Here is a 57,671-nt window from a genome sequence, read left to right on the forward strand (position 1 = left end):
GGTCTTTCGCGAGATCGGAGAGCTCTCCCGGGCCGGGCGGCGCGCGCCGCGGTTTTCGGGCTGTCACCCCGAGGCGCCAGGTCTGTCATCACAAGGTCAACCCGAGGCGGAAGCCGTATACCATGCGTTTTGACTCACTGATCGAATCGGTCGGCCGGACCCCGCTGGTCGGCCTGCCCAGACTCTCGCCCTCGGAGGACGTACGGATCTGGGCCAAACTCGAAGACCGCAACCCGACGGGTTCGATCAAGGACCGTCCGGCGCTGTGGATGATCGAGCAGGCGGAGAAGGACGGGCTTCTCCAGCCGGGCTGCACGATCCTCGAACCCACGAGCGGCAACACCGGCATCTCGCTCGCGATGTCCGCCAGGCTCAAGGGCTACAAGCTGATCTGCGTGATGCCGGAGAACACCTCGGAGGAGCGTCGCCAGCTGCTGCGCATGTGGGGGGCGCAGATCATCTCCTCGCCCGCGGCGGGCGGCTCCAACGAGGCGGTGCGGGTCGCCAAGGGCCTGGCGGAGGAGAACCCCGACTGGGTGATGCTCTACCAGTACGGCAATCCGGCCAACTGGCGCTCGCACTACGAGTCGACGGGGCCGGAGATCCTGGAGGATCTGCCGTCCGTCACCCACTTCGTGGCCGGTCTGGGCACCACGGGCACCCTGATGGGCGTCGGCAGGTTCCTGCGCGAGCACGTTCCCGGTGTGAGGATCGTCGCCGCCGAGCCGCGTTACGGCGAGCTGGTGTACGGGCTGCGCAACGTGGACGAGGGCTTCATCCCCGAGCTGTACGACGCCGACGTCCTGACCACGCGGTTCTCGGTCTCCTCGGCCGACGCGCTGCGGCGCACCCGGGAGCTGCTGTCCGGCGAGGGCATCTTCGCGGGGGTCTCCACCGGTGCCGCCCTGCACGCCGCGCTCGGTGTGGCGGCGAAGGCCGTCAAGGCGGGGGAGCGGGCCGACGTGGTGTTCGTGGTCGCGGACGGCGGCTGGAAATACCTGTCCACCGGCGCCTACGAGGGGACGCTCGACGAGGCCGAGGAGCGGCTCGAAGGCCAGCTCTGGGCCTGAACGCCGCCCGAGGGAAAAGCGAATCCCCGGCGGGGCCGAAGCCCCGCCGGGGATCTGGGGGGCCCGATCCGAACGAGATCGGGAGTCCGGGTGGATCAGTTGAACAGGAGCCTCATCGAGAAGGTCCCCTCGTTGCCCGACTGGGTGCCGCTCACGCCCACGGCGCGGAGCACCTGGAGGTTGGCCTTCTCGTCGCCCTGGAGGTTGCCGAGATAGAGGTTCTCCACCTTGTCCAGGTCGGCGTAGAGGGCGAAGGTCGCCTCACCGGCGTTGGGGATCGCGAGCTGGAAGGTCTCGCTGTCGCCCAGGGCGCCGTCCTTGTTGAGCTCGGCGGCGTAGTCCTGCGCGCTGCCCAGGACGAAGACGCCGTCGCCGGGAACCTTGGCGAGCTGCGGGACGGCCGTCCCGGAGTCCGCGAGGAACCTCTCGATCTTGCCGACGACCTCCTGCGCCTTGGCCGGGTCGGTGACGATCTTCGCGCCGAACTTCGGCTGGTTGCCGTCGAGGCCGTTGGAGTCGAGGGCGATGGTGATGTTCTTGCCGAGCAGCGTCACCAGGTCGTCGGGGAGCGCGAGGCCGTAGTTCTGCTTGGCCTGGTCGGTGAACTGCTGGACGCCGCCGCCCGCGGCCTGGTCGGCCGACTTCATGAGCTGTGCCCACTGCTTGCCGACCACCTCGCCGAGACCCGAGATCGAGATCGCGCCGGCGGTGGAGGCGGGAAGCGTGCTGATCCTGGAGGGCTCGGGATCGCCCATGTCCAGGTTCTCGACGCCGCGGCTGATGCCCGCGAGCTCGACGTACTCGCTGTCGAAGCGGAGGGCGCCCGCCACGCGGGCGTTCTTGACCTGGGCGAGGACGGTGGGGTCCTGGGCGGCCAGTTCGGGGGCCATTTCCGCGAGCTTGCCCGCGTCGGCCCAGAAGGAGAGCACACCGGTTTCGCCGAGGGCGCTCAGGTCGTCGGAGAAGTCGGCGTTGCCCGACAGCGGCTCGGCGGCGACGGCCTTGTCGGCCTCGGCCTGGGTTGGGGTGAGCAGCGCGTAGTCGTCGCGGAACGCGATGCCGTACTTCTCCTTGCCCATCAGCTTCGCGATGCCCGCCGTGGCCTTGTCCTGGTCGGTGACCTGGACGGCCACCACGACGCCGGGCTCGGCGCCGGCCTTGGCCGGGGCCAACGCGGCCACGCCGACGCGGACGCCGAGCCAGGGCTCGATGTCGGTGGCGTAGTCGACCTTGCCGAGGTCGTCGGCGTCCTTCTTGATCAGGTCGAAGATCGCCTTACGCGGGTCCTCGCCGCTGAAGGAGTCCTTGGTGGTCGTGAACTTCCTGGCGATGTTGAACAGCGCCACCTTCTGGTTCGCGGCCGGGTCGAGGTCGAGGCGGATGTAGCCGACGGCGTTGCCGGGCAGTACGTCGTGCGGCTGCGCGCCGCCGCCGCTGAGCAGGTTGATCGCGAAGAAGCCGCCACCGCCCACGAGGGCGACGACCAGCGCGGCGACCACCGCGAGCAGCCAGCCCTTGCCGCCCTTGCGCGCGGGAGGTCCCGGGGGAGGCCCGGCGCTCAGGAAGTCGGGCCCCTGCTGCCAGTTCCCCGCCTGCTGCCCGTATGCCTGCTGGCCGTAGCCCTGCTGCTGTCCGTACGGCTGACCGGCCTGCTGTCCGTACGGCTGACCGGCCTGCTGGCCGTAGTTCTGCTGTCCGTACGGCTGCTGGCCGTAGCCCTGCTGCCGGTGGCCGGGCTGCTGTTGCTGCGGGTAGGGCTGGCCCTGCTGCGGGTAGGGCTGCCCCTGCTGGTAACCGCCGGAAGGCTGTGGGTATCCGGGCTGGCCGTTCTGCGGGTAGGCCTGCGTGCGCGGCTGGTCGTTCGGCTGTGCGCCCTCGTTCCAACGGTAGGCGATCGTCCTGTCGGGCTGCTGACCCGGATCGGGCGACTGGTTAGGGGGATTGTTGGCAGGCATGATCACTCACAAGGTGGACTTCGCGGATAGGGAGAAGTTAGTGCACGCTGCTAGCAACCCGCTTGCATTGAACTAACTATGTGATTGTCACGTCTAAGCGGGATCAGTCCCTGCTCAGTGCGGTTTCTTCGCCCATCGTGATCTTTGTCGCCCTGTTCCCGCAGGTCACTGTCGTCCCTTCCTTACCGCGGAGCTTGTTTCCCCGATGGCTCCTGCGCCCTGGCGACTCCCGGGAAGAGAGCGCCGAGGACCCGGGGAGGCGACGGTCGCATGGAATGGGTAAAGTGACCCCTCTAGAACAAGATTCGGGGGCGCGGATGGCGAAGTTCGACGAGGCGACAGCGGTGACCAAGGTGGACGAGACCACCTACGACGCGTGCCTCGACCCCGGATACTCCATCGGCGGCCCCCTGAACGGCGGCTATCTGATGGCCGTGCTGCTGCGCGCGGTCGTGGACGCCTCCCCTCACGAGCATCCGGTGAGCACGAGTGTCCAGTTCCTGCGGGCGGCGAGGCCCGGCCCCGCGCGGGTGCGCCTGGAGCAGATCAAGACCGGCCGCACCGCCACGATGACCAGGGTGGCCCTTGTCCAGGAAGGGACGTCCTTCATCGAAGGGCTCGTCACGACCGCGACGCTCAGCGATGCCGTCCCCGACTGGACGGACGGGCCCTCGGCGGTGATGCCGCCGATCGAGCGATGCGTCTCGCTGCCCGCCCCCAAGGACGCGTCGAACCTGACGTTCAGCGCCCAGGTGGAACTCGCCTTCGACCCTCCCACCGTCGGCTGGGTCGACGGCCGTCCCACCGGCAGGCCCGAGGCCCGCGCCTACTTCCGGCTGGCCGAGCCGCAGGACCCCGACCCGTACGTGCTGGCGCTCGCCGTCGACGCTCTCCCGCCGGTGGTGTTCTCCGCGGGGGCGCGCGGCTGGGCGCCCACGGTCGACCTCACCTGGCATCTGCGTGCCCTGCCCGCACCCGGCTGGCTCACCCTCCTGGGCGGGGGTCGCCTGATCAGTGACGGCTGGTTCGACGAGGAGGTCGAGGTGTGGGACTCCGCGGGCCGCCTGGTCGCCCAGTCCCGTCAGCTGGCCCGCGTCGGGCGGGGCTGACGTCCGCGCTACGGGACGTACTACAGACACCGTACGACTGAATGTCATGAAAAATACATGGCTGAGCTGGTATTCGGCGTTGTGAGGATTCTTACCGTGATCGGCCGTCCCGGGTCGCCTAGCCTGGGGAACTGTGTCGCAAGCGAGCATTGGAATCTTTGACAGCGGTGTCGGTGGCCTCACGGTGGCTCGGGCGATCATCGACCAGCTGCCCAACGAGTCGATCCTCTATGTGGCCGACACGGCGAGGCAGCCGTACGGCCCCAAAACCATCGCACAGGTACGCGCCTACGCGCTGGAGGTGATGGACCACCTCGTCGAGCACGACGTCAAGATGCTGGTGATCGCGTGCAACAGCGCGAGCGCGGCGGTGCTCCGCGACGCGCGGGAACGCTACGCCGTCCCGGTCGTCGAGGTGATCCAGCCGGCCACCCGCCGTGCCGTGCGGGCCACCCGCAACGGCAGGGTCGGGGTGGTCGGGACCAGGGCCACGATCGAGTCGATGGCCTACCACGACGCGTTCACCGCCGCTCCCGACGTCCGGCTCACCGGGGTGGCCGCGCCGCGCCTGGTGGAGTTCGTCGAGCGGGGGGAGACGATGAGCGACGAGCTCATCGACGTCATCCGCGAATACCTGGAGCCGGTGCTCGCCGACGGGTGCGACACGCTGATCCTGGGGTGCACGCACTACCCGCTCCTCACCGGGCCGATCTCCTACGTGGTGGGAGACGGCGTGACGCTGGTGTCCAGCGCCGACGAGACGGCCAAGGACGTCTACCGCGTCCTGCACGACCGGAGCCTGGCCGCCGCGGGGGACGAGCCCAGGCACCGCTTCCGTGCCACCGGCGACGCGGGACTCTTCGCCGACCTCGGACGACGGTTCCTCGGACCGGAGATCCAGGCGGTCGAGGTGGCGGTGGTAGGGGATGTTCCGAACAACGGGCATCGCGTGTGACGGTGCCCGGGCGCTCCGTAGGGGGAGCGCCGGGGATCGGCGGACGAAGGGGGACGGACACCGGCCACCGGCGCCCGCGCCGTGACACGCGGCGCCGCACAGTAACCGTAGGAGGCCGCCGTGAAGTTGACGATCATTGGATGCTCGGGGAGTTTCCCCGGGCCCGACAGCCCTTCCTCCTGCTACCTGCTGGAGGCCGACGGGTTCCGCATGCTGCTCGACTTCGGGAACGGCGCGCTCGGCGCGCTCCAGAGGCACATCGGCCTGTACGACGTGGACGCGATCTGCCTGTCGCACCTGCACGCCGACCACTGCCTCGACATGTGCCCGTACCACGTGGTGCGCACCTACTCGCCCGGCGGCCCGCTGCCCAAGGTGCCGGTGTACGCCCCCTCCGACGCCCGCGAGCGCCTGAACTCCGCCTACGCGATGCCCGACGAGCCGCCACTCGACACAGCCTTCGAGTTCGTGAGCCTGACGCCGGGGACGTTCGAGGTCGGCCCCTTCGAGGTGACGGCCGCCCCGGTGAACCACCCCGTGGAGACCTACGGGTTCAGGGTCTCCCACGGCGGGCGCTCGGTGGCCTACTCCGGGGACACCGGCGAGAGCGCCGAACTGGTCAAGCTCGCCTCGGGGGCCGACGTGCTCCTGTGCGAGGCGTCCTACCTCGACGAGCCCGGACTCCCCGCCGGCCTGCACCTGAACGGCCGCCAGGCGGCCGAGCACGCGGCCAGGGCGGGCGTGGGCACCCTCGTCCTCACCCACCTGGTGCCCTGGAACGACCGCGACCGCGTCCTGGAGGACGCCTCCCGCGGGGGGTTCGCCGGACGGATGGAACTGGCACGGAGCGGGGCCCGGTATGACCTAGGGTGAACGTCATGGCTCGCGCAGATGGACGTACTCCCGATCAACTCCGCCCCGTCACCATCACCCGGGGCTGGCTCGCGCACGCCGAGGGCTCGGTGCTCGTCGAGTTCGGCGGCACCAAGGTGCTCTGCGCCGCCTCCGTGCAGGACAGCGTCCCGCGCTGGCGCCGGGGCAGCGGCCAGGGCTGGATCACCGCCGAGTACGCCATGCTGCCGCGCGCCACGAACACCCGCAACGACCGCGAGTCGGTACGCGGCAAGATCGGCGGCCGTACGCACGAGATCTCCCGCCTGATCGGCCGCTCCCTGCGCGCCTGCGTCGACTACAAGACGCTGGGCGAGAACTCGATCGTCATCGACTGCGACGTGCTCCAGGCCGACGGCGGCACCCGCACCGCCGCCATCACCGGGGCGTACGTGGCGCTGGTCGACGCGGTCGCGTGGATGCGCAAGCGCAAGATGTGCGGCGGAGACCCGCTGGTCGACTCGGTCGCGGCGGTCTCCGTCGGCGTCGTCGGCTCGACGGCGCTGCTCGACCTCTGCTACACCGAGGACGTCGCCGCCGAGACGGACATGAACGTGGTGATGACCGGCTCCGGCGAGTTCGTCGAGGTCCAGGGCACCGCCGAGGGCAAGCCGTTCGACCGCGCCGCCCTCGACGAGCTGCTCGACCTCGGCGCGGCCGGCTGCGCCGAGCTCACCCGCCTCCAGCGGGAGGCGCTGGCATGAGCCGCTTTCTCCCGGTGAATCGTTCAGGAACGAGGCGGTCGGCATGAGCGAATCCGGTACGACCGAGATCGAGACCGGTGCGGCCCAGTCCGGTGCGGCCCGTGTGGTCCTCGCCACCAGGAACGCGGGAAAGATCGCCGAGCTGCGCCGGATCCTCGCCGACGCCCGGGTCCCGGTCGAGATCGTCGGGCTCGAGGAGTTCCCCGAGATCGGCGACGTCGCCGAGACCGGCCTCACCTTCGCGGCGAACGCGCTGCTCAAGGCGCACGCGGTCGCACAGCAGTCCGGCCTGCCCGCGATCGCCGACGACTCCGGCCTCTGTGTCGACGCCCTGAACGGCATGCCGGGCATCTTCTCCGCCCGCTGGGCGGGAAGGCACGGCGACGACCAGGCCAACCTCGACCTGCTGCTCGCCCAGGTCTCCGACGTGCCCGCCGAGCACCGGGGCGCGCACTTCGCCTGCGCCGCGGCGCTCGCACTCCCCTCGGGGGAGGAGCGGGTGACCGAGGGGGCGCTGCGCGGCGTGATCATCGACGCCCCGCGCGGCACCGGCGGCTTCGGCTACGACCCGATCCTCGTCCCCGAAGGCGAGACCCGGACCACCGCCGAACTGTCCGCCGCGGAGAAGGACGCGATCAGCCACCGTGGCCGCGCCTTCCGCGCCCTCGCCCCCGTCATCGCCGAAATGATCGCCTGACGGCGCGAGCCGCGCGGACGACGGCCGAGGAGCCCGAGACGTCCAGGTCGCGCCTGTAATCAGCGCGTAAGAACCCGCGGCCCCTTATGGGCGTAGCGTCGGGGGTATGCAGAGCAACAAGCGTGTGCCCTCCTGGGCCCCGGCGCTGATCGGTCTGGTGTCCGGCGCGGTGGCGGTGGCGGTGTCACTGCTCGTGGCGGGCCTGGTGAACCCCGTCGCCTTCCCGGTCGTCGCGGTCGGCAACTCCGTCGTCGACCTCACCCCTGCGCCGCTCAAGGAATGGGCGATCCGCACCTTCGGCGAGAACGACAAGACCGTGCTGCTCGCCGGGATCCTCCTGGTCATGGCCGCGATCGCCGTCGCGCTGGGAAGGGCCGCCGTCCGCGACCTCCGGTACGGGATGGCGGGTCTGGCCGCGTTCGGCCTCGTCGGTGTCGTCGCCGTGCTGACCCGGCCAGGGGCCGGACCGGTAGACGTCGTCCCGACGCTCGTCGGGGTGGGCGCCGGCATGCTCGTTCTGCGGTGGCTCGTCCGTCGCGCCCTCGTACCCGACGACGCCTCGGCCGGGTCGTACGCGGGGGTGTCGGGTGGCGCCTATGTCGTGGGTGCCGCGGGGGCCGCGCACGACACCGGGCCGGGCCGCCAGGAAGAGATTTCGCACGACACCGGGCAGGAACGCCTGCGGCCGGTCTCGCCCGAGTCCTCATCGGAGGCCGGGGAGCGGACCGGTCCGCAGGTACCGCCCGTCATGCGGGCGGGGAACGACCTGCGCGCCTTCGACCGCCGGGGCCTGCTGACCGGCGCGGTCGGCGGCGTGGCTCTCGCGGGGGTGGCGGGTCTGGCCGGGCGCGCGCTCTCCGGGCGGGCCGAGGTGAACGCGGCACGCAGCGGCATCACGCTGCCCCTGCCCGCGAAACCCCTCCCCGCGCTGCCAGCCGGGACCGACCTGAGGATCAGGGGCCTGTCGTCGTTCGTCACCCCCAACAACGACTTCTACCGGGTCGACACCACCCTGTCGGTCCCCCAGGTCGACCCGCACGACTGGACCCTCACCATCCACGGCATGGTCGATCGGCCCGTGGAGCTCACCTTCGCCGACCTGATGAAACGCGCCGTGGTCGAGGCCGATGTCACGCTCTGCTGCGTCTCCAACGAGGTCGGCGGCCCCTACATCGGCAACGCCCGCTGGCTGGGCGTCAGCCTGGCCGCGGTGCTGCGCGACGCGGGCGTTCAGAAGGACGCGGACATGCTGCTCAGCACCTCCGCCGACGGCTGGACCGCGGGAACCCCGGTCGACGTCGTGATGGACGGCCGCGACGCCCTGCTCGCCTTCGGCATGAACGGCGAGGTGCTCCCCGTCGACCACGGCTTCCCGGTCCGCCAGGTCGTCCCCGGACTCTACGGCTACGTCTCGGCCACCAAGTGGGTCACCGACATCAAGGTCACCCGCTTCGACGAGGACGAGGCCTACTGGACGCCCAGGGGCTGGTCCGCGAAGGGGCCGATCAAGACCCAGTCGCGCATCGACCTGCCCAGGGACGGCGCGAGCGTCCCCGCCGGCAAGACCGTCGTCGCGGGGGTCGCCTGGGCACAGCACAAGGGCGTGGACGCGGTCGAGGTCCGCGTCGACCAGGGCGAGTGGCGCCAGGCCCGCCTCGCCGAGGCCCCCACCGCCGACACCTGGCGCCAGTGGGTCCTCGACGACTGGGACGCCACCCCCGGCGAGCACACCATCGAGGTCCGCGCCACCGACACCACCGGCTACACCCAGACCGCCGAGCGCGCCTCTGTCGCCCCGGACGGCGCCACCGGCTGGCACACCATCCGGGTACGGGTCGGCTGACCCTGGCTGTGCCGCTTCGCGATCACTGACCTCGATGCCGTTGTGACGAGGACTGGAACGACAGGTGGGGGTTGAGCCTTTAAACGGTCAACTCCTTCGTGTCGGGTGGGTGGGCCGTCCTACTATCTGGCTCCCAGGGGTTGGGGACGGGGGAGCCGGTGAACGAGTGGAGCTTGGCGTCGGGGGTCTACAACCCCGTGGTGACGATGGACGGGCAGCGGTGGCGGGACTTCGAGCTGGAGGTCCAGGTGCCGGTGGTGGCACCCGCGCCGCGCGAGAGCGAGCGGGAGCGGATGCGCTGGGGTCCGGCGCGGCTGGACCAGTGCAGGCCGTACGGCTTGGCGGGTGGGCTGGCCAGGCCCGATCCGCAGACCGAGGAGGACATGCTGCGGGCCGTTCCCCTCACCGAGCAGGGCACCCCGCGCCGCTTCCCCGACCCGCGCGGCATGTGGATCAGGCTGATCAACGGGAGCGGCCCGGCCGACGATCCGTTCCGGGCGACCAACGCGATCGACTGCGCGCTGTCGGTGCTCTCCACCTGGTACGGCACCCCCGCGGTGGCCGCGCCGCGCAGGCCCGAGTACGACAGGGTGGGCAGGCCGCTGCTCACCGGGGAGGCCGGGGGAGTGGCGAGGGCGGAGCGGTGGCTGGGGCAGCGCTTCCACTACGTGGGGCAGGGACGCCATGCCTACCTGCCGATCGCGCAGGCGCTGCTGGCCGGGGGACACGGCTCCTCGGCGCTCATCGTCAACCGCTGGCCGGCCGGGGGCAGCCACGCGTGGAACGCGGTGAACTTCGACGGCGAGGTGATCTGGATCGACGCGCAGCGGGGGCACATGGCGGTGGAGCCGCCGTACGAGTCGGTGACGGGTGTGTTCTGCGTCGTGATCGACAGGGAGGGACGACGTCTGTGAACCCGGACCAGGCGAGGGCCGTGGCGGAGGAGTACTTCAACGGGGTCCGGGGCGCGGGTGCCGCCGTCGAGATCAGGATTTATGCCTTTCAAGAGGGCTATGTCGCCTGGGCGAACGAGCCCGAGCCCGACGATCCCAGCGTGCTGCCCGACACCGTCGGCTCCGGCTGTGTGGTGATCGACAGGGCCACCGGTGAGATCGTGATCCGGCCGCTGCTCAACCCCGAGACCGTGGCCGAGCAGTGGCCGGGACGCCGCCCCCGATAGCGAGGCGTCCCGGCCACCATGCATGACCTGACCTGGCCGTCCCGGCGTCCCGACCGTCCCGGTCCGGCCCCGCCGTCCTGCCGGGCCGGACCGGGAGGCGCACCGCCCAGCCCGTCCGGTTCGGGCCGCCCGGTGCTCAGCCGCTCGCGAGTGAGCCCACGACCGAGGCGCGGGCCGCGCGCCGGGCGGGCAGGACGGCCGCGAGCACCCCGGCGAGGCCGGACAGGGCGACGAACGACAGGATCTGCGGCACCGGCAGCTGGAAGACGACGTTGTCGGTCATCGTCTGCGCGGCCGCCCAGCCGAACGCGACTCCCAGCGCCACGCCGACCAGCGCGCCGATGAGGCCCAGGACCAGCGCCTCGACCGAGAGCATCCGCCGCAGCTGGGGCCGGGTCAGGCCGAGGGCACGCAGCAGCGCGGACTCGCGGGTGCGCTCGTGGACCGAGAGGGAGAGCGTGTTGGCGATGCCCAGCAGGGAGATGAGCACCGCCAGGCCGAGCAGCCCCGTGATGATCATCAGTATCATGTCGAGCGCCTCGTCGAACTGGCCCCGCATCTCCGTCGAGCTCGCGACCTTCGCCGTCGGGTACGCCTCCGTCGCCGCCTCGACCGCCGCGAGCGCCCGGTCCGGGTCGACGCCGTCACGGTGCTTGATCATCACTCGGTTGTCGCCGACCTCGCCGAAGTAGCGGTCGAACTCCCGCTCGGGCACCGTCACGTCGGAGAGGTTCGCGTCGACGTCGGAGATGCCCACGATCGAGAGATCGACCGTACCCGCCTTCGCCGTCCGTACGGTGATCCGGTCACCGACCCCGAGCGTGAGCCGCTCGGCGACGCGGTCGGTGACGAGCGCGGTCCCCGGGACGAGCCGGTCGAGCGAGCCCGCGTCGAGCGGCGGCTTGAAGCCAGGGACGGGGGTGAAGGTTCCCACGTCGTACCGGGTGGTCCCGGTCGCGAGCCTCGCGGTGGTCTCGCGGAAGGCGATGACCGAGTCCAGCTCGGACCGGCTCCGGAGGTCCTCGGCGATCGCGCGGGGCAGGCCCGAGTCGCGCTCCTGGGTCTGCACCATGTAGTCGAAGGGGAACTGCTCGTCGAGCTGCTGGGTGAACGTCACCCGAACGGTGCCGGTGACGACGGAGATGACCGTCATCAACGTCACGCCCACGGTGAGTGCCACGGTGGTGGTCGCCGACCGCTTCGGGTTGCGCCGGGAGTTGTCCACGGCCAGCCTGCCGGGTACGCCGAAGAGCTTGGCCGGCACCCACCCCGCGAAGGCGGAGAGCGGCCTGACGATCACCGGCCCGAGGATCAGCACCGCGAGGAAGACGGACGAGCATCCGGCCATCACCGTCACCAGGGCGGCCTCGCCCGGATCCGTGGAGATCCCCGCCACCACGATGCCCACGCCCGCGAGCAGGAACAGTCCCGCGAAGATCATTCGCACCAGGCCGGCCCTGAAGGTCCGCTCCTCGGTCTGCGAGCGCAGCGCCGCGATCGGTGCCACCCGCGTCGCGGCCCGCGCGGGCAGCAGTGCCGCGCCGATCGTGACCGTCATGCCGATGACCAGGCCAAGGACGACGGTGGTCGGCGTCAGGGTGGCGGTGGCGGCCGTGGGCAGCGGCGAGTCGAACGCCGCCAGCACAAAGAGCGCCCCCGCGCCCAGGCCGTAGCCGAGCAGCAGGCCCAGCACCGACGACAGCAGGCCGACCACCGCGGACTCCAGCATGATCGAGGCGAAGACCTGCCCGCGCGTCGCCCCGACGCATCGCAGCAGCGCCATCTCGCGGGTCCGCTGGGCCACCAGGATGTTGAAGGTGTTGTAGATGACCAGCGCGGCCACGAACATCGCCACCACGCCGAACAGCAGCAGGCCCAGCTTCAGGAAGTCGCCGTTGGCACCGTTGTTCCTGGCGAGGTCCGCCGCGTAGCGCTCACCGGTCTTGACCTCGTGACCCGAGCCCACGGCCGAGGCGACCGAGCCGCGCAGCGCCTCCTGGGTGACCCCCTCGGCGGCGGCGACGTCGATCTCCCGATACCCCTTCTGCCCGGTCATCTTCCTGGCCGTGTCCGTGGTGTAGCCGACCGCGCCGAAGTATCCGAGCTCCTGGTCCAGGCCGACGTCGAACAGGCCCACCAGGGTGAACTCATGTCTGGCGTTCTTGGCGTCGAGCACCGCGACGGTGTCGCCGACCTTGAAGCCCCTGGTCCTGGCGGTGCCCTCGTCGAGCACGGCCTGCGTCGCGGTCTTCGGGGCCGTACCGCTCACGATCGGCATACGGTTCAGGTCGCCCTCGGGCAGGGAGATTCCCGCGGTGGGGAAGTCACCGGCGGCCTTGCCGTCCTTGCCGATCAGGGCGGACGTGCCCCGTACCAGCCCCTGTGCGTCGGTCACCCCGTCCACGGCGCGCACCTTCTCCAGGGTGGCCTCGGAGACGACCGGAGGCTCGTCGCCGTTCCCGCCGGACACCGGGAGTACGGCGACGTCGATTTTGTCGGCCGCCGCGGAGAACTTCTCGGTGAACCCCGCGTCGATGGTGTCGGTCAGTACGAACGTTCCCGCGATGAAGCCGACCCCCAGCGCGATCGCGAGGGACGTCAGCATCAGGCGCAGCCGGTGGGCGAGCAACCCGGCCAGCGTCGTCCTCAGCACCTCACGCCTCCAGCTTCATCAGCGTGTCCAGCACCGACTGCGGCGTCGGCCCTGTCAGCTCGCTCACCAGCAGGCCGTCGCGGAGGAAGACCACGCGGTCGGCGTACGAGGCCGCCACCGGGTCGTGGGTGACCATCACGATCGTCTGGTCGAGTTCGCGCACCGACGTCCGCAGAAAGGAGAGCACCTCGGCGCCGCTGCGCGAGTCGAGGTTGCCGGTGGGCTCGTCGGCGAAGATGACCTGCGGCCTGCTGATCAGGGCGCGGGCGACCGCGACGCGCTGCTGCTGGCCGCCCGACAGTTCCGCGGGCTTGTGGCCGAGCCGGTCGCGCAGGCCCACGGTCTCCACGACCCGGTCGAACAGCGCGGGGTCGGCCAGCCGCCCGGCGATCTCCAGCGGGAGCCGGATGTTCTGCTCGGCGGTGAGCGTCGGCAACAGGTTGAACGCCTGGAAGACGAAGCCGATCCGCTCGCGGCGGAGCATGGTGAGCTTCTTGTCGTTGAGTCCGGTCAGCTCCACGTCCCCGACGTGCACCTGCCCGCCGCTCACCGTGTCCAGCCCGGCCAGGCAGTGCATGAGCGTGGACTTGCCTGACCCCGAGGGGCCCATGATCGCGGTGAAGGCGCCCGTCGCGAAGGAGACGTCCACTCCGCGCAGCGCGTGCACGGCGGTGTCCCCCCGGCCGTACACCTTGGTGAGACCTCTGGCCGTCACGGCCGGCGCCGCGCTTTCCCGCGCGTCCCACGCGCCGACCTCTCCGGTGATGGTCACGACAGCTCTCCTCAACAACGTGTGATGTTATGACGCACCAAACGGTATTGATGGGGAAAGAGGGATCCATCAGGCGTTAGGCCTGACTTGTGGCGATACGGAGGGGGTCGGGAGAAGGAGGGGCGCGACCTCCGCCGTAGTGCGGCCTCGGCCATTCGGACGAGGCGGGCGAGGCGAACGGGGCCTCACCCTCGATGGGATTCCTGCCCGAAGGCCGGGGCGCTCGCGGGTTTCTGATCCAGCGGGGTTCTCCCGAGGCTCTCGCCTCCGACCCGGGGCTCTGTCTCCGGCCGAGGCTCTCGCCTTCGGTCAAGGTTCGCGCGGCTCTCGTATCCGATGGGGAGACTCGCGTGGTTCCTGTCTCCGGCGGGGAAGGTTCCCGGCCTTCAACCGGTATTACCTCCGCGGGTATTTGATCTTCAAGGTGCCCAGGCCGACCTTGCCGGTGACACGCAGCACCGGCGCGTCAGGGCGCCCAGGTTCGGTGGCCTTGTTTTTGATCGTGCCCATGTTCGTCGTCAGCGAGTCGATCCACACGGTCCACCCACGCGGCACGGTCACCAGGATGGTGCCCATCCCGCAGGTCGCCTCCAGCAACACCTCGCGGTGCGAGCACACCGCCTCGGTGAAGTCGATCTTCACGGTGCCCGAGCTGCAACTCGCCACGATGCGCGGGGGCACCACCCAGTAGTCCTTCTGCTGCACCTCCCCGTGCTTCGTCCGCAGCTCCAGGACTCCGCTTCCGGCGCCTCCGACGCCCCCGGCACCCCCGGCGCCCAGCATGGCGAGCCCCGCGTCGTCTCGCGGCAGGTCGGCGGTGATGGCCCTCAGGTCGTCGTACGTCCTCGCCACCTGCGTCCGCTCGATCCGCTCCTCCAACTCCTCCAGGCTGAGTCGTCCCTCTCCGGTGGCCACGCGCAACCGCTCGATGACCGCGTCACGATCGGAGTGCGACGCGCGGAGCCGGCCGTCAAGGTTCGTCATACGACGATGCTAATCGGCGGAATGCGGGGTTACGATGCCTGATTCATAGGCATATACGACGACCTGTGCTCGATCCCGCAGGCTCAGCTTCGCCAGGATCCGGCCCAGATGCGTCTTGACCGTCGCCTCCGCCAGCTCCAGACGACCGGCGATCTCCGTGTTCGACAACCCCCTCGCCACCAGCACCAGCACCTCCCGCTCCCGCGCGGTCAACCCGGTCAGCACCGCCGGCTCGGCCACCGCGGAGGGAAGGTGCACCGCGAAACGCTCCAGCAGCCGCCGCGTCGTACTCGGCGCCACCACCGCGTCCCCGCTGTGCACCGACTGGATCGCGCTCACCAGATCGGCGGGCGGCACATCCTTCAGCAGGAACCCCGACGCGCCCGCCTTCAACGCCGCGAACGCGTAATCGTCCAGATCGAACGTGGTCAGGATCAGCACCCGAGGCCCACCGGCCGTCGAACAGATCAGCCGCGTCGCCTCCACCCCGTCCATCACCGGCATCCGCACGTCCATCAGCACCACGTCCACGGCGACCGTCCGCACCGCCTCCACCGCCGCGGCCCCGTTACCCGCCTCCGCGACGACCTCGATACCGGGATGGGCGTCGAGAACCATGCGGAAACCGGTGCGCAGCAACTCCTGGTCGTCGACCAGCATCACCCGAATCACCTGGTCACCCGCCGTGTGCTCCGTCAAGCCGCCCGCCCCGCCCCGGTATCGCCGACCGGCAGCCGCGCCACCACCTGGAACCCGCCACCGGGAACGGGGCTCGCCTTCACACTCCCGCCGAACATCGCGACCCGCTCGCGCATGCCGACCAGGCCGTGCCCACCCTCACGCTCCGGCGTCGCCGCGCCACGACCGTCGTCGGTCACCCGCACGAGCAGCTCCCGCACGCCGTACTCCATCTCCACCGTGGCCCTGCTGTCCGGGCCGCCGTGTTTGAGGGTATTGGTGAGCGCCTCCTGAACGATCCGGTAAACCGTGAGCTGCTCCCCCTCGGGAAGCTCCGCGGGAACACCGGACACCCGCAACTCCACCGGCAAACCCGACTCCCGCACCTGCGTCACCAGATCGTCCAACTGCGACAGGCTCGGCTGCGGAGCGTACTCCTCCTGGACACCGTCGGCCCGCAGCACGCCCACCATCCGCCGCATCTCCGCGAGCGCCCTGCGGCCCGTGGCCGAGACCGCCTCCATCGCCCTGCGCGCCTGCTCAGGATCGCGGTCGATCGCGTACCCCGCCCCGTCGGCCTGAACGATGATCACACTCACGTTGTGCGCGACCACGTCGTGCAGCTCACGGGCGATCCTGGCCCGCTCCGCGGCCGCAGCCAGCCTGGCCTGCTGATCGCGATCGCGTTCCGCTCGCTCGGCCCGCTCCTCCAGACTCTCCAGATAACGGCGGCGGGTGTTCGCGTAGATCCCCGTCATCCAGATCGCGACCGCGAACGCCGAGGCCGTGGCGAAGGCACGCAGATCAAACCCCTGCGGTACCCGCCCGAACACCAGGAACAATCCCAGCTCCACCACCAGCCCCGCCCCGACCGCCCAGCGCAGCGAACGCCGCGACGCCACCTCGTACATGGCGACGAGCACGGAGACATTGAAGAACAGGGGCGGAACCCCGGCGAGCCACTGGAGGAAGGAGGCGAACGAGACGATCGCGAAGACCGCGACCGGACGCTCGCGCATCCAGAACAGGGGCACGAACAACAGCAGCGTCAGCCCCGCGAACCCCCACAGCCCCAGCCTCTCCGCCCCCCAGGCCACCAGGTCGACCACCCCGACGGCCCAGACATTGAGCAGCGAGACCAGCAGGAACGGAGTCAGCCACAGGGCGTCCGTGATCCTGGGATGGCGCACGCTCCAGGCGCGCAATCTGCCGAACACATCACTACGATACGTATGCGCAGATCAGCGCCCTTCCCCCTCAGGGTGGAGCTCGATGTACGACTCAGGTCGCACACCGGGCCGCACATTCGGCTTGGCTTACGCAGCCTTTACGGTCTCTGGGGCACCATGGTTTCTGGGAGCGCCCTCCGGGGTGAGTAAAGGGAGATAGTTTGTGGTGATCAATCACAACGACGCCGGGTCGCGCGGTCACGAAGACAGGCCGCGCGACCTGACGTTTTCTCTCCCGTTCCCCCGCCGCGACGGATAGCCGCCACATCGGACAGAGCTCCCTCGCCGCATACCGCTCGGCGCCTCCTCGGACGCTTCGGCGGCCTCACCGGGATCGTCGGCCTGCTCGCTCACCTGCGCACCTGCCTACCCGCTTACCCACGCGGATCCACGAGGGTCTTCCCGTCCGGCGGTGAACATCGTGCCGTCTCGTGCGGCACCGGGCGACGCCGGTCCCTCGGGTGGTCGACCTGGGCCCACGCGGGCGACTCACCGAAGCACCACCCACGGCGAAGCCGGCCGAACGCGCGTCCCCGGGTTCCCGGCCTCAACCCGCCGGATCGGACGCGGCGACGCGGTCCTCCGCGAGGACGGATTCGCGCAGTAATTGAATGGCTCTGCGTACGACCGCGGATCTCGACGCGAAGCGTCTTTCGCTCCGACAGTATTCTATGAAAAATAAATCCTGGGCCGATATTGTCACGCTGGTGTCCACCGGCTTCATGTCGACCGGTTGACTTTGAATTGTTTTGTAGGGCCGCCGGGATTCGAACCCGGACTGGCACGGACCTAAACCGTGTGTCTCCTGCCTTTGGACTACGGCCCCTCTGTTTTTTCCTGCGAAATTCTCTGTCTGTGAATGGCAATTAGGGCAGAGAAAGCGCAGATTTTCTTTTCTGTTATCCAGCCAGTTGCCATTGATGTGGTCAACGTGCAGTGTCAATGCCTGACCTTGCCAAGCGCTCCCGATCCTACAGGCCGCGCAGCGGTATGGCATCCCGATCTCGATCAAGTTGCGCCTGAGCTGGCCGGGGTTCGGGCGCGGGCTGCCCTCCGGGCGCATGACGAGAACCTGTTCGGGGCGACGGCGTCGTGGTGATGGCTGTCCTCGATGATGCGCTTGGCCGAGGAAGTGCGACGTGTCGATTCCGAAGCGCTTCAGCTGGCGGCTGATATGGGCGTGGTTGCCGCCCGCGATGGTCATGCCGAGGCGGCGGAGGACGTCGGCGATGCTGAGGGATGCGGCCGCGGCCTCCGCCAGCATTTCCGGGGTGTATTTGTATTTGGTGGGCACGCCCCAAGTCTAGGTAATGGGACCGACAATTCTTGGGGCGTGCTCATGTCATATTAAATGGTGAAAATCGGGTGTTAATCGAGGCCGAGTTCGCGGCGGAGGCGGGCCACGTGGCCGGTCGCCTTCACGTTGTAGAGGGCCTTCTCGATCTTGCCGTCCGCGTCGATGACGAAGGTGGAGCGGATGACCCCGAGGGTCGTCTTGCCGTACATCGTCTTCTCCCCGTACGCGTCGTAGGCCTTGTGGACCTCAAGGGAGGGGTCGGACAGGAGCGGGAAGGTGAGGGCGTCGTGCTCGACGAACTTGGCGAGCTTGGCCGGGCTGTCCTTCGAGACGCCGAGCACGACGAATCCGGCCGAGGTGAGTGAGGCGAGGCTGTCGCGGAAGTCGCAGGCCTGCTTGGTGCAGCCCGGGGTCATCGCGGCGGGATAGAAGTAGAGGATGACGCGCTTACCGCGGTGGCTCTCCAGCGACACGGTGGTGCCGTCGGCGGCGGGAAGGGTGAAGTCCGGTGCGGCGTCGCCCGGCTCAAGTTTCATGATGGTCCTCCGAGGAATGGTTCCCCGGTCAACTTACCTGCCTGCCCGAAGTGCCGTGGGTGGGTAGGACCTGACAGACTGATCAATGTCAAGGAGTAGGGGAGGATAGCCATGGCGGACACCGATCCCGCGGAGTTGGAACGACAGATCGAGCGCACGCGCGCGGAGTTGGCCCAGACGGTGGACGCCATCGCGGACCGGGTGAGCCCCAAGCGGGTCGCGGCGCGTGGTGTGGCGAAGGTCCGGGCGAACGCGGAGCATCTCGCCGCTCAGGTCGGTGACCTGGTGGGGGGCGCGGCGGGGCCGAAGCCGGTCAGGCTCGCCGGCGAGCCCGAGGACCTGTGGGCGGACGAGCGGCCGGACCTGGCGCCGATCCTGATCGGGGTGGGGGCGGCGCTGGCGCTCGGCGCGGTGGTCATGCTGTGGCGGCGCCGTCGTCGCTGACCGTCACCGGCCGAGGGAGCGAATGTCGCCGATGACCGATCGGCTGCCCGGAATTGAGTAGGGGTTTACTCATGTGACCTTTTTCCCGCTCGCGGACCATCGCGAGTAGGAAAAAGGAGGGGTAAATCCATGAAAAACATCATTCGCGCTGCGATCGCGGTGGTGGCGACCACGGGCGTCATGCTGACCGTGGCTCCGGCCGCCTTCGCCGCGACACCGACGTCCGCGTCGGCTGCGTCCTCGGCGTCCTCGGCGCGAGACTTCGACGACAGCTTCGAGCAGGAGTCCAGGAACGGCCTGGCCACAGTGGAGGCCGTGTACTCGGTCAGGGGTGACGACGAGGAGGACAACACCTTCAGGCTGCGGGGCGAACTGTACGACGGCGACAGGCGCACCCTCCGCCAGGGGGGCCGCTGCGCCTACGTCGAGGTGCAGGTCACCTCGTCCGAGGACGAGGACTGGGACGTCGTCAAGCGCGACAGGCTGTGCAGCTACGACGACACCAAGCGCTTCCGCGTCACGGCGCACGACGTGAGCGAGGTGCGGGTCAAGACCTGCCAGGTCAAGTATCGCGGCTGGTCGACCTACAAGTGCAGCAGGTGGGAAGAGCTCGACCTGGGCTTCTGAGATCTCTCCGAGGCCGGGAGCACCGCGGGCCATCGGACCCGGAGGACGGGACCGAGATGTGAGGAGAACGGGCACTCGCCGGTGAGACGGCGGGTGCCCGTTTCGCGTCAGAGGAAGGTGCGGCCCTCGCCGCGGTAGGTGGGGACCTCGTCCACGACCTCGTCCCCGTCGATCAGGTGCAGGCTCGCGAAGCGCTCGCAGAGCTCGCCCGCCTTGGCGTGCCGGAACCAGACCCGGTCGCCGGCGCGCAGGTCCTCCGCGGCCTGCCCGACGAGGGGGGTCTGGACCTCCCCGGCCCCCTCGTTGGAGTCGTAGCGCAGCCCGCACGGCAGGTAGGGCTGGGGCAGGCGGTCGTCGCCGGGGGCGCCGGAGGCGGGGTAGCCGCCGCCGAGGACGGTGACGACGCCGGGGGCGGGGCGGCGTACGACGGGCAGGGCGAACAGGGCGGCGGGCCGGCCGGTGAACCCCCGGTAGAAGTCGAACAGGCGGGGATGGAAGAAACCGGATCCGGCCGCGATCTCGGTAATGGCCCTCTCCTCGGTGGTCTTCTCGATGCTGCCGGTGCCGCCGCCGTTGACGAACTCCAGGTCGGTGACCTGGCGGACGGCCTGGACGATCCGGCCCCTGCGGGTGATCAGCTCGCGGCGGGACCTGGCCTGCATCAGGCGGACGGCCCGGGTGAGGGCGGGGTTGCCCGGCGGGTCGTCGCCGACCCCGGCGATCTGGGCCTCGTACGCCATCAGGCCCACGAGCCGGAAGCCGGGCCTTTTGGCGATCTCGGTGGCGAGGTCGGCGGCCTGGTCGACCTCGCGGACGGGGGAGCGGCGGACGCCCGCCCTGAACCGGCCGCCGAGGGCGAGGTAGCCGGCGTCGACGTCCAGGCAGAGCCGGATCTCGTGGCGGTCGCGGACTCCGGCGACGGCGGATTCGACGAGGTCCAGGTGCTCGGCCCGGTCCACCATGATCGTGATCTCCCGCGCCGCGATCGGCTCGGCGGCGAGTTCGGCGAGTGCGGCGCGGTCGACGGTGGGGTAGGCGACGAGCACGTCGCGCATCCCGGTGGAGACGAGCCAGAGGGCTTCGGGGAGGGTGAAGGCCATGATTCCGGTGAAGCCGTCCATGGCGAGGACGCGTTCGAGCACGGCCCGGGACCTGATGGACTTGCTGGCGACCCTGATCGGCTTGCCCCGGGCGCGGCGGGCCATGCCTTCGGCGTTGGCGCGCAGGGCCCGCAGGTCGAGGACGGCGAAGGGAGGGTCCAGGTGCGCTGTGGCCCGGTCGTAGCGCTGGCGGTCGTCCATGTCCGCAGGATAACCCCGATGCGGAGAAGATGAGCATTGTTCATGTTGCCGTATTGGCGATCAATGCTCCCGCCAGGGAGGGCTCAAGATCGTGCAAGTGGGCGGTTGATCCCCGGTCCGGCCCTGCGGGAACGCGTACACATGGCCGGATGACGACTACTCTCCAGGACGTCCTGGCGGGCTCGGGAGGCACCGGTGCCGCGGGGAACACCCCGGGCTCGGGGGGCAAGGCGGGGGCCGAGCGGTTCCAGGACGTCCGGCGCAGGTCGGTGCGGATGCTCAGGCCGGGCAGGACCCTCGCGGGCGTCCCCACCGCGCTGACGGTGTCCGCCGTGCTGGCGGCCTCGGCCGCGGTGACGGTGGGCCTGCTCATGGACTCCCCGCTCGCGCGGGTGCCCTACCGGCGGATCGTCAAGGGCGTCGGCGCGTGGAACTGGTCGGATCCCGCCGTGTTCGCCGCCTCGGCGCTCGCCGTCGCGGTGGGCCTGGTGATGCTCGCGCTCGCCGCGCTGCCGGGGCGGTCCCGGCTGGTGCCGCTGGAGGCGGGAGACCCGCACATGGTGATCGGCATCACCAGGTCCGGACTCCGCCGCACGCTGCGGGAGGCCGCCGAGTCGGTGGAGGAGGTGAACGGGGCACGGGTCCGGCTCACGTCGCGGATCGTCGAGGTCACCGTGTTCACCGACGCCGAGCGGACAGGCCCCGTGCTGCGCCGGGTGGGTGCGGCGGTGGGCGACCGGCTCGGGGGCCTGGGCGCGATGTGCGCGGGAGAGGTCGTCGTACGGCTGCGCAGGAAGGGGGCCTGATGAGGCCCTACCTGGGCAACCGGATCGGCCTGGCCGTCACGGGGACGGTGCTGGTGTGCGCCGGGCTCTACGCCTTCCTGCGGGGACGCGGTGACCTGCCGGGACAGGCGCCCGGTGCCAGGCTCGTGCCCCGAGGGTTCCCCGGGTGGCTGGCCGCGCATCCGTTGCCGGGCTGGCTGGTCGCGCTGCTGCTGGTGACGCTCGCTCTGCTGGCGCTGCGGTGGCTGCTACACGCCCTGGGATGGGGACGGTGGGGCAGGCGGACCGGGACGGGGACCGCCATGCTTGGAGTCGCTCTTAAAGAAGTCGAAGGGCTCACTCGTGTCCGCGTCAGGTACGTACGGCACGAGCGGCTGCGCATCGGGGTGGGCTGCGCGCCCGCGACCGATGTCGGCAGACTCGTGTCCCGGCTGAACAGAGACGCGGTGGGGAAGGTCCGACGGGCGCTCGGGGAGGTAGAACTCGGCGTGGTGGTTCGCCTTCACGTTCGCCGCCGCTGACTCCCCGTACTCCGGCGAGCCTGCCGTGCCTCCGTACGCCGACCGCTCACCCGTCGCCCCGTACGCCGACCGTTCGCCTGTCCCCCCGTACACGGGTCGTTCACCTGTCGCCCCGTACGCCGACCGTCGCTCCGGCTCCCCGTAGGCCGGGCGCTCACCCGTCCCTCCGTACACCATCCGGTCCGCCGTGTTTCCGTACGCGGGTGTCTCACCCGTCGTGCCGTACCCCGGCCGGTCCGCCGCCTCGCCGTACGAGGTCCTCACGGACGGGCTCTCCTCGGGAGCCCGCCCGCCGTACGACCCGTGCGCCGTCTCGTCGAAGGGGCTCGCGTACACCGGCCGCTCGGCCGTCGCGCCGGGCGAGGGGTCCTCGTCGCCGGGTCCCTCGCCCGAAGACTCCTCGTCCATTCTCCCCGCCGCGACCTCGGGCGCGTTCTCCTCCTTCTCGTGCCTGACACCGAAGGCCAGTCCGGCGGCCAGGCAGAGCAGCGGGAGGGCGGGGACGACGTAGCGGTGGTCGAAGGCCGCGATGAAGGGCGGCAGGATCAGCAGCATCGTCCCCGCCGCCCAGGGCAGCAGCACCGCGCCGCCGAACCTCCGCAGCCGCATCAGCACGCCGACCAGGCCGACCAGCAGGATCACCGCGAGGTACGGACCCCGCACGAAGCCGTACTCCTGGTAGTCGCGCAGCAGGCCCGCGTAGGGTTCGGCCATCGTCGGCGCGCCCGACGAGCCCTGGTAGGCCACGGTCAGCTGCTCGGCGGTCTTGCCCTGCGAGGCGGCACCGGAGGTGAAGGGCCGCACGGTGTCGGGGAAGACGTAGGCGCTCTGCGGGCCGGGAGCCGGGTAGACGCGCCGGGTCCAGTCGAAGATGTGGGCCACGTCCTCCAGACCCGCCCGCAGGAAGTCGAACGGCTGGGCCATGATCGCCTGGGTGGCGAAGGCGCCCGCGAGGGCGTCGCGCTCGGCCCAGCTGCCCTTGACCTTGCTCAGTGGCGACTCGCCGTCCCAGATGTAGACGGGCGGCGCCGCGCGCTGCCCCAGCGGCTCGACGGGGCACAGGGCCGCCTCGGGGCCGGTCGGCTGGATTGCGGCGCAGTCGGCGAAGGTCATCGTCCGGGCCCAGAGGAAGGTGTTTCCCCTGGTCAGAGTGAAACTGCCGTGCTCGGCCCTGAACCAGGCCGCGTACGAGCCCAGGCCGATCGCGGCGGCGAGCGTCGCGGAGAGGACCGCCCGCCACCCCGCCCGGCGGATCACCATGCAGACCAGCGCCACGGCGATGAGCGGCAGCCCGATCGTGCGGGTGACGGTCGCCGCGGCGAGCAGCGCCCCGGCCAGCGCGGCGACCCACGCCGCCGGGCGCCGTCGCCACAGCAGCAGCGTGACCGCGAGCACCGCGAGGAACTGGAAGAGCAGGTCCGCCATGACGAGGTGTTCGAGCTGGATCTGGTAGGCGTCGAACAGCACCGGCAGCGCGGCGAGCGTCGCGCCCCACCCCGGCAGCCCGCCCAGCCTGCGCAGCAGCAGGTAGACGCAGACGGCCACGGCCAGTCCGAGCAGGTGCTGCACCGCGACCACCGCGGGGATGCTGGACAGCGGCTTGAGGATCCACAGGAACAGCGAGTAACCCGCGGGACGGGACTCCAGGGGGCGGGGGGCGAGCCCGGCGTTCAGGTAGACGAAGGAATCGGCCCAGAACCACAGGGCGGGCCGGTAGCCGAGCATGGCGAGGAGGCGCAGGCCGCCACCCGCGATGAGGGCGGTGATGAAGAGCCAGTGCGACCCGAGAAAGCGGAGCGCCCGCAGGGAGCGGGCGGGGCGGGCCGGTCGGCGGGAGCGGCGGGAGCGGCTTGCCGGGGGCGTTCCCGTGACCACCGCGACCTCCCGAATCCCGCGCATGGCCACCCAGCATAGGCGTGGGATCGGAGGAGGCTGCACGTGATGCGAAATTTGGTAGCGATCGAGTTGTATGTCCTCAAGGTTCCGTGGTCCCGAGTCTCCCGCGCGCCCGTCGGAGGCCCCACCGCCCAAACCCCGAGGTCAGCACTCGATGACGTTCACCGCGAGCCCTCCCCGGCTGGTCTCCTTGTACTTGTCGAGCATGTCGCGGCCGGTGTCGCGCATCGTCTTGATGGCCTTGTCCAGCGAGACGAAGTGGCGGCCGTCGCCGCGCAGCGCGATCCTGGCGGCGGCGATGGCCTTGATCGAGGCGACCGCGTTGCGCTCGATGCACGGGATCTGCACCAGGCCGCCGATCGGGTCGCAGGTGAGCCCCAGGTTGTGCTCGATGCCGATCTCGGCGGCGTTCTCGACCTGCTCGGGGGTACCGCCCATCACCTCGGTGAGCCCGGCGGCGGCCATCGAGCAGGCCGAGCCGACCTCGCCCTGGCAGCCGACCTCGGCGCCCGAGATGGAGGCGTTCTCCTTGAACAGCACGCCGATCGCCCCGGCGGTGAGCAGGAAGCGGATCACGCCCTCGTCGTCGGCGTCCTTCGTGAAGCGGTCGTAGTAGGTGAGCACGGCCGGGATGATGCCCGCGGCGCCGTTGGTGGGCGCGGTGACGATCCGGCCGCCGGCGGCGTTCTCCTCGTTGACCGCGAGGGCGAAGAGCGAGACCCAGTCCATCGTCTGCAGCGAGTCCTTCTCCGACGACTCGCTGCGCAGCTGCCGGTGGAGCTGGTGGGCGCGGCGGCGGACCTTCAGTCCGCCGGGCAGCACGCCCTCCTTGCCGATGCCGCGCTGTACGCACTCGCTCATGACCTGCCACAGGACGAGCAATTGGTCGCGAACCTCGGCCTCGGTGCGGCCGAACGCCTGCTCGTTCTCCAGCATCAGCCCGGAGATGGACAGCCCGGTCTCCTCGCACTGGGCGAGCAGTTCGGCGGCCGTGGTGAAGGGGTGGGGCAGGACGGTGTCGTCGGCTTTGATCCGGTCGGCGCCGGTGGCGTTCTCGTCGACGACGAAGCCGCCGCCGACCGAGTAGTAGACCTTCTCGCGGACCGTCTCGCCCGATTCGGACAGGGCGGTGAAGCGCATGCCGTTGGGGTGGCCGGGGAGCGAGATCTTGCGTTCGAAGACGAGGTCCTCGCCGATGACGAAGGGGATCTCGCGCGAGCCGTACAGGGAGATGGTGCCCGACTCGCGCATGGCGGCGAGCCGTCCCTCGACCGCGTCGACGTCGACGAGCTCGGGCTTCTCGCCGGACAGGCCGAGCAGCACGGCCTTGTCGCTGCCGTGGCCCTTGCCGGTCAGGCCCAGCGAGCCGTACAGGACGGCGCGTACCCGGGCCGTCTTCTCCAGGAGCCCGTCCTGGTGGAGGCCGCGGGCGAACTTGTGGGCGGCGGCCATCGGGCCGCCGGTGTGCGAGCTGGACGGGCCGATTCCGATCTTGAAGAGATCGAAGACACTGATCGTCATCTGAATCCTTCCAGCGTGGACGGCCACGCGCGCCCTCCGGCGCGCGTGACCGTGACGCGAGGGGGGAAAGGCTTAGGACTCACCCGAGGTGAGCGCGGCGTACTCCTCGGGCGACAGCAGGTCGTCGGCGGAGCCCTCAAGACGTACGCGGAACAGCCAGCCCTCACCGTAGGAGTCGCTGTTGACCAGCGAGGGGTCGTCCACGACGGCCTGGTTGACCTCCACGATCTCGCCGTCGACCGGCGCGAAGATGTCGCTCACCGACTTGGTCGACTCGACCTCGCCGACGGCGTCACCGGAGGTGACCGTCGCGCCGACCTCGGGCACCTGCACATAGACCACGTCACCCAGCGCCTCGGCGGCGTAGGCGGTGATGCCCACGGTGAGGGTGAGGCCGTCATCGATGCCGGAGATCCACTCGTGTTCCTTGGTGTACTGCAGGTCCTCGGGAATGCTGCTCATTTTTTCCTCCTGTAGAAAGGCAGTGCGACGACCTCGACCGGCTCGTGGCTGCCCCTGATGTCGACGGCCAGTCCTGACGACAGGCCGTTGTCCACGTAGGCCATCGCGATGGGCCTGCCCAGTGACTGGGAGGGCGCCCCGCTGGTGACCTCGCCGACGACCGCGCCGTCACCGGCGACCACCACCGGATACCCGTGCCGGGGCACCCGGCGGCCGGTCGCGACGAGGCCGACCAGGCGGCGGGACGGCGGGACGTCCTTGAGGGGTTCGAGGGCGGCCCGGCCGACGAAGTCGCCCGGTTTGTCAAACCTCACCACACGGCCGAGCCCGGCGTCGAACGGGGTCAGGCCGGCCGACAGCTCGTTGCCGTACAGCGGCATCCCGGCTTCCAGCCGGAGGGTGTCGCGGGCGGACAGGCCCGCGGGGATCAGGCCGTGCGGCGCGCCCGCCTCGGTGAGGGCGGCCCAGAGCGGTTCGGCGTCCTCGGCCGCGACGAACAGCTCGAAGCCGTCCTCGCCGGTGTATCCCGTACGGGCGACGAGGGCCTCGTGCCCGGCGACGACGGCGGGCAGGCCGGCGTAGTACCTGAGCCCTTCGAGGTCGGCGTCGGTGAGCGAGCCCAGGATCTCCACGGAGCGTGGACCCTGGACCGCGACCAGCGCGTACCGCTCGGAGCGGTCCTCCACCGCGGCGTCGAAGCCCTTGGCGCGGCCGGTCAGCTCGGCGGCCACCCGGGGGTAGTTGGAGGCGTTGGCGACGACCATGAACTCGGTGGGGGCGAGCCGGTAGACGATCAGGTCGTCCAGCACGCCTCCCTCGGCGTCGACGATCATCGTGTAGCGGGCGCGGCCGGGCTCCAGCGCGGAGAGGTGGCCGACCAGCGCGTAGTCGAGGGCTTCGGCGGCCTGCGGCCCCGTCACGAAGATCTCCCCCATGTGGGAGAGGTCGAACAGGCCGGCCGCCTGGCGGACCGCTTTGTGCTCGGCCGACTCGCTGCCGTAGCGGAGCGGCATCAGCCAGCCCGCGAAGTCGGTCAGCGTCGCGCCGAGTGACTCGTGGACGCCGCGCAGCGGCGTAGGTCGGGACATGTGCGCACCTCAGACAAGGGACAGATGAGAGCATCCTCCCCCTCTGTCGTGGGTGCCTGAGAGTTTCATCCGGGTTTTACCGGACTTTCACCTTCGGCGAGGTCGTGGGACCTGCTTTCCAGAGGGCACCTACCCGCACGGTCCTTTGCCTTGAGAGGTTCGCGGGGAGGGCTTGCTCCTTCAGGGGTCCTGGTCTGGCTGTCAGGACGCTCTCCCGCACGGGTTCATCGGTGTCGCCGCCAGCCTAACCGCCCGCACCGGCCGAGCGAAATCCCCTCGCGGCACCGATCCGTGCCGGTCAGGGGGCGGCGTGCCGGACCAGCGCCTCGAACAGGGCCGACTCGTCGTCGGTCTCGGGGTGCCATTGGACGGCGACGGCGAAGGGGTGGTCGTCCACCTCCACGGCCTCGACCGTGCCGTCCTCGGCGTGGGCGGTCACGGTGAGGCCCTCGGCGAGCCGGTCGAGGGCCTGGTGGTGGTAGTGGGCCACCTCCACGGTCTCGGTCCCGAAGATCTTCGAGGTGTGGCTGCCGGGGGCGAGCCGCACCGGCATCCTGCCGTACTGGCCGGGGGCCGGGGCGTGCCCGGCGTGGCCGACCACGTCGGGCAGGTGCTGATGGAGGCTGCCGCCCAGCGAGACGTTCAGGATCTGCATGCCTCTGCAGATCCCCAGGAAGGGTGTGCCCCGCTCCAGCGCCGCCTCGACCAGTCCCAGTTCGGCGTCGTCGCGGAACGGCCGGACGTAGCCGGTCCGCTCGTGCGGCTCCCGCCCGTACCGCTCGGGGCCGACGTCACCGCCCCCGGCCAGGATGAGCCCGTCCAGGCGCTCCACCAGCGCCGAGGGGTCGCCGGCGGGGGGCAGGATCACCGGCTGCCCGCCCGCGCGGGCCACGTGGTCGACGTAGTCGTACGGCAGGAGCGCGGTGGTCGTCTCCCAGACGGTGAAGCGCGCGGGCTCGACGTAGCAGGTGATGCCGATGACGGGACGGGACATGATCTCTTTCTCACGCGGACGCCGGGGACATGGGAGATGGGCCCACGTCCTCGCACGTTATCGGGGCCGGGGTATGGCCTGGGCAAATCCCGCCACCGCCGGTCGCGAAGGTGGCGGGGCGAGGTCTACAGCGGGTCTACAGCGGGGTGACGTACGCGCCGGAGATACCGCCGTCCACCAGGAACTCCGAGCCGGTGATGAAGCTCGCGTCGTCCGAGGCGAGGAACGCCACCGCGGCGGCGATCTCGGACGCCTCGGCGAAGCGGCCCACCGGGATGTGGACGAGGCGGCGCTGTGCCCGCTCGGGGTCCTTGGCGAACAGCTCCTGCAGCAGCGGCGTGTTCACCGGCCCCGGGCACAGCGCGTTCACCCGGATCCCCTCGCGGGCGAACTGCACGCCCAGCTCGCGGGACATGGCGAGCACCCCGCCCTTGGAGGCGGTGTAGGAGATCTGGCTCGTCGCCGACCCCATCACGGCGACGAACGACGCGGTGTTGATGATCGACCCCTTGCCCTGCCGCCGCATGTACGGGATGGCGTGCTTGCAGCACAGGTAGACCGAGGTGAGGTTCACCTCCTGGACCCGGCGCCAGGCGTCGATGCCGGTCTCCAGGATCGAGTCGTCCTCGGGCGGCGAGATGCCCGCGTTGTTGAACGCGATGTCCACGCTGCCGTAGGTGTCGAACGCGGTCTGGAACACCCGGGCGACGTCGTCCTCGTCGGTCACGTCGGCCCGCACGAACAGCCCCCCGACCTCCTCGGCGGCCGCCGGACCGGTCATCTCGTCCAGGTCCACGCACACGACGCGGGCGCCTTCCGCGGCGAACCGGCGCGCGGTGGCGAGGCCGATCCCGCTTCCGGCGCCGGTGATGACGGCGACCCTGTCCTGCAAACGGTCCTGCAAACGCAGCATCGCTTCTACTCCTCGGAAATGAAGACGTTCTTGGTCTCGGTGAACGCTGACAGGGCGTCGGGACCCAGCTCGCGGCCGAGGCCCGACTGCTTGAAACCGCCGAACGGGGTCCAGTAGCGGACGCTCGAATGCGAGTTGACGCTGAGGTTGCCCGCCTCCACCGCTCTGGCGACCCGGAGCGCCCTGCCGACGTCGCGGGTCCAGATGGACCCGCTCAGGCCGTACGGGGTGTCGTTGGCGATCCGTACGGCGTCCGCCTCGTCGTCGAACGGCACCACCGACACCACCGGGCCGAAGATCTCCTCGGTGAACGCCCGGTCGTCGGCCGACCGGGGCGTCAGGACCGTCGGCGGGAACCAGAACCCCGGCCCCGACGGGCACACGCCCCGCAGATGGGGCGGTTCGGTGACGAAGGAGGCCACCCGTTCCCTGTGCTCGGCGCTGATCAGCGGGCCCATCTCGGTGGCCTCGTCGCGGGGGTCACCGACTCGGACGTTCAGCACCGCCTCGCCGAACCGCGCGAGGAACTCGTCGTGGACCGAGCGCTCGACCAGGATCCGGGAGCGCGCGCAGCAGTCCTGGCCCGCGTTGTCGAACACCGCGTACGGCGCGGTCGCCGCGGCCTTCTCCAGGTCGGCGTCGGCGAAGACCACGTTGGCGCTCTTGCCGCCCAGTTCCAGGGTGAGCCGCTTGACCTGTCCGGCGCAGGTCGCGGCGATCTGCTTGCCGACCTCGGTCGAGCCGGTGAACACGATCTTCGCCACCCCCGGGTGCTCGACCAGCCGGGCACCCGCGACCTCCCCGGCCCCCGGCAGGACCTGCAGCACCCCCTCGGGCAGGCCGGCGGCCAGCGCCAGCTCGGCCACCCGCAGGGCGGTGAGCGGCGTCCACTCGGCGGGCTTGACGATCACGGTGTTGCCCGCGGCCAGCGCGGGGGCCGCCCCCCAGGTCATGATGACCATCGGGAAGTTCCACGGCACGATCACGCCGACGACGCCCAGCGGTTCCCTGAAGGTGACGTCGAGCCCGCCGGGCACCGGGATCTGCAGGCCGTGATCGCGCTCCGGTGCCCCCGCGTAGAAGTCGAGCACGTCGGCGACGTTGCCCGCCTCCCAGCGGGCGTTGCCGATCGTGTGCCCGGCGTTGGCGACCTCCAGCAGGGCGAGTTCCTCGGCGTGCTCGCGCACCAGCGAGGCGAAACGGCGCAGCAGCCGGGCACGGTCTCCCGGTGCGACGTTCCGCCAGTGCGCGAAGGCGCGCCCGGCACGCTCCACGGCCCTGTCGATCTCGGCGGCGTCGGCCATCTCGATCTCGGCGACCGCCTCTTCCGTCGCCGGATTGATGATCTTCACATTCACATCCGTTCGAATCCCCGGAAAAGCTCCCAGTCGGTCACCGCCGCGTCGAAGGCGGTGAGCTCGACCCGGGCGTTGTTCGCGTAGTGCGCCACGACGTCCTCACCGAAGGCGGCCGCCGCGAACTCGGAGGTCTCCCAGAGCTCCAGCGCGTCGCGCAGCGTGCTCGGTACGGTCTCCGCGCCCGAGGAGTAGGCGTTCCCCGTGAAGGCGTCCTCAAGCGGCAGCTCGTTCTCGACGCCGTGCAGGCCGGCCGCGATCAGCGCCGAGACCGCCAGGTAGGGGTTCACGTCGCCGCCGGGTACCCGGTTCTCGATCCGCAGCGAGGGGCCGTGGCCGACCAGGCGCAACGCGCACGTCCTGTTGTCCACGCCCCACTTGACCGCGGTGGGGGCGAAGCTGCCCTGCACGTACCGCTTGTAGGAGTTGATGTTCGGCGCGTACAGCAGGGTGAGCTCGCGCATCAGCGCGATCTGCCCGGCGATGAAGTGCGCTCCTGTCGCCGACAGCCCGTGCGGCCCGGAACCGGCCATCACCGGCTCCCCGCCCGCGTCCCTGAGCGAGATGTGGATGTGGCAGGAGTTGCCCTCGCGCTGGTTCGGCTTGGCCATGAAGGTGATCGCCATGCCCTCCTGGGAGGCGATCTCCTTGGCGCCGTTCTTGTAGATCGAGTGGTTGTCGCAGCTGGACAGGGCCTCGGCGAAGCGGAAGGCGATCTCGTGCTGGCCGAGGTTGCACTCGCCCTTGGCCGACTCGACGTACATGCCCGCGCCCTCCATGCCGAGCCTGATCCTGCGCAGCAGCGGCTCGACCCTCGCGGTGCCGAGGAGGGAGTAGTCGACGTTGTAGAGGTTGGCGGGGGTCAGGTCGCGGTAGCCGCGGCGCCAGGCGTCCTCGTAGGTGTCGCCGAAGACGACGAACTCCAGCTCGGTGCCGACGAAGGCGCCCCAGCCCCGCTCGTCCAGCCTGGTGAGCTGCCTGCGCAGGATCTGGCGCGGCGAGGCGGTCACGTCGGAGCCGTCCTCCCACACCAGATCGGCCATGACCAGGGCCGTCCCCTCCTGCCACGGCACGCGGCGCAGGGTGGACATATCGGGTTTCATGACAAAGTCGCCGTATCCGCGCTCCCAGGACGACATGGCGTAGCCGTCGACCGTGTTCATGTCGACGTCGACCGCGAGCAGGTAGTTGCAGCCCTCGGAGGCGTGCCGCAGCACCTCCTCCAGGAAGTAGCGCCCCGACAGGCGTTTGCCCTGGAGACGGCCCTGCATGTCGACGACCGCCAGCAGCACGGTGTCGATCCGCCCCGCCCGCACCTCGTCCTGAAGCTCGGTGACGTCCACACGCCCTCCTCGTCGGGGTCTTATTGGGCTAGTGTTAGACCATTGACGTGCAGCGGGGGGAGCGTTGTCAAGGGCCGGAGGAGATAATTGGACGAGCTGTCGCGGTTGACGGCCGTGTTGCGGCCGGTGCGGGCCGGCAACGCGTTCGAGGAGACGGTGGAGCGTCTGCTCCAGGTCATCAAGCTGGGGCTGGTGTCGGAGAAACTGCCGCCCGAGCGGGAGCTCGCCGCCCAGCTCGGCATCAGCAGGGTCACCCTGCGCGAGGCCATCCGCGAGCTGCAGGAGGCGGGCTATCTGGAGGTCCGCCGCGGCCGGTACGGCGGCGCCTTCCTCACCCACAACACCCCGCCGCAGCCGCACCGGGACGACCTGCGCCGGGCCGTGGCCGACATGGGCACCGACGACCTGTCCGACGCCCTCACCTTCAGGATGGCGGTCGAGTGCGGCGCGGCCCAGGTGCTCGCCACCACCCCCCTCACCCCGGAGCGGCGCGAAACCCTGCGCGAGAGGCTGCGCGAGGTGAACTCGGCGGGGCCCGAGGACTACCGCCGCCTCGACACGGCCTTCCACCTCGCCATCGCCGAGCTCACCGGCTCCGCCCTGCTCGCCGGGGCCTGCGCCGACGCCAGGCTCCGGGTCACCGACCTGCTCAACGCGATCCCGGTGCTCCAGCGCAACATCGAGCACGCCGCCCTCCAGCACCAGGCGATCGTGACGGCCATCCTGGCCGGGGACCCGGAGGCCGCGCGCCGCGCCGTGGCCGAGCACCTTGAGGGGACCGCGGCGCTGCTGCGGGGTTTCCTCGCCTGAAGCGCGGCGCGCCTCGTACGGGCGGCCTGTGCTTCGTACGGCGCCTCGCGGGCGCCCGGGGAGACCGCCGTGCCGTCGTGACGCCGGGTGACTCCCGCGCCGATCCGGCGGTGTTCCTCGCATAGCCTGGGGGACGGTGGGGGATTTGTTCCGAGAGCGGATCATGGACACAGGGCGGCTGCCGCTGTTCTGTTTCTTCGTCGCGCTGATCGTCGTCTTCCTGCTCACCAGGATCAACGTCCGGCTCATCCGTGCCAGGATCGGCTGGTTCGGCAACGTCAACGTCGGCGAGATGCACATCCACCACGTGGTGTTCGGCGTGGTGCTCACCCTGCTCGGCGGGGTGGCCGGCCTCATCGTCTCGGGGGTCTCGGAAGGCTGGTACGCGGTGACGGCGGCCGTCTTCGGCGCCGGGGCCGCCCTGATCCTGGACGAGTTCGCGCTCATCCTGCACCTGCACGACGTCTACTGGGAGGAGGAGGGCAGAGCCTCGGTCGACGCCGTGTTCGTCGCCGTCGCGGTCACCGCCCTGCTCCTGATCGGCCTGCGTCCCCTCGGCTGGGAGGACTACGCCGGCGAGTCCCCGGGCATGTGGCTCACGATCTCCTTCATCGTGACCAACCTCGTGCTCGCCGTGATCACGTTGCTCAAGGGCAAGATCTGGACGGGGCTCGTCGGGCTGTTCGTCCCGGTCCTCCTGGTGGCCGGCGCGATACGGCTCGCCCGCCCGGGATCGCCCTGGGCCCACTGGTTCTTCGCGCCGGGCTCCCGGCGTCCGCAGCCCCGCAAGATGGCGAGGGCGGAGGGCCGCGAGGAGCGCTGGCGCCGCCCGGTGATCCGCGGAAAGATCGCCTTCCAGGAGTTCCTCTCCGGCCGCCACGACCTCCCCTCCACCCGCCTTCGTTCCCGCCACTGAGTCCGCCACTGAACCCGCCGCCGAGTCCGTCGTGGGCCCGCGCGTCCCGTGGACCTCGGGCGAACGGCGGGCATACTGGGGGACGTGAGTACGCTTCCTTCCCGATGGGACGGCGTGGAGCGGCGCGTCCCGGAATCGCTGGCCGACCTGCGCGGCCCGGCGACGGGGACGGTCGCCCTGCCCGTCCACCTCGGCTGGTCCGGGCTCACCGAGTTCGATCTGGTGAACCCGCTGCTACGGATGAGCCTCTACCGCACGGTCATCACCGGCGGTGGCCGCTCCGACGCCGAGTCGTATCTGAACGCCGAGCATCTCGTCGCCGACTGGCCGACCCTGCGCCGGGGCATCGGGCCGAGTTACCGGAGGGCCTGGGAAACCAAGATCACCGCCCTGGGGTGGGGCACCGGGACGGGCGTCGAGGCGGATCGTGGCGCCGAGGCGGAAACCGGGACGGGCGCCGCGGCGCCGGGGTGGGAACGGTGATCCTGCCTCCGTTCCAGCAGCGGATGCTGGAGGCCGCGCTACCCGCCTGCGGCAGGTTCGGGCTGGTCCTGGCGGGCGGGTACGCGATGAACGCCCACGGCTTCACCGAACGCCCGAGCGACGACCTCGACTTCGCCACCGCCGCCGAGACGCCGCTGCCCGAGGTCGCGGAGGGAATGGCCGAGGCGTTCAGGCAGGCCGGGCTGGAGGTCACCATGACGGAGGTGACGCCCCGGATGGGCCGCCTCGTGGTGAGCGACCCGGTGACCGAGCAGAGCTGCGAGTTCGACCTGCTCAGGGAGGCGTTCCAGCAGCAGCCCGTGATCGTCGGCGACATCTCCGTCGTCTCCCTGGACGACGCGGTCGGCCTGAAGATGCGGGCGCTGCACGAGCGCAGCCTCGCCCGCGACGTCATCGACATCGCCTCGGTCTCCCACCTGTACGGCTTCCGCGAGCTCGAACACCTCGCCCGCCTGCACAACGAGGAGTTCGAGCTCGCCGAGCTGGTGATGAGGCTGGAGTTCGTCGACCTGATCGCGGACGAGGACTTCGAGGCCTACGGCGTGGACGACGAGCGGATCACGGAGATCCGCCGGTTCGCCCGCGCCTGGGTGGAGGACATCGGTCTCCGCCGCGCCGAGGAGGGCGACGTCGACTACGACGACGTTCCCGACCCCGACTGAGAAGACCTGAACCGGTGAGGCCGGGGACCCAAGGGAGGCGGGGGACTCCTGTGACGCATACTCGGCTCCTCGCGGGGCAGTTGGGGGTCCTCTCTGCCGAAGGGTGCTGATCATGGGTCTTATGGAGAAGCTCAACCTGCGTGAAATGAAGGCCAAGGCCAAGCTGAAGCTGGCCGGTCGGGTGGGTGACCGCCGCAAGGTGGCCGAGGCGAGGACGGAGGAGGCCGAGGCGAAGCTTCTGAAGACCAAGGACGAGATCCTGGACACCGTCGCGGAGATGCGCAGAGAGTACGGCGTCCGCCGCCGCTGACTCCCGCCCCAGGTGTCCTGCCGCTCGCCAAGTCCCTTCCGATCGGTTTTCCGACGCCTTTCCCGTCACATGACGTCAATGTAGGTTGACACCATCGATGGTGTCAACCTACATTGACGTCATTGTTTTCATCTCCGACCAGGGCGAGCCGCCCGAGATGGATTCGTGCGCGGTAGACAGGAAAAGCGGCCGAAGGCCGATCGCGTCGTTTCTGAGGGGGACACGTTGGCGGGGGTCATATCACGGGACGCTGGAAACGACGCGGGAAACACTGAAGACCCCGGCGAACCGGGACAACTCGGCGGCACCGTGCCGGAGTCCGCCTCCTGGCGGTTGCTGGTCGCCTACATACGGCCCCACAGAAGGGCCCTGCTGCTGGGCGGGGTGCTCAGTCTGGTCGGCTCGCTGGCGGGGCTGGCGATGCCACTCCTGGCCAAGACGGTCATCGACGCCTTCGGCGAGCAGCGCTCCCTGCTCGGTCCGGTGCTCGGCCTGACCGCCGCCGTGCTCCTGGGCGCGGTCATCGGCGCGCTGGGTAACTACGTGCTGGAACGGATGGGCGAGGGCATCGTCTTCTCCGCCCGCCGTACCCTCGTCGACCGGATGCTGCGGCTGCGGGTCTCCGAGGTCGATCGGCTCAAGCCGGGTGACCTGATGTCCAGGGTGACCTCGGACACCACGCTGCTGCGGGCGGTGTTCACCAACGGCGTGGTCGAGACGGTCAGCTCGCTGTTCATGCTCGTGGGCGCCGTGGTGATGATGGCGCTCATCGACGGGGTGTTGCTGCTCATCACGCTGGGAGTGATGGTCGTGGTCGGCGGCTTCGTCAGCCTGATCATGCCCCGCATCCAGCGTGCCTCCATGCAGGCGCAGGTCGCGGTGGGCGAGATGGGCGCGGTCCTCGACCGGGTGCTCCAGGCGTTCCGTACCGTGAAGGCGAGCGGCGCGGAGGAGCGGGAGATCGCCGCGGTGGGTGAGGCGGCCCGCGAGGCGCGTGACCGGGGGATCGCCGTGGCCTGGCTGACGTCGATCGCCGGCGTCTCGGCGTGGGTCTCCGCGCAACTGGCGTTCGTGGCCGTGCTCGGCGTGGGCGGCGCGCGGGTCACCTCCGGCGTGCTGGAGGTCTCCTCGCTGATCGCCTTCCTGCTGTACCTGTTCTATCTGGTCGCCCCCATCGGCCAGCTGGTTCAGGGCTTCACGCAGGTGCAGAACGGCCTGGCCGCGGTGAAGAGGATCCGCGAGATCGAGGAGCTTCCCGCAGAGAGAGCGGACGGCGCGGCGTACGAGGTCGGAAGAGTGCCCGCCGGGGTCGTCTTCGAGAACGTCGCCTTCCGCTACGGCGACGACAGACCGGTCGTCCACGACGCCGTCTCCTTCGAGGTGCCCGCGGGCGGCCTGACCGCCCTGGTGGGCCCGTCAGGGGCGGGCAAGTCCACGGTCTTCGCACTGCTGGAGCGCTTCTACGAGCGGCGGGCGGGGACGATCACGATCGACGGCCGCGACATCGCGGACTGGCCGCTCGCCGAGTTGCGCGCCTGCCTCGGCTACGTCGAGCAGGACGCGCCGGTGCTGGACGGCACGCTCAGGGAGAACCTCGTCTTCGCCGCGCCGGGTGTGGACGAGGCCGACATCTGGCGGGTGCTCGCCCGTACCCGGCTGGAGGATCTGGTCTCCCGGCTCCCCGAGGGACTGGAGACCCGGGTCGGCCATCGAGGGATCATGCTCTCCGGCGGCGAGCGCCAGCGGGTCGCCATCGCCCGCGCACTGCTGCGCAGTCCCCGGCTCCTGTTGCTCGACGAGGCCACCTCCCAGCTCGACGCGGTCAACGAGCTGAGGCTCCGGGAGGTGGTCGCGGAGGTGGCGGCGGAGACGACCGTGCTGGTGATCGCCCACCGCCTCTCCACCGTGGCGGGGGCCGACCGGATCGTGGTGATGGAGGCGGGCAGGGTGAGGGCCGTGGGCCCCCACGACGAGCTGCTCGCCGACGACGCCCTCTACCGCGAGCTGGCCACCACCCAGTTCCTGCTGCCCGGCTGAGGCCGGCTGTCCGTTCCCTTCCCCACCAGGTGCTGCGGGGATCGGCTCGGTTGCGTAAATTCATATCGTTCATAAAGGAATAATTCGGACACTGGGTCGGGGGGCTGATTCGCCGTCCGGTGAACCGGGCATCCCCGCCTGTGCGGAGCCTCTCCTTCGCATCGGAGCGCCCGTCGGGCGCGCGCCGCATTCGATCACCCGGTCCCGTCCGTGCGGGACGAGGAGCCGGGGCGTGGCGATCGTTACGGCTACACCAGGGGGTGCCGCGGGCGTGCTGCCCGGGGCACCCCCTTCGCCGGGTTGACCGGTGGCCTCCGGGTGACCAAGTATGAATACATTCATTCATTCTTGAGGGGGAGGTCGGGCATGTCCGGCAGCCGGATCGTGCGCGCGCCGCGCGGCACCACGCTCACCGCCAAGGGGTGGCCGCAGGAGGCGGCGCTCCGCATGATCCAGAACAATCTCGATCCCGAGGTCGCCGAGCATCCCGAGCAGCTCGTCGTCTACGGCGGCTCGGGCAAGGCCGCCCGCGACTGGCGCTCCTTCGACGCGATCACCCGTACCCTGACCACCCTGGAGGGCGACGAGACGCTGCTGGTGCAGTCGGGCCGCCCCGTCGGGGTGTTCCGCACCCACGAGTGGGCGCCCCGGGTGCTCATCGCCAACTCCAACCTGGTGCCCGACTGGGCCAACTGGGAGGAGTTCCGGCGTCTGGAGGCCGCCGGGCTCACCATGTACGGGCAGATGACGGCCGGCTCCTGGATCTACATCGGCACCCAGGGCATCCTGCAGGGCACCTACGAGACCTTCGGGGCCGTGGCCGCCAAGCGGTTCGGCGGGAGCCTCGCCGGGACGATCACGTTGACCGCCGGGCTCGGCGGCATGGGCGGCGCCCAGCCGCTCGCCGTGACGATGAACGGCGGCGTGGTGATCTGCGTCGACTGCGACCCCAGGTCGATCGACCGGCGCATCGAGCACCGCTACCTGGACGTCCGCGCCGCCGACCTCGACGAGGCGCTGCGTCTGGCGTACGAGGCCCGCGACCGGCGCGAGCCACTGAGCATCGGGGTCGAGGGCAACGCGGCCGAGGTCGTGCCGGAACTGCTGCGCAGGGGCGCCGAGATCGACGTCGTCACCGACCAGACGTCCGCCCACGACCCGCTGATGTACCTGCCGGTCGGCGTGGCCTTCGAGGACATGGCCGGCGAGCGCGAGAAGGACCCGGCGGGCTTCACCCGCAGGGCCCGCGAGTCCATGGCCGCCCACGTGGAGGCGATGGTCGGTTTCCAGGACGCCGGGGCCGAGGTCTTCGACTACGGCAACTCGATCCGGGGCGAGGCGCTGCTCGCGGGCTACACCCGCGCGTTCGACTTCCCCGGCTTCGTGCCCGCCTACATCCGGCCGCTGTTCTGCGAGGGCAAGGGCCCGTTCCGCTGGGCCGCGCTGTCCGGCGCCGCCTCCGACATCGCCAAGACCGACCGCGCGATCCTGGAGTTGTTCCCCGACAACGAGCCGCTCGCCAGGTGGATCCGGATGGCCGGGGAGAAGGTCCACTTCCAGGGGCTGCCCGCCCGCATCTGCTGGCTCGGGTACGGCGAGCGCCACCTGGCGGGGGAGCGGTTCAACGACATGGTCGCCTCGGGGGAGATCGAGGCCCCGCTGGTGATCGGCCGTGACCATCTCGACTGCGGCAGCGTCGCGAGCCCGTACCGGGAGACCGAGGGCATGGCGGACGGCTCCGACGCGATCGCCGACTGGCCGCTGCTGAACGCGATGCTCAACGTCGCCTCCGGCGCCGCGTGGGTCTCCATCCACCACGGCGGCGGTGTCGGCATCGGCCGTTCCATCCACTCGGGGCAGGTCACCGTGGCCGACGGCACCAGGCTGGGGGCCGAGAAGCTCAACCGGGTCCTCACCAACGACCCGGGCACGGGCGTCATCCGCCACGTCGACGCCGGGTACGACGAGGCCGTCACCGTGGCCGAGGAGCGGGGTGTGCGCGTCCCGATGCGCGAGTCCTGACCGGACGCGCCGCGACCGGGTCCCCGCGGGGACGTACGGGTGCCGATTCGCGTGCCGCGTCCCGATCGCGGTGCGCGAATTCCCCCGGTGCCGCTCGTTTTCGTCTCCGCGGGTGTATGAACGACAGCGGGGCGGGACGGGAGGGGAATGCTCGTGGGGGTTCGAGCGGTTGGAGGGGGCGTGGGTGACGGACTCGATCGGCTTCTGGAGGGGCGGAGACTGTCGCCCGTGCAGCGGCGGATCGCGCGTTACCTGGGCGACCACCTGTCCGAGGCCGTCTTCCTGTCCAGCGTGGAGCTCGCCGACCGGGCCGGGGTGAGCCAGCCGTCGGTGACGAGGTTCGCGATGGTGCTCGGCTTCGGGGGATATCCCGAGCTGCGGCAGGCGCTGCGCCCCCTGGTCGTGGGCGGCAGGAGGCCGTCGCGGGCCAACGACCTGCAGACCGCGATCGACGTGGAGATCGACAACCTGCGGAGCGTGCGCGACGCGCTGAGCGACCCCTCCGACCTCTCCGAGCTGGGCGCCAACCTGGCGGGATGCGAGCCCCTGCCGGTGCTCGGCCTGCGGGTGTCGAGCGGGCTCGCCACCACGTTCGCCTACTTCGCGCGGCGGATCCACCCCGATGTCCGCCTGCTCACCCACGGCGGCTCCGAGCTGGCCGACGGCCTGTACGCCGCGCGCAGGGCGGGAGCGGCCTGGCTCGTCGCCGTCGTCCTGCCCCGCTACCCGGCCGAGGCCGTGCAGGCCCTGCGGGACGCCCGTCACCTCGGCCTGCGTACGGCGGTGATCACCGACCGGCGGGACGTGCCCTTCGCGGCGGACGTGGTCCTGGCCGCCCCCGTCGGCGAGCGGCTCGTCTTCGACTCGCACGCGGGCCCTCTCGCCCTGGCCATGGTGCTGGTGGAGGCGATGGCCGACGCGGCGCCGCTGCGTACCCAGGCCAGGCTTGAGGAGTACGAGCGGATGACCGACCAGGCCGGGGTCTTCACCGAGCAACCCGACTGACGGCCCGCGGTGATCGTTTTTGCCGTGGGTAAGGTGACTGCCATGTCAGAACGACCTACCGCGCTGATCACCGGCGCCTCCAAAGGGATCGGCGCCGCGATCGCCCGTGCCCTGGCCCCCACGCACGACCTGCTGCTCGGCGGACGCGACACCGAGGCGCTGTCCGGGATGGTCGCCGAGCTGCCCGGCGCGCGGCCCTGGCCGGTGGAGCTCACCGCCGTCACCGAGGCCGACGTCGCCGACATCGACCGGCTCGACGTGCTGGTGCACAGCGCGGGCGTGGTGCACCTGGGCCGTGTCGAGGAGACCCCCGTCGAGGTGTGGCGGCGCACGATGGAGATCAACGTGGTCGCGGTGGCCGAGCTCACCCGGCTGCTGTTGCCCGCCCTGCGCGCGGCGCACGGCCACGTGGTGCTGATCAACTCCGGTTCCGGGCTGCGGGCGAACCCGAGCTGGGTCTCCTACGCGGCGAGCAAGTACGCGCTGCGCGCCTTCGCCGACGGGCTCCGCCTGGAGGAGCCCGAGCTCCAGGTCACCACGATCTACCCGGGGCGGGTCGCGACCGACATGCAGCGTGAGGTACGGGCACAGGAGGGCGGCCCCTACCGGCAGGAGGATCACCTCGACGCGGACTCGGTGGCCAGGGTGGTGCTGACCGCTCTGACCGCGTCCCCGGACGCCAACATCACCGAGATCACCATCCGTCCCACCGGCAAGCCCTCGAACTGAACGCGGTGACCGAAGACGCCTCAGGTTGGGAGGCCGCCGGGCCGAGGGCGCGGCGGGCTCGCCAATGAATGGTCTCATTCACATAATGGGAGGGTGTTCGACGAGATGTGGGGTGCCATAGAGCACCTCGGACGTGACGGCCGGACCCGGGGCTACCTGCGAGACGCGTGGTCGCCCGCGGATCTGGAACTCCGGCGATGGTTCGGGCAGGAGGCCGACAGACGCGGCCTCGACCTGAGGGAGGACCGCAACGGCAACCTGTGGGCCTGGTGGGGTGACCCCTCGGACCGGCCCGGCGTGGTCACCGGCAGTCATCTCGACTCGGTGCGCCAGGGCGGCGCCTTCGACGGCCCCCTCGGCGTCGTGTCGGCCTTCGCCGCCCTCGACCTGCTGCGGGCGAAGGACTTCCGGCCCGCGCGCCCCGTGGGAATCGCCTGCTTCACCGACGAGGAGGGCGCCAGGTTCGGCGTCCCGTGCGTCGGCTCCCGCCTGCTGACCGGCATCCTCGACCCGGACAGGGCCCGCGCCCTGAAGGACGACGAGGGCGACTCGCTCGCCGAGGTGCTGCGCGCGGCGGGGCGCGACCCCGGCGCTCTGGGCAGGGACGAGGAGACCCTGCGGCACATCGGCGTCTTCGTCGAACTCCACGTCGAGCAGGGACAGAACCTCGTCCACGCCGGCGCCGAGGTCGGCGTCGCCTCGGCCATCTGGCCGCACGGCCGCTGGCGGTTCGACTTCCACGGCCAGGCCAACCACGCGGGCACCACCCGCCTGGCCGACCGCGACGACCCCATGCTGCCCTTCGCCCGTACCGTCCTGCACGCCCGCCAGGCCGCCCAGCGCGGCGGCGTGGTCGCCACCTTCGGCAAGACGCGCGTGTCGCCCAACAACGCCAACGCCATCCCCGGCCTGGTCAGCGCCTGGCTGGACGCCAGGGGCGGCGACGAGGACGCGGTGAGGGAGCTCGTCGCCGAACTCACCGACTTCTCCGGTGCCGAGGTCACGGTCGAGTCGTGGACCCCGGTCGTCGACTTCGACGCGGCCCTGCGGGAACGGGTCGCCGAGGCCGCGGGCGGCGCACCCGTCCTGCCGACCGGCGCCGGACACGACGCGGGCATCCTCGCCTCCGCGGGCGTGCCCAGCGCGATGGTGTTCGTCCGCAATCCAACGGGAATCTCGCACTCTCCGGAGGAACACGCGGACCGGGCCGACTGTCACGCCGGGGTCACCGCCCTCGCCGCCGTCGTGGAGGACCTGTGCGGGAGCTGAACTACTGGTGCGAGCTGGCCTGGCTGCCGCCGGGCGAGGCCGTCGCGGGAGTACTCGTCAAGGTCAGGGACACCCTGATCGCCGAGATCGTCACCGGCGTGACGACCCCGCCCGGCGGAGCCGTCCGGCTCGCGGGCCTCACCCTTCCCGGACTCGCCAACGCGCACTCCCACGCCTTCCACCGCGCCCTGCGCGGGGTGACGCAGCGCGAGAAGGGCAGCTTCTGGACCTGGCGCGAGCGGATGTACGGCGTGGCGGGAACGCTCGACCCCGACTCCTACCTCAGGCTCGCCAGGGCCACGTTCGCCGAGATGTCGCTGGCCGGGATCACCTGCGTGGGGGAGTTCCACTACCTGCACCACGGGCCGGACGGCAGGCCGTACGACGACTCGAACGCGATGGGACACGCGCTCGTCCAGGCCGCGCGGGAGGCGGGGCTGCGCATCGCGCTCCTGGACGCCTGCTACCTGACCGGCGGCGTCGGCACCCCGCTGAGCGGTGCGCAGCGGCGCTTCGGCGACGGGGACGCCGACGGGTGGGCCGCGCGGGCCGAGGCGCTCGTGGCCGGATACCGGGAGGATCGGGACGTGGAGATCGGCGTGGCCGTGCACTCGGTCCGCGCGGTGCGGGCCGAGCAGATCCCCGTGGTCGCCGAGTTCTCCCGGCACCACGCGGTCCCGCTGCACGCCCACGTCTCCGAGCAGCGGGCCGAGAACGCCGCCTGCGTGGACGCCTACGCCGCGACCCCGGTCCAGCTGCTGGACGCGCACGGCGCGCTCGGTCCCCGCTCGACCGCCGTACACGCCACGCACCTGTCGGACGTGGACGTCGCGCTGCTCGGCGCCTCCGGCACGCGCGTGTGCATGTGCCCGACGACCGAGCGCGACCTCGCCGACGGCATCGGGCCGGCGAGGAGGCTGTTCGAGGCGGGCTCGCCCATCACGCTCGGCTCGGACAGCCACGCGGTGATCGACCTGTTCGAGGAGGCCCGCGCGGTCGAGCTGGACGAGCGGCTCGCGACCGAGCTGCGCGGTCACTGGTCGGCCGCCGAACTCCTGAACGCGGCCACGGCCGCGGGGCACGACTCGCTCGGCTTCGCCGACGCGGGCATGCTCGTCCCCGGTGCCTGGGCCGACCTGGTGTCGGTGCGCCTGGACTCGGTCCGTACGGCCGGAGCATCCCCGGCGCACCTGGCGGAGAGCGTGGTCTTCGCCGCGACCGCCGCCGACGTGCACTCCGTGGTGTCGGGCGGGCGTCACGTGGTCGTCGACGGCGGGCACGTACTCGGCGACGTGGGCGCGATGCTCGCGCAAGCGGTCGGCGAGGCACTCGCCGAGGCGCGGGAGGAGAGGTCGGTATGACGAGCGAGGACCGTCCGGTGACGAGCACCCTTTTCGACGGCATCGGCCTGCTCTACACGGGCGACCCGGCGCGGGAGGAGATCGAGAACGCGGCGCTGGTGGTCGAGGGCGGCGAGGTGGTGTGGGCGGGTCCCGCCGACGCGGCTCCGCACGCCGACGAACGGGTGGATGTGGAGGGTCGCTGCGTCATCCCCGGTTTCGTCGACAGCCACGCCCACCTCGTCTTCGCGGGCGACCGCAGCGCCGAGTTCGCCGCCCGCATGGCGGGGCGCCCGTACACGGCGGGAGGTATCCGTACGACGGTGTCGGCCACCCGCGCCGCCTCCGACGCCGAACTCGCGGCGCGCACCGCCGCCCTGGTCGCCGAGATGCTCACCCAGGGGACGACCACGGTCGAGATCAAGAGCGGCTACGGTCTCACGGTCGAGGACGAGCGCCGGTCACTGGAGATCGCGCGGAGGTTCACCGAGGAGACCACCTACCTGGGCGCGCACGTCGTCCCCCCCGACGCCTCCTCGGCCGACGAGTACGTCCGCACCGTCACCGGGGAGATGCTGGAGGCGTGCGCGCCGCACGCCCGGTGGGTCGACGTGTTCTGCGAGCGCGGAGCCTTCGACGCCGACCAGAGCAGGGAGATCCTCCTCGCCGGGGTGAAGGCGGGACTGCTGCCGCGGATCCACGCCAACCAGCTGGGTGAGGGGCCGGGGGTGCGGATCGCCGCCGAGGTGGGCGCGGCCTCCGCCGACCACTGCACCCATCTGAGCGACGACGACGTCTCGGCGCTGTCGTCGTCGGGGGTGGTGGCGACCCTGCTGCCCGGCGCGGAGTTCTCCACCCGCTCGCCTTACCCTGACGCCCGTCGCCTGCTGGACGCCGGGGTGACCGTCGCGCTCGCCACCGACTGCAACCCCGGCTCCTCCTTCACCTCCTCCATGCCGTTCTGCGTGGCACTGGCGGTCCGTGAGATGCGGATGACACCGCTGGAGGCGATCAGGGCCGCCACGTACGGCGGTGCGAGGGCGTTGCGCCGCGGGGACGTCGGCACGCTGCGGGTGGGCAGCAGGGGGGATCTGGTGATTCTCGACACACCCACCTACGTCCACCTCGCCTACCGGCCGGGGGTACCGCTGGTGAGGCAGGTCTGGAAGGAGGGGCGCCGCCTGGTTTGAGCCCCTTTGCTGGGGTTAGTGGTGGCACTCGTCGCGGCGCAGGGAAACATCCTCCTTGAGGAGGAAATCCAAAACCATTCTCCAGGCGTACTTCTTGAGGGAATCTTTGCCCTGATCCGTCCGTTGAAAAGACAAGCGATGTGTCTGAGCGCACGGGGCCTTGAGCGAGCGGTTGGACACGTCATAAGCACGCGGAGCGAGGTGCCATCGGATGGCAAGGCCGACGGGGAATCGGACGCAGGATCAGCATGTCTCTGATCGAGACCTGCTCGGGACCTACCTGGCAGAGATTGGACGGGTGCCCCTGCTCACCGCGGAGGAAGAGGTCGAGCTCGCCAAGCGGATCGAGGCGGGTCTCTTCGCTGAGCAGTTGCTGGACGGTGGGTTGGGCGGATTGACGGAGCCGCGGATCGGTGACGCGGCCGATGAGGAGCTTGAACGGCTGGCCGTTTCCGGACAGAGGGCCAAGGATGAATTCATCCAGGCCAATCTACGTCTTGTGGTGGCCGTCGCGCGCAAATATTCCGGGCGGGGAATGCCGCTGATCGATCTGGTCCAGGAGGGAAACCTGGGGCTGGTCCGCGCGGTCGAGAAGTTCGACTACCGGCGCGGTTACAAGTTCTCCACATACGCCACGTGGTGGATCAGGCAGTCGGTGGGACGCGCCATCCACGAGCAGGCCAGGCCGGTGCGCCTGCCCACCCACGCGGGCGAGCAGATGACCAGGCTGATGCGGGTCCGCCGCGACATGCTGGCCGAGTTCGACGTCGAGCCGACCGACGCCGATCTGGCCACGGTGCTCGAACTCCCCATCGAGCGGGTCCGTGAGCTCCGCCGCTGGGCCTCCGACCCCGTCTCCCTGCAACTGGGCGTGGGTGACGAGGACGAGACCGAGCTCGGCGACATGATCGCCGATGACACGTGGGCCGACCCCGAGCAGCAGGCGATGGACATCCTGGAGCGCGAGCGCCTCGAGGAGTGGCTGACCGGGCTTGAGGGGCAGACCCGTGAGATGCTCCGCTGGCGCTACGGCCTGATGGACGGCCGCGAGCACACGCTGACCGAGGTCGGCGAGCGGTACGGCATCGGTCGCGACCGTGCCCGCCGGATCGAGCGTGACGCCCTGGCCCGGCTGCGGAAGATGGCGACGGCGGCCTGAGCTTCGTGATCCGGCACGGTCTCGTTTGGACCGTGCCGGATCGTGGGGTTCTTTACGGTGAGGCTTGTCGCCGCGGCGGCTCCGTGTTGCTCACGCTGTGGTGAGTTCCGTCGCCGCTCACGCCTGGTCGATTCCACGGTGTTCAGGTTGTGTGAGCCCGTGCCGTTCACGCTTGGTCGATTCCATGGCTGTTCGGGGTGTGGTGCGTCGCCGGTTTCTTCGCCGTTCACGCTGCGGTGGGCGGGTGTTCCGGCCGGCCGTCTCAGTTGCGCTCCGGTGGTTCAGGCCTCCGGCCTGCTCGGGCGCGGTGGTTGCGGGCTCTTTTCAAGCCGGCCGGAACACCCGCCCACCTCCGCTGCACGTGCTCTCGCCGTACGGCGTGCGGACCGTAGTGGCTTTCTCTCCGGCCGCCCTGGGTTCCGTGGGTGGCTGAAGCGATCCGTACGGGACCGTCGAAAGCGGGGCGCCGTAGCTGAAGCGCCACCTCGGAAAGGTGCGCAGGGCTGGGCGCCGGTCGGGACATGATGGGGGTCGGGAGGGTGCGGCGCAGGTCAAAGGTTCTGTGAGAGCGGCTGCTTTCGTCGTCGGGATCGTGTGCCGATGTTCATCCGAATGCGCGCGGTCGTGGCGTGGGATGTGGGACTCCGTGACAGGGCGGGCAACGTGACCACTGTGGTGAATGCTCGCTACTCCTGCGCTATGGGACGTCGGCTATTGGTAAGGGTCTGAACCGGCATGGCTCGGCCTGTTTCGTGGTTTGTTTATGTGTTCCGCCGCATTGTGTGGTGAGAGGGATCGGTGCGGTGGGGGTCTGGTTTTCTACGGTGCGCGCCGTGCGCTCCTTTCGAAAGTAACGCTTCAGTTACGGCGGCCCGCTCTGAGCGGTCTCGTACGGATCGCTTCAGCCGCACAGAGGTCACAGGGCGGCCGGAGAGAGAGCGACTACGGTCCGCGCGCCGTACGGCGGGGGCGTGCGCAGCGGAGGTGGGCGGGTGTTCCGGCCGGCTTGAAAGAAGCCCGCAACCACCGCGCCCGAGCAGGCCGGAGGCCTGAAACGCCAGACGGTGACTGAGACGGCCGGCCGGAGCACCCGCCCACCGCAGCGTGAACGGTCGCGAGGTCGAGCCGTCCCCAGAAGCCTGCCGGGGTCCGTTCCGGGGAAGGGGACCGAGGGTGACCAGGGGTTACGGGCCAGCCTATTCGTCCGGATCGAGGGGGTCCGGTGGGCGTGGCGTAGGGGTGGCGAAAGCCCTGGTAACCGCCAAGTGGAGTTGACCTGGGCTCTTTTAAGGCCATCTCCAAGTCATGGCACACCTTGTCCGAAACACATCTGAAACACCCTGCTGCCGAGATTCACAGATGTGAAACACACAAGGTCACACCTTGAAACGGTAGAAGAACACGCTGTGGCGCAACGTCAGTGCGCGGCCGGTCGATGGAGCCCAGAAGCGATCACTGCATGTGAAACCGGCAAAAGCCAATTGGAAGGAGGGTCGCTTCGCATGGAGATCGATAGCGGCTCCACAGCCTGGATGCTCGCGAGTACCGCACTCGTCCTACTCATGACACCGGGTCTCGCGTTCTTCTACGGGGGCATGACCAGGGCCAAGAGTGTTCTGAACATGATGATGATGTCGTGGGTCAGCATCATCGTCGTGACGATCGCCTGGGTGCTCTACGGTCACTCGCTCGCCTTCGACACCGTCGGAGACGGTTCGGGATTCCTCAACAAGATTATCGGTGGACTCGACAACATCGGTCTGAGCGGCCTGGTCGAGACGGCGACCAAGGATGACGGCACCGGTATGCCGAGCCTGGTCTTCTCGACGTTCCAGATGACTTTCGCGATCATCACGGTCGCGCTGATCAGCGGAGCGCTCGCCGACCGGGTGAAGTTCGGCGCGTGGGTCGTCTTCGCCATTGTCTGGGCGACGGTCGTCTACTTCCCCGTGGCCCACTGGGTGTGGGGCGGCGGCTGGCTGAGCAGCCTCGGCATCGAGGACTTCGCCGGCGGTACGGTCGTCCACATCAACGCCGGAGCCGCGGCCCTCGCGGTCGCCCTGGTGATCGGCAAGCGCGTCGGCTGGCGCAAGGACCCGATGCGACCGCACAACCTCACGTTGGTCCTTCTCGGCGCGGCCCTGCTGTGGTTCGGCTGGTTCGGCTTCAACTCGGGCTCCGAGCTCGCCGTTGACGGCACGACCGGCCTGGCGTTCATCAACACCCAGATCGCCACCGCCGTCGCGGCGGGCGCCTGGATCCTCGTCGAGAAGATCCGCGACGGTCACTCCACCACCCTGGGTGTCGCCTCCGGTGCGGTCTCCGGCCTGGTCGCGATCACCCCGGCCTGTGGTTTCGTCGACCCCTGGGCGGCGTTCGTGATCGGCGCGCTCGCCGGTGTCGCCTGTGCCTACGCGGTCGGCCTGAAGTACAAGCTCGGCTACGACGACTCCCTCGACGTGGTCGGCGTCCACCTCGTCGGCGGTGTCGTGGGTGCGGTGGCGCTGGGCTTCGTCGCCGCCTACCCGTTCGCCGACGGCCAGGAGAAGGGCCTCTTCTACGGCGGGCCGATCTCCCAGCTCGGTGTGCAGGTGCTCGGTCCCGTCGCGGTCGGCGCCTACTCCTTCGTTATCTCCTGGATCATCGCTAAGATCATCGACAAGACAATGGGCTTCCGCATCTCGCAGGAAGACGAGATCACCGGCGTCGACATCACCTCCCACGCCGAGACCGGTTACGACCTCGGCACCATCCACTCCTCGGGTGTGGCCGCCGTCAACGGTCCGGCCCCCACCCCGGCGTCTAAGAAGGTGGACGCATGAGACTCATCACAGCGATCATCAAGCCGTTCAAGCTCGATGACGTGAAAGCGGCCCTGGAGCAGTTCGGGGTCAAGGGAATGACGGTCAGCGAAGCGAGCGGTTACGGCCGCCAGCGTGGTCACACCGAGGTCTACCGGGGTGCCGAGTACCAGGTCGACCTGGTGCCCAAGGTCCGCCTTGAGGTGCTCGCCGAGGAGGAGGACGCCGAGGATGTCATCGACGTCATCGTCAAGGCCTCGCAGACCGGCAAGATCGGTGACGGCAAGGTGTGGTCCGTCCCTGTGGACACGGTCATCCGCGTCCGCACCGGGGAACGCGGACCTGAGGCGCTCTAACCGGTGAGAGGCGACGCTCGCTCGTACGCCGCGGCCCGTAAGGAACGGGCCGCGGACATCGACCGCTGGTTGACGGACCTGGTCCGCACCGCCTGCGGTACGCCGTACGGGCCTAACGGGGGAACGACGAGAAACGACGAGCGCGGCGCCCTCAACGGGGTCGCGCTCGTCGCGGTCGGGAGCCTTGGCCGCTCCGAACTCGCGCCGGGCAGTGACCTCGACCTGGTCCTGCTGCACGACGGGCGGGAGGACGTCGCGCGTGTCGCCGACCGCATCTGGTATCCGATCTGGGACTCGGGGGTCGGTCTCGACCACTCGGTGCGGACGGTGGACGAGGCGGCCAAGGTCGCCAGGGAGGACCTCAAGGCGGTCCTCGGCCTGATCCAGGCGCGGCACGTGGCCGGAGACCCGGAGCTGACGCGCTCGGCGCGTGAGATCGTGCTCGCCGAGTGGCGTGCCGACTCCCGGCGCCGCCTGGGCGAGCTGCGTGACGCCGCGGACAAGCGGGCGGAGGCGAGCGGCGAGCTGGCGTTCCTGCTCGAACCCGACCTCAAGGACTCCCGCGGCGGCATCCGCGACGTGCAGGCGATGCAGGCGGTGGCGGCGGCCTGGGTCGCCTCGGCCCCGGGTCCCCGGGTCCGTGAGGCCTATGAGTTGCTGCTCGACATCCGGCACGGTCTGCACCTGGTGACCGCCCGCGGCGCGGACAGGCTGGTGCTCCAGGAGCAGGACGCCGTGGCCGGGATGCTCGGGCTGCTCGACGCCGAGGCGCTGATGCGCAGGCTCGCCGAGGCCGCCAGGACGATCGGGCACGCCTTCGACGCCACCTGGCGCACCGTCGACCGGTTGCTCACCGGCCCCACCCCCCGTGGTCGCCGCCCGCTCGCCGACGGCGTCGTCGAGCACGGTGGAGAGGTCGTGCTCGCTCGCGGGGTGAACCCGCGCAAGGACCCGGTGCTGGTGCTGCGCGCCGCCGCCGCGGCGGCCGAGGCGGGGCTGCCGCTGGCGCCCGCCACGGTCACCACGCTGGCCGCCCAGTCGCCGCCGCTGCCCGTGCCCTGGCCGGACGAGGCGCGTGACGCGCTGGTGGCGCTGCTCGGGGCCGGCCGCGCGGCCGTGCCCGTCTGGGAGGAGCTCGACCAGGCGGGAGTGCTGGTCCGCCTGCTGCCCGACTGGGAGCGGGTGCGGCACCGACCGCAGCGCAATCCGGTGCACCGCTACACCGTCGACCGGCATCTGATCGAGGCCGCCGCGGGGGCCGCCTCGTTCACCCGCGAGGTCTCGCGGCCCGACCTGCTGCTCATCTCCGCGCTCCTGCACGACATCGGCAAGGGCTATCCCGGTGACCACTCCACCACCGGTGCCGTCGTCGCCCGCGACATCGGGACCCGGATGGGCCTGCCCCCGGCGGACGTCGACATCCTGGAGACCGTGGTCCGCCACCACCTGCTACTGCCCGAGACGGCCACCCGCCGCGACCTGGACGACCCGGTGACGATCTCCCGGGTGGCCGAGGCCGTCGGCTCGCGTGAGGTCCTCGAACTGCTGGCTGCCCTCGCGGTGGCCGACGGCCACGCCACCGGGCCCGCCGCCTGGAACTCGTGGAAGGCCTCGCTCGTCGCCGACCTGGTGCGCCGGGTGCGTTCCGCGCTCTCGGGAACCCCGCTGCGTCCCGCGCCCTCGCTCTCGGTGGAGCAGGCTTCCCTCGCCCGCCACGGCGGCGGCGCCGTGCGCATCAACGGGGGAGCGGTCACCGTGGTCGCGCCCGACCGCGCCGGTCTGCTCTGGCGCGCGGCCGGGGTGCTGGCCGCGCATCGGATGGTGGTCCGCTCCGCGTCGGCGGCCTCGGCGGGGGCGACCGCCGTCATCGAGTTCTCGGTCGTTCCCGAGTACGGCTCGCCGCCCGACCCCGCGACGCTGGAGGCCGACCTGCGCCTCGTCCTGGCCGGTCGTCTCGACATCGAGCAACGCCTGGCCAGGAGGACCAGGTCGATGCGCCCGGCCCGGGTGCCGGTGGCGCCGCCGAGGGTGAACCTGGTGGACGACGCCTCCAACACCGCGACCGTCATCGAGGTACGCGCCCATGACCGTCCGGGTCTTTTGTGGCGGATTGGTAGAGCATTTGGTGAATGTGGCCTTGACGTACGGGCCGCCCGTGTGGAGACTCTCGGCGCAGAGGCGGTGGACGTCTTCTACGTGGTCGACAGAGCCGGTCGCCCACTGACCGACGAGGTCCAGCGGGCACAGGTACGCGATCAAGTGCTCGCTGCCCTGCGATAACCGTAAAAAATCGGTCCCTAGTCGCCTTCGTAACGATTAAAGGCGCTATGTCGGTTTTGCCGATTCTTACTCGTGACCTTGTGGTGTGATGTTGTCCACTTGTGTCGTGATTGAGGGGTATCGAGAGCGGTGACTACGGCGACATCCGAGGGCGGGGGCGCTTCGGCACCCGACCGCGCTAAGCGGCCTGCCGCCCGCTTCGGTTTGAAGAACTGGCGCGTCCGTTCGCGCCTGACGGCCCTGATCCTGGTTCCGACGGCGGTGGGTGTCGTACTCGCCGGCACGCGGGTGGTGGCCTCCATCGACAGTGTGGCGGTCTACCAGCGGACCGCCGCCGCGGCGGAGTACTCCGGTGGACTCCGCGACCTCGCCCAGGCGCTCGGCCTGGAGCGTGACCGCGGTGCCTGGTCGTCGTTCCAGCCCACGAACAAGAGCCTGAAGGACAGCTCCGACGCGCAGCGGAAGACCGTGGACGCGCTGGTGAGGAAGGTGCGGCAGGAAGTCCAGGCGATCGACGACTCCTACGGAGCCAGGATCGTCGAGGCGGCCAAGAACGTGACCTACCAGCTGGACGGCCTCCCCGCGCTGCGTGCTCTGCCCGGTATCAACCGGATGGAACGATACAGTTTCATGATCGCTCCGTTGCTGACACTCCACGAGGAGCTCACCCTGGTCAGCGACGATCCGGAGATCGTCGGTAACACCCGCGCGCTCAGCGATCTGGCGTACGCCAAGGAGGAGGTCTCCAAGCAGCGCGCCCGGCTGCTGGCCGGTTACTACGCGCCCTCGCTCATCACCCCGCAGGAGATCGAGAAGTTCATCGCCTCCCGCTCCCGGATGGACGAGTACCAGGCTGACTTCGGCGTCGAGTCGACCCCGGCGAACGCGCAGCTTCTCGCGAGCGCCCTGATCGACGAGAGGGTCCACCGGGCCGAGCTCACCAAGGCCAGGGTCATCGTGCTCGCCAGCAATCCCGCGCGCACCGGGCGGCTGCTGTCGAACTTCAACGAGGTCAAGCAGTGGTTCTCGGACAACGCCGTGGTCCTCGACCAGATGCGGAAGGTCGAGAACAAGGTCGCCGGTGACGTGGTCACCCGGGCCAGGGATCTGCAGGACGCCGAGCAGCGCAACGCGATCATCACCGCGGGGCTGATCCTGCTGCTGCTCCTGCTGGTGCTCGGACTCACGGTCGTCATCGCCCGCTCGATGGTGACGCCGCTGCGCCGTCTGCGCGCCGAGGCGCTGGAGGTCGCGAGCTTCAGGCTTCCCGAGATCGTGCGACGGCTCCGGGTCTCCGGCGACGCCCGCGAGCCCGACGTCGACCTCATCTCGATCGACACCAGCGACGAGATCGGGGAGGTCGCCAGGGCCTTCGACGAGGTGCAGCGGCAGGCCGTCCGCCTCGCCTCCGAGGAGTCCGAGCTCAGGTCCAACATCAGCGCGATGTTCGTCAACCTGTCGCGGCGCACCCAGACCCTGGTCGAGCGGCAGATCTCGCTCATCGACGGTCTGGAGAAGGGCGAGGAGGACGGCCGCCGCCTGGCCGACCTGTTCAAGCTCGACCACCTGGCCACCCGCATGCGCCGTAACTCCGAGAACCTCCTGGTCCTCGCGGGTCACGAGCCGACCCGCAGGCGGAGCCAGCCGGCCAAGCTCGTCGACGTCGTCCGCGCCTCCCTGTCGGAGGTCGAGGACTACGAGCGGGTCCAGGTCAAGGTGCACCGGACGATCTCGGTCGCGGGCAGCGCCGCCAACGACATCGTGCACCTGGTCGCCGAGCTGGTGGAGAACGCCATCCAGTTCTCCCCCCGGACGAGCCAGGTCGTGGTCTCCAGCAGCATGATCGAGGGCGGCGGCGCACTGCTCGCGGTGAGTGACCCGGGCATCGGCATGACCCACGAGGAACTGGTCGAGACGAACCGCAGGCTGGCCGACCCGCCCGTCGTCGACGTCTCGGTGTCGCGGCGCATGGGCCTGTTCGTGGTCGGCCGCCTCGCGCTGCGCCACGGCATCCGGGTCCAGCTGCGCCCGCAGGAGGGCGGCGGTCTCGTCGCCATGGTCCTGTTCCCGCCCGCGCTCGTCGTCCAGGCGACCCAGCCGGTGCAGACGCCCTCGTGGGGTGACGAGCAGGCTTCCTCGCGGGATCTCTCCGCCCAGCCGTCCACCGCGGGTCGCCCGCCCGTTCAGCAGTTCTCCTACGGGCAGTCCCAGCCGGGGCTGGGACACACCCACCCCTCGTTCGAGCAGGGGCAGTCTCCGTTCGGGCAGGACCCGTTCGGACGTGATCCTTTCGGACAGACCTCGTTCGGGCAGGCGTCCGTGGACCTGCCCTCGTTCGGCTCCGCCGACCGCCCGGCCCACGACTGGCCGGTTTCCTCCGGTACCTCCGAGGGAGGTGGCCAGCCCCTGCCCAAGCGTCAGGTCAACGGCAACGGTGCTCCTCCCGCCTCCGATTTCTCCGCCTGGAGCCAGTCCTCGTACGAGGAGACGGCGGAGGAGATGCCCACGGTGGGTGTCTCCTCGCTCGAAGGCGGGCAGGAGGAGTACCTGCCCATCTTCGCCTCGATCGAGTCCGCCTGGTTCCGCCGCTCCGAGGGCGCCGGGCCGGAGGGCGGGTCCTACGAGCCGGAGGAGCCGACACCCCCGACCGGCATGCCGGCTCACGAGACACCGCGGACGAGAGAGCAGGTGGGGGCGATGGCCGCCGAGCAGTCCGTTCCGGCGGAGGAGCCCGACAGCTGGAACACCCCGGCCGACGCCGGGTGGCGCGCCGCCCAGGCGGCGAGTGAACCCTCGCTCGGCGGGGTGACCGCGGCGGGGCTGCCCAAACGCACCCCCAAGGCGAACCTCGTACCCGGTACGGCCGCGGCCGTACCGGCCGGCCCCATGCCGCCCCTGTCGCCGGACAGGGTGCGCAACCGTCTGTCGAGCTTCCAGCAAGGCGTACGGCGGGGCCGCGCCGAAGTAGTCGAAACCACCACCAGAAGCCTGGTTGACGAGGAGGAAGGCTCGTGACGACCCTGAGTCATGAGGCACGCAGGTTCGACTGGCTGATCACCGAGTTCGTCCGTGGCACACCCGGTGTCGCGCACGCGGTGTGCGTCTCCGCCGACGGGCTGAGGATCGCCAGTTCCGAGGGGTTTCCGCCGGACAGGGCGGATCAGCTCGCCGCGGTCGCGGCGGGACTGCTCAGCCTGACGGTGGGTGCCTCGCGGGTGTTCGAGGGGGGCGCCGTCACCCAGACCGTGGTCGAGATGGAGCGTGGCCTGCTGCTGGTCATGGCGATCAGCGACGGCTCCGTGCTCGCCGTGCTCGCCTCCCCCGACTGCGACATGGGTCTGGTGGCCTACCAGATGACCCTGCTCGTCGAGCGGGCGGGACAGGTGCTCACCCCGGCGCTCCGCGCCGAGCTGCAGTCTTCCCGGGGCCGGTGATGACCGCGCTCCCGCTCGGTCTCATCACGGGAGAGGCCCGTGCTCGGGATTGACGGAACCGAGGACGACGAGCCTCTGTTCCGTCCGTACGCCGTGACCGGTGGCAGGTCGGAGCCCCGTTTCCACCTGGCGATGGAGGCACTGGTCTCCTCCTCCTTCATCATGGAGGAGGACCTGGCGCTGCTCACCCCCGAACAGGATGCGATCATCAGGCTCTGTCGTTCGTATCGTTCGGTCGCCGAGATATCTGCTCTCCTGAAGGTTCCGCTCGGCGTGGCCCGCGTGCTGGTGGCCGATATGGTCGATGAGGGCTTCGTCCGTATCCACCAGCCGCATCTCAACGAGGGACAACCGGACCTCAACATGCTCGAAAGGGTTCTCAGTGGACTTCGCAGGCTCTAGCCAGAGTGGCCTGACGTCAACGAAGATCGTTGTCGCGGGCGGGTTCGGTGTCGGCAAGACCACGTTCGTGGGTTCGGTGTCGGAGATTCTGCCGCTGACCACGGAGGCGGTGATGACCGACGCCAGCGCCGGGATCGACGACCTCGGGCTGACTCCCCACAAGACGACCACCACGGTCGCGATGGACTTCGGCCGGCTCTCCCTGGACCGTGACCTGATCCTGTACCTGTTCGGTACGCCGGGTCAGCACCGGTTCTGGTTCATGTGGGACGACCTGGTCCGCGGCGCGATCGGTGCGGTGGTTCTGATCGACACCCGCCGGCTCGCCGACGGCTTCCCGGCGATCGACTACTTCGAGGAGGCCAAGCTTCCGTTCGTGGTCGGTGTCAACGGCTGGAACGGGGAGTTCCCGCACCACGAGGAGGAGGTGCGGGAGGCGCTGACGCTGGCTCCGCACATTCCCGTCGTGCGGACCGACGCACGCTCCCGCGACTCCGTCAAGCGCACGCTGATCACTCTGGTCGAGCATGTTCTGCGGGTCCGCACGGCCTCTGGGACGTCCGCGTAGTCCGGCGTTTTTCTCCGGGACGGTTCCGTGCTCGGCGGGGTCGTCTCCGGAGAAGGGGCCCGAGTCTTCCCCGGCGGGGCGTGAGCCGGGAGTCGTCAGCCCGGCACCCACTCCTTCCAGGTTAGTTTGTTGGCGTCGATCCATTTCTGGGCCGCCTGGGGGGCGCCGAGGCCATTGTCGGTCATGTCGCTCGCCACCGCGTTCTGCTGCTCGCTCGTCCAGTTGAAGTTCCTGACCAGTTCGTAGGCCCTGCCGCCGGTGTCGGCGAACCGCCTGCTCACGATCTTGTCGAGCAGGTACGGCGGGTAGTCGCACCTGATCCTGGCAGGGTCGGCGTCGCAGCCGATCGCGTACGGCGGAAGGTTGACCTTCGCCAGTTTGATCTGGCCGAAAAGCCAGTGCGGCTCGTAGAAGTACATCAGCAGCGGGGTCCGGTTGCGGGCCGCCCGCCTGGCCGCGTCGATCAGCGCTTTCTCGCTGCCCGCGTGGACGACCCTGTAGTGGAGGCCGAGATTGCGGACCAGGGCCTCGTCGTTGGTGACATGCGAGGGATCCCCGTCGAGCAGTTGACCTAAATTGCCGGATTTATCCGTTTTGAAAAGGTGCGCGTACTTATTGAGCTGTCGCCAGTCGGTGATCTGGGGATGCTCGTCCGCCATCCACTGGGGGACGTACCAGCCGACGACCCCCGTGGGGCCGCTCCTTCCCGCGGAGACCGCGACCTTCTTCTCCTCGATGTAGGTCCGCTTCAGGGCCTCCCGCCCCCAGTTCTCCAGGATCACGTCCACCGTGCCCCTCTCCAGCCCTTCCCAGGACTGGAGCGGGTCGAGCCTCACCGTCTCCACCCGGTAGCCGAGCTCCTGGGTGAGCAGGCGGCCGACGACCGCGGCGCTCGCCTCGGAGCCCGCCCACCCGTTGACGGCGATCCTCACGGTCTCGCCGTCGGATGCCCGGGGCGCGGGTGCGACCGCCTCCCCGGTGCAGGCGGCGAGTGAGAGGAGCAGTGCGATGAGCACCGGCAGGGCACGAACGGTCGAGCGGGAGCCGCGAACCTGACGCGCGGCGTCGCCGGGGGTGGCCACGGTCTCCTCCAGGGCCCGCCACCCGGGCTCGGCGGGCCGGGGTGCACGGTGAGAACTACGGATGCAGGGGGTCGAGGTATGGCGCGAATCGCGAATATCGTGCATCACGATGTCACGCTCCTCGGGAGCTCGCCGGGGATGCCTCCATCCTCCTCTGTTTGGAACGATGCAAACGGCCATAGGGGTCCGGAAGTTTCTAATAAGATTATTCGGCTGACCGAAACCGGAGTTCCAGTCGTAGCTGGAGCTCCGGATGCGGTCCCTGCTTCACCACGAATACGCATCTATAGAGCTGCGTTCGCTTGGCCCCACCGGTTGATATGTGCTCGAATTGCCGGGAACCACAGGAAATTCGGCCAGGGGGTTCATCCACCGAGAGGGCAGCGTTCGGTGAGTACACACGAGATCCAGGGCGCGGGCAGCCGCCTGCGCCTGCGGAACTGGCGGGTGCGCCGTCGCCTCGTCGCGCTCGTTCTGGTGCCCTCCATCGCCGCGGTGCTGCTCGGCGGTGTCCAGGTAGTGGCCTCGCTGCGCGCGGCGGGCGACTACCAGCGGGTCAACGACCTCGCCCGGCTCTCCGCCCGCGTCGGCGCGCTCACCCATGAGCTGGCCGAGGAACGCGATCGCACCGCCTGGTTCATCGCCCTCGGCCGCCCTGAGGGCGGCGTAAGGAACATCAGGGCCCAGATGGATCTGGTCGACGGCTCCGCGGAGCGCGTCCGTGAGAGCGGCTCGCTGCTCGGTGAGGGGGTGAGCGGGCGTACCAGGGACGAGATCGAGACCGCGATCACCCGTCTGGACGACCTTCACCTGCTGCGCGACCAGGCACTGAAGTCGACGCTGCTGCCCGACGCGACCATCGCCGCCTACTCCCTGGTCATCGCCGACCTGCTCTCCCTGCACGACGAACTCGGCAAGGGCAGCGACGACGACGTCCTCTTCGGCCAGGCGCTCACCCTGGACGCGCTCGCCCGTGCCAAGGAGGCACTCTC

The 57,671-nt window shown here is 70.2% G+C and carries 50 protein-coding genes, 1 tRNA gene and 2 riboswitches (1 of these 53 only partly in view); of the genes, 33 read left to right on the forward strand and 18 right to left on the reverse strand.

The genetic code is table 11. From position 1 onward, the window contains the following. The first annotated feature begins 122 nt into the window (after positions 1–122). A complete protein-coding gene (locus ACFY3D_RS30285; RefSeq protein ID WP_350949843.1) occupies positions 123–1,070 on the forward strand; it encodes a cysteine synthase in 948 nt (315 codons plus the stop codon). A gap of 95 nt (positions 1,071–1,165) precedes the next feature. Here the strand turns inward: ACFY3D_RS30285 and ACFY3D_RS30290 are convergent, their stop codons facing one another. Next, positions 1,166–3,025, reverse strand: coding sequence for a DUF3352 domain-containing protein (locus ACFY3D_RS30290; RefSeq protein WP_389985530.1), 1,860 nt, complete (start codon positions 3,023–3,025; stop codon positions 1,166–1,168). 317 nt (positions 3,026–3,342) lie between these two features. Between ACFY3D_RS30290 and ACFY3D_RS30295 the strand changes: the two genes are divergently transcribed. From ACFY3D_RS30295 to ACFY3D_RS30330, 8 genes are all read left to right on the forward strand, one after another. Beyond that, positions 3,343–4,134 carry a thioesterase family protein gene (locus ACFY3D_RS30295; RefSeq protein WP_389985533.1) on the forward strand — a complete coding sequence of 264 codons (792 nt, stop codon included), beginning with the start codon at positions 3,343–3,345 and terminating at the stop codon, positions 4,132–4,134. A gap of 133 nt (positions 4,135–4,267) precedes the next feature. Next, positions 4,268–5,089: a glutamate racemase gene (gene murI, locus ACFY3D_RS30300; RefSeq protein WP_389985536.1), complete on the forward strand. Its 822-nt coding sequence runs from the start codon at positions 4,268–4,270 to the stop codon at positions 5,087–5,089. A gap of 120 nt (positions 5,090–5,209) precedes the next feature. After that, complete coding sequence (locus ACFY3D_RS30305; RefSeq protein ID WP_389985539.1) at positions 5,210–5,962, forward strand: MBL fold metallo-hydrolase; 753 nt, start codon at positions 5,210–5,212, stop codon at positions 5,960–5,962. Positions 5,963–5,967: 5 nt separating this feature from the next. Beyond that, positions 5,968–6,684 carry a ribonuclease PH gene (gene rph, locus ACFY3D_RS30310; RefSeq protein WP_350949838.1) on the forward strand — a complete coding sequence of 239 codons (717 nt, stop codon included), beginning with the start codon at positions 5,968–5,970 and terminating at the stop codon, positions 6,682–6,684. Positions 6,685–6,727: 43 nt separating this feature from the next. Then, the gene (locus ACFY3D_RS30315) at positions 6,728–7,381 is read left to right on the forward strand and encodes an XTP/dITP diphosphatase (RefSeq protein WP_389985542.1); all 654 of its coding nucleotides are present in this window, start codon (positions 6,728–6,730) and stop codon (positions 7,379–7,381) included. 106 nt (positions 7,382–7,487) lie between these two features. Continuing rightward, positions 7,488–9,224, forward strand: coding sequence for a molybdopterin-dependent oxidoreductase (locus ACFY3D_RS30320; RefSeq protein ID WP_389985545.1), 1,737 nt, complete (start codon positions 7,488–7,490; stop codon positions 9,222–9,224). Positions 9,225–9,382: 158 nt separating this feature from the next. Further along, on the forward strand, positions 9,383–10,138 hold the full coding sequence (locus tag ACFY3D_RS30325; RefSeq protein WP_362897609.1) for a toxin glutamine deamidase domain-containing protein: 756 nt from the start codon (positions 9,383–9,385) through the stop codon (positions 10,136–10,138). After that, positions 10,135–10,404 (forward strand): hypothetical protein, encoded by a 270-nt coding sequence (locus ACFY3D_RS30330; protein ID WP_350949834.1) that lies wholly within the window; start codon positions 10,135–10,137, stop codon positions 10,402–10,404. The genes ACFY3D_RS30325 and ACFY3D_RS30330 overlap by 4 nt, the downstream gene beginning before the upstream one ends. Before the next feature lie 136 nt (positions 10,405–10,540). Here the strand turns inward: ACFY3D_RS30330 and ACFY3D_RS30335 are convergent, their stop codons facing one another. The 7 genes from ACFY3D_RS30335 to bcp all read right to left on the reverse strand — a co-directional run bounded on the left by ACFY3D_RS30335 (position 10,541) and on the right by bcp (position 18,553). Then, complete coding sequence (locus tag ACFY3D_RS30335; RefSeq protein ID WP_389985549.1) at positions 10,541–13,057, reverse strand: ABC transporter permease; 2,517 nt, start codon at positions 13,055–13,057, stop codon at positions 10,541–10,543. A 1-nt stretch (position 13,058) separates the two neighbouring features. Beyond that, the gene (locus ACFY3D_RS30340) at positions 13,059–13,829 is read right to left on the reverse strand and encodes an ABC transporter ATP-binding protein (protein ID WP_389985552.1); all 771 of its coding nucleotides are present in this window, start codon (positions 13,827–13,829) and stop codon (positions 13,059–13,061) included. 396 nt (positions 13,830–14,225) lie between these two features. Beyond that, positions 14,226–14,813: a DUF1707 domain-containing protein gene (locus ACFY3D_RS30345; RefSeq protein ID WP_389985555.1), complete on the reverse strand. Its 588-nt coding sequence runs from the start codon at positions 14,811–14,813 to the stop codon at positions 14,226–14,228. Between the two features lie 9 nt (positions 14,814–14,822). After that, positions 14,823–15,485, reverse strand: coding sequence for a response regulator (locus ACFY3D_RS30350; RefSeq protein ID WP_389985753.1), 663 nt, complete (start codon positions 15,483–15,485; stop codon positions 14,823–14,825). A 23-nt stretch (positions 15,486–15,508) separates the two neighbouring features. Next, the gene (locus tag ACFY3D_RS30355) at positions 15,509–16,708 is read right to left on the reverse strand and encodes a sensor histidine kinase (RefSeq protein WP_389985558.1); all 1,200 of its coding nucleotides are present in this window, start codon (positions 16,706–16,708) and stop codon (positions 15,509–15,511) included. A 764-nt stretch (positions 16,709–17,472) separates the two neighbouring features. Beyond that, positions 17,473–17,546, reverse strand: a tRNA-Leu gene (locus tag ACFY3D_RS30360). A 542-nt stretch (positions 17,547–18,088) separates the two neighbouring features. Continuing rightward, positions 18,089–18,553, reverse strand: a complete 465-nt coding sequence (bcp, locus tag ACFY3D_RS30365; RefSeq protein WP_389985561.1) for a thioredoxin-dependent thiol peroxidase — start codon at positions 18,551–18,553, stop codon at positions 18,089–18,091. Between the two features lie 111 nt (positions 18,554–18,664). On the opposite strand from bcp, the gene ACFY3D_RS30370 reads away from it, so the two are divergent. Together ACFY3D_RS30370 and ACFY3D_RS30375 are read left to right on the forward strand one after the other, a co-directional pair. Continuing rightward, positions 18,665–18,997, forward strand: coding sequence for a DUF3618 domain-containing protein (locus ACFY3D_RS30370; RefSeq protein WP_350949828.1), 333 nt, complete (start codon positions 18,665–18,667; stop codon positions 18,995–18,997). A gap of 129 nt (positions 18,998–19,126) precedes the next feature. Next, positions 19,127–19,624 (forward strand): hypothetical protein, encoded by a 498-nt coding sequence (locus ACFY3D_RS30375; protein WP_389985564.1) that lies wholly within the window; start codon positions 19,127–19,129, stop codon positions 19,622–19,624. A gap of 107 nt (positions 19,625–19,731) precedes the next feature. Here ACFY3D_RS30375 and ACFY3D_RS30380 read toward each other — a convergent pair whose 3' ends face one another. Further along, on the reverse strand, positions 19,732–20,925 hold the full coding sequence (locus tag ACFY3D_RS30380) for an amino acid deaminase/aldolase (RefSeq protein WP_389985567.1): 1,194 nt from the start codon (positions 20,923–20,925) through the stop codon (positions 19,732–19,734). Between the two features lie 149 nt (positions 20,926–21,074). Here ACFY3D_RS30380 and ACFY3D_RS30385 point away from each other — a divergent pair, with 149 nt between their 5' ends. Then, positions 21,075–21,731, forward strand: coding sequence for a DUF6286 domain-containing protein (locus ACFY3D_RS30385; RefSeq protein WP_389985570.1), 657 nt, complete (start codon positions 21,075–21,077; stop codon positions 21,729–21,731). A gap of 227 nt (positions 21,732–21,958) precedes the next feature. Here the strand turns inward: ACFY3D_RS30385 and ACFY3D_RS30390 are convergent, their stop codons facing one another. The 8 genes from ACFY3D_RS30390 to ACFY3D_RS30425 all read right to left on the reverse strand — a co-directional run bounded on the left by ACFY3D_RS30390 (position 21,959) and on the right by ACFY3D_RS30425 (position 31,803). Beyond that, positions 21,959–24,130: a hypothetical protein gene (locus ACFY3D_RS30390; protein WP_389985573.1), complete on the reverse strand. Its 2,172-nt coding sequence runs from the start codon at positions 24,128–24,130 to the stop codon at positions 21,959–21,961. 141 nt (positions 24,131–24,271) lie between these two features. After that, complete coding sequence (locus ACFY3D_RS30395; RefSeq protein ID WP_389985576.1) at positions 24,272–25,648, reverse strand: L-serine ammonia-lyase; 1,377 nt, start codon at positions 25,646–25,648, stop codon at positions 24,272–24,274. A 72-nt stretch (positions 25,649–25,720) separates the two neighbouring features. Continuing rightward, positions 25,721–26,110 carry a glycine cleavage system protein GcvH gene (gene gcvH, locus ACFY3D_RS30400; RefSeq protein WP_389985579.1) on the reverse strand — a complete coding sequence of 130 codons (390 nt, stop codon included), beginning with the start codon at positions 26,108–26,110 and terminating at the stop codon, positions 25,721–25,723. Beyond that, positions 26,107–27,198 carry a glycine cleavage system aminomethyltransferase GcvT gene (gene gcvT, locus ACFY3D_RS30405; protein ID WP_389985582.1) on the reverse strand — a complete coding sequence of 364 codons (1,092 nt, stop codon included), beginning with the start codon at positions 27,196–27,198 and terminating at the stop codon, positions 26,107–26,109. Before gcvT ends, gcvH begins: the two co-directional genes overlap by 4 nt. 33 nt (positions 27,199–27,231) lie before the next feature. Next, a riboswitch (glycine riboswitch) is annotated at positions 27,232–27,326 on the reverse strand. After that, positions 27,327–27,425: riboswitch (glycine riboswitch) on the reverse strand. A gap of 71 nt (positions 27,426–27,496) precedes the next feature. Continuing rightward, positions 27,497–28,192 carry a gamma-glutamyl-gamma-aminobutyrate hydrolase family protein gene (locus ACFY3D_RS30410; protein WP_389985585.1) on the reverse strand — a complete coding sequence of 232 codons (696 nt, stop codon included), beginning with the start codon at positions 28,190–28,192 and terminating at the stop codon, positions 27,497–27,499. Between the two features lie 136 nt (positions 28,193–28,328). Then, positions 28,329–29,105, reverse strand: a complete 777-nt coding sequence (locus ACFY3D_RS30415) for a 3-oxoacyl-ACP reductase (RefSeq protein ID WP_389985588.1) — start codon at positions 29,103–29,105, stop codon at positions 28,329–28,331. A 5-nt stretch (positions 29,106–29,110) separates the two neighbouring features. Beyond that, positions 29,111–30,457 carry an aldehyde dehydrogenase family protein gene (locus tag ACFY3D_RS30420; RefSeq protein ID WP_362897635.1) on the reverse strand — a complete coding sequence of 449 codons (1,347 nt, stop codon included), beginning with the start codon at positions 30,455–30,457 and terminating at the stop codon, positions 29,111–29,113. A 2-nt stretch (positions 30,458–30,459) separates the two neighbouring features. Beyond that, positions 30,460–31,803, reverse strand: a complete 1,344-nt coding sequence (locus tag ACFY3D_RS30425) for a glutamine synthetase family protein (protein ID WP_389985591.1) — start codon at positions 31,801–31,803, stop codon at positions 30,460–30,462. Between the two features lie 87 nt (positions 31,804–31,890). Between ACFY3D_RS30425 and ACFY3D_RS30430 the strand changes: the two genes are divergently transcribed. The 20 genes from ACFY3D_RS30430 to ACFY3D_RS30525 all read left to right on the forward strand — a co-directional run bounded on the left by ACFY3D_RS30430 (position 31,891) and on the right by ACFY3D_RS30525 (position 55,597). Further along, complete coding sequence (locus ACFY3D_RS30430; protein ID WP_389985594.1) at positions 31,891–32,613, forward strand: FadR/GntR family transcriptional regulator; 723 nt, start codon at positions 31,891–31,893, stop codon at positions 32,611–32,613. Positions 32,614–32,749: 136 nt separating this feature from the next. Then, positions 32,750–33,529 carry a hypothetical protein gene (locus ACFY3D_RS30435; protein ID WP_362897641.1) on the forward strand — a complete coding sequence of 260 codons (780 nt, stop codon included), beginning with the start codon at positions 32,750–32,752 and terminating at the stop codon, positions 33,527–33,529. An 84-nt stretch (positions 33,530–33,613) separates the two neighbouring features. Then, entirely contained in the window at positions 33,614–34,012 is a 399-nt protein-coding gene (locus tag ACFY3D_RS30440; RefSeq protein WP_362897643.1) for a hypothetical protein, read from the forward strand. Beyond that, the gene (locus tag ACFY3D_RS30445) at positions 34,009–34,695 is read left to right on the forward strand and encodes a nucleotidyl transferase AbiEii/AbiGii toxin family protein (protein WP_389985597.1); all 687 of its coding nucleotides are present in this window, start codon (positions 34,009–34,011) and stop codon (positions 34,693–34,695) included. The genes ACFY3D_RS30440 and ACFY3D_RS30445 overlap by 4 nt, the downstream gene beginning before the upstream one ends. 112 nt (positions 34,696–34,807) lie before the next feature. Beyond that, positions 34,808–35,005, forward strand: a complete 198-nt coding sequence (locus tag ACFY3D_RS30450) for a hypothetical protein (protein ID WP_362897647.1) — start codon at positions 34,808–34,810, stop codon at positions 35,003–35,005. 225 nt (positions 35,006–35,230) lie between these two features. Beyond that, a complete protein-coding gene (locus ACFY3D_RS30455) occupies positions 35,231–37,042 on the forward strand; it encodes an ABC transporter ATP-binding protein (protein ID WP_389985600.1) in 1,812 nt (603 codons plus the stop codon). A gap of 366 nt (positions 37,043–37,408) precedes the next feature. Beyond that, a complete protein-coding gene (gene hutU, locus ACFY3D_RS30460) occupies positions 37,409–39,064 on the forward strand; it encodes a urocanate hydratase (protein ID WP_350949809.1) in 1,656 nt (551 codons plus the stop codon). Positions 39,065–39,244: 180 nt separating this feature from the next. Then, positions 39,245–40,069 (forward strand): MurR/RpiR family transcriptional regulator, encoded by an 825-nt coding sequence (locus ACFY3D_RS30465; RefSeq protein ID WP_389985604.1) that lies wholly within the window; start codon positions 39,245–39,247, stop codon positions 40,067–40,069. Between the two features lie 42 nt (positions 40,070–40,111). After that, a complete protein-coding gene (locus ACFY3D_RS30470; RefSeq protein WP_389985608.1) occupies positions 40,112–40,798 on the forward strand; it encodes an SDR family oxidoreductase in 687 nt (228 codons plus the stop codon). 105 nt (positions 40,799–40,903) lie between these two features. Then, positions 40,904–42,067, forward strand: coding sequence for an allantoate amidohydrolase (locus tag ACFY3D_RS30475; RefSeq protein WP_389985756.1), 1,164 nt, complete (start codon positions 40,904–40,906; stop codon positions 42,065–42,067). Beyond that, entirely contained in the window at positions 42,055–43,428 is a 1,374-nt protein-coding gene (locus tag ACFY3D_RS30480; protein WP_389985611.1) for a formimidoylglutamate deiminase, read from the forward strand. The genes ACFY3D_RS30475 and ACFY3D_RS30480 overlap by 13 nt, the downstream gene beginning before the upstream one ends. After that, positions 43,425–44,597 (forward strand): imidazolonepropionase, encoded by a 1,173-nt coding sequence (gene hutI, locus ACFY3D_RS30485; protein WP_389985614.1) that lies wholly within the window; start codon positions 43,425–43,427, stop codon positions 44,595–44,597. The genes ACFY3D_RS30480 and hutI overlap by 4 nt, the downstream gene beginning before the upstream one ends. A gap of 211 nt (positions 44,598–44,808) precedes the next feature. Then, complete coding sequence (locus ACFY3D_RS30490; RefSeq protein ID WP_362897661.1) at positions 44,809–45,756, forward strand: sigma-70 family RNA polymerase sigma factor; 948 nt, start codon at positions 44,809–44,811, stop codon at positions 45,754–45,756. A 1,502-nt stretch (positions 45,757–47,258) separates the two neighbouring features. Continuing rightward, positions 47,259–48,578, forward strand: a complete 1,320-nt coding sequence (locus tag ACFY3D_RS30495) for an ammonium transporter (RefSeq protein ID WP_350948727.1) — start codon at positions 47,259–47,261, stop codon at positions 48,576–48,578. Beyond that, the gene (locus ACFY3D_RS30500) at positions 48,575–48,913 is read left to right on the forward strand and encodes a P-II family nitrogen regulator (RefSeq protein ID WP_350948726.1); all 339 of its coding nucleotides are present in this window, start codon (positions 48,575–48,577) and stop codon (positions 48,911–48,913) included. The genes ACFY3D_RS30495 and ACFY3D_RS30500 overlap by 4 nt, the downstream gene beginning before the upstream one ends. 3 nt (positions 48,914–48,916) lie before the next feature. Further along, positions 48,917–51,193, forward strand: coding sequence for a [protein-PII] uridylyltransferase (locus ACFY3D_RS30505; RefSeq protein WP_350948725.1), 2,277 nt, complete (start codon positions 48,917–48,919; stop codon positions 51,191–51,193). 261 nt (positions 51,194–51,454) lie between these two features. After that, positions 51,455–54,208 carry a nitrate- and nitrite sensing domain-containing protein gene (locus ACFY3D_RS30510; protein ID WP_389985617.1) on the forward strand — a complete coding sequence of 918 codons (2,754 nt, stop codon included), beginning with the start codon at positions 51,455–51,457 and terminating at the stop codon, positions 54,206–54,208. Then, positions 54,205–54,627 (forward strand): roadblock/LC7 domain-containing protein, encoded by a 423-nt coding sequence (locus tag ACFY3D_RS30515; protein ID WP_389773064.1) that lies wholly within the window; start codon positions 54,205–54,207, stop codon positions 54,625–54,627. The genes ACFY3D_RS30510 and ACFY3D_RS30515 overlap by 4 nt, the downstream gene beginning before the upstream one ends. A gap of 39 nt (positions 54,628–54,666) precedes the next feature. Beyond that, positions 54,667–55,029, forward strand: coding sequence for a DUF742 domain-containing protein (locus ACFY3D_RS30520; protein ID WP_350948723.1), 363 nt, complete (start codon positions 54,667–54,669; stop codon positions 55,027–55,029). Further along, complete coding sequence (locus ACFY3D_RS30525) at positions 55,010–55,597, forward strand: ATP/GTP-binding protein (RefSeq protein WP_350948722.1); 588 nt, start codon at positions 55,010–55,012, stop codon at positions 55,595–55,597. The genes ACFY3D_RS30520 and ACFY3D_RS30525 overlap by 20 nt, the downstream gene beginning before the upstream one ends. Positions 55,598–55,692: 95 nt before the next feature. On the opposite strand, the gene ACFY3D_RS30530 is transcribed toward ACFY3D_RS30525, so the two are convergent. Beyond that, positions 55,693–56,679, reverse strand: coding sequence for an ABC transporter substrate-binding protein (locus ACFY3D_RS30530; RefSeq protein ID WP_389985620.1), 987 nt, complete (start codon positions 56,677–56,679; stop codon positions 55,693–55,695). Positions 56,680–57,069: 390 nt separating this feature from the next. On the opposite strand from ACFY3D_RS30530, the gene ACFY3D_RS30535 reads away from it, so the two are divergent. Then, positions 57,070–57,671, forward strand: the beginning of a protein-coding gene (locus ACFY3D_RS30535; protein ID WP_389985623.1) for a nitrate- and nitrite sensing domain-containing protein. 2,188 nt of this gene lie beyond the right edge of the window; the window shows 602 of its 2,790 coding nt (coding positions 1–602); its start codon is at positions 57,070–57,072; its stop codon lies off the right edge, out of view.

Source organism: Streptosporangium sp. NPDC000509, assembly GCF_042898365.1.
Taxonomy (GTDB): domain Bacteria; phylum Actinomycetota; class Actinomycetes; order Streptosporangiales; family Streptosporangiaceae; genus Streptosporangium.

Excerpts from the sequence above, each read along its gene's own strand:
- ACFY3D_RS30285 (WP_350949843.1), top strand. The coding sequence starts at position 123 with ATGCGTTTTGACTCACTGATCGAATCGGTCGGCCGGACCCCGCTGGTC.
- ACFY3D_RS30290 (WP_389985530.1), bottom strand. The coding sequence starts at position 3,025 with ATGCCTGCCAACAATCCCCCTAACCAGTCGCCCGATCCGGGTCAGCAG.
- ACFY3D_RS30295 (WP_389985533.1), top strand. The coding sequence starts at position 3,343 with ATGGCGAAGTTCGACGAGGCGACAGCGGTGACCAAGGTGGACGAGACC.
- rph (WP_350949838.1), top strand. The coding sequence starts at position 5,968 with ATGGCTCGCGCAGATGGACGTACTCCCGATCAACTCCGCCCCGTCACC.
- ACFY3D_RS30315 (WP_389985542.1), top strand. The coding sequence starts at position 6,728 with ATGAGCGAATCCGGTACGACCGAGATCGAGACCGGTGCGGCCCAGTCC.
- ACFY3D_RS30320 (WP_389985545.1), top strand. The coding sequence starts at position 7,488 with ATGCAGAGCAACAAGCGTGTGCCCTCCTGGGCCCCGGCGCTGATCGGT.
- ACFY3D_RS30345 (WP_389985555.1), bottom strand. The coding sequence starts at position 14,813 with ATGACGAACCTTGACGGCCGGCTCCGCGCGTCGCACTCCGATCGTGAC.
- bcp (WP_389985561.1), bottom strand. The coding sequence starts at position 18,553 with ATGAAACTTGAGCCGGGCGACGCCGCACCGGACTTCACCCTTCCCGCC.
- ACFY3D_RS30370 (WP_350949828.1), top strand. The coding sequence starts at position 18,665 with ATGGCGGACACCGATCCCGCGGAGTTGGAACGACAGATCGAGCGCACG.
- ACFY3D_RS30375 (WP_389985564.1), top strand. The coding sequence starts at position 19,127 with ATGAAAAACATCATTCGCGCTGCGATCGCGGTGGTGGCGACCACGGGC.
- ACFY3D_RS30380 (WP_389985567.1), bottom strand. The coding sequence starts at position 20,925 with ATGGACGACCGCCAGCGCTACGACCGGGCCACAGCGCACCTGGACCCT.
- ACFY3D_RS30385 (WP_389985570.1), top strand. The coding sequence starts at position 21,075 with ATGACGACTACTCTCCAGGACGTCCTGGCGGGCTCGGGAGGCACCGGT.
- ACFY3D_RS30390 (WP_389985573.1), bottom strand. The coding sequence starts at position 24,130 with ATGCGCGGGATTCGGGAGGTCGCGGTGGTCACGGGAACGCCCCCGGCA.
- ACFY3D_RS30395 (WP_389985576.1), bottom strand. The coding sequence starts at position 25,648 with ATGACGATCAGTGTCTTCGATCTCTTCAAGATCGGAATCGGCCCGTCC.
- gcvH (WP_389985579.1), bottom strand. The coding sequence starts at position 26,110 with ATGAGCAGCATTCCCGAGGACCTGCAGTACACCAAGGAACACGAGTGG.
- gcvT (WP_389985582.1), bottom strand. The coding sequence starts at position 27,198 with ATGTCCCGACCTACGCCGCTGCGCGGCGTCCACGAGTCACTCGGCGCG.
- ACFY3D_RS30410 (WP_389985585.1), bottom strand. The coding sequence starts at position 28,192 with ATGTCCCGTCCCGTCATCGGCATCACCTGCTACGTCGAGCCCGCGCGC.
- ACFY3D_RS30415 (WP_389985588.1), bottom strand. The coding sequence starts at position 29,105 with ATGCTGCGTTTGCAGGACCGTTTGCAGGACAGGGTCGCCGTCATCACC.
- ACFY3D_RS30450 (WP_362897647.1), top strand. The coding sequence starts at position 34,808 with ATGGGTCTTATGGAGAAGCTCAACCTGCGTGAAATGAAGGCCAAGGCC.
- hutU (WP_350949809.1), top strand. The coding sequence starts at position 37,409 with ATGTCCGGCAGCCGGATCGTGCGCGCGCCGCGCGGCACCACGCTCACC.
- ACFY3D_RS30470 (WP_389985608.1), top strand. The coding sequence starts at position 40,112 with ATGTCAGAACGACCTACCGCGCTGATCACCGGCGCCTCCAAAGGGATC.
- ACFY3D_RS30475 (WP_389985756.1), top strand. The coding sequence starts at position 40,904 with ATGTGGGGTGCCATAGAGCACCTCGGACGTGACGGCCGGACCCGGGGC.
- hutI (WP_389985614.1), top strand. The coding sequence starts at position 43,425 with ATGACGAGCGAGGACCGTCCGGTGACGAGCACCCTTTTCGACGGCATC.
- ACFY3D_RS30490 (WP_362897661.1), top strand. The coding sequence starts at position 44,809 with ATGGCAAGGCCGACGGGGAATCGGACGCAGGATCAGCATGTCTCTGAT.
- ACFY3D_RS30495 (WP_350948727.1), top strand. The coding sequence starts at position 47,259 with ATGGAGATCGATAGCGGCTCCACAGCCTGGATGCTCGCGAGTACCGCA.
- ACFY3D_RS30500 (WP_350948726.1), top strand. The coding sequence starts at position 48,575 with ATGAGACTCATCACAGCGATCATCAAGCCGTTCAAGCTCGATGACGTG.